Raw genomic sequence first — 57,671 nt, 5'->3', positions numbered from 1 at the left:
TGAAAGCTTTAACTGACGTGAGCTTCCATGTGAATGAAAAGGAAATTTTTTCAATCATTGGCCCAAACGGTGCAGGTAAAACCTCAATGCTCAATTGCATCTCTGGTCGATACACACCAAATAAAGGCTCTGTAATCTTCGCTGGAGATGACGTAACTAAACGGACACCTAGCCAACGAGCTGAGTTAGGGTTGGGAAGAACCTTCCAAAACTTGGCGCTCTTTTCTCATATGTCGGTACTGGACAACATCATGGTTGGCCGACACCACCTACTGAAAAATAACTTCGTCACGGGGCCACTCTATTGGTTCTCCAATGCGCAGAAAGAAGAGATGGCGCACCGCAAATATGTGGAAGACGTGATCGATTTTCTAGAAATCCAGCACATCCGAAAAGCGACTGCAGGCACCCTATCTTACGGCTTACGTAAGCGTGTAGAGCTTGCTCGTGCCATTGCCTTAAAACCTAAGTTACTGCTGCTTGATGAACCAATGGCAGGTATGAACTTGGAAGAAAAGGAAGACATGGCACGTTACATCATGGATCTGAATGAAGAATTAGATATCACGATCATTATGATTGAGCACGACATGGGCGTGGTCATGGACATCTCTAATCGCGTTTTGGTTTTGGATTTCGGTAAACACATTGCTACGGGTGAGCCTGAAGAAGTGATGGCCAACCCACATGTGAAACAAGCGTACTTAGGCGAAGAGCTACCGACATTAGAGGAGAGTGCATAATGGCACAGCAACATAATGATTGGGCAGATATAACCCGCTTAGATACCTTTCCAAAAGTGTTGCAACACAATGCCAAGAACTGGCCCGAACAAGTCGCAATGCGTGAAAAGGAGTTTGGTATTTGGCGAGAGTTCACTTGGAAAGATTATGAAAACCGCGTCAAGTGGATGGCACTGGCACTACAAGATTTAGGTATTGGCGAACAAGATGTCGTTGGTTTGCTAGGTGATAACCGCCCTGAATGGGTATGGGGCGAGTTAGCGGCACATGCGATCAAAGGTTTCTCGCTGGGCATCTATCAAGATTCCATGCACGAAGAGGTGGCATACCTTATCAACTATGCCAAAGCAAAAGTCGTGATTGCCGAAGATGAAGAGCAATGCGACAAGCTGCTTGAGCTTGGTGATGAAATTCCTAGCGTCGAATACATTATTTACTGCGATCCTCGTGGAATGCGTAAATACGATGATCCAAGATTAATTGATGTTGAACAGGTCTACAAAAAAGGTCAGCTGATTGATAAAGCGGACCCAGACAAATATCTCAATATGGTTGTTGAAACCAAAGGCAGCGATCTTTCAATTCTTTGTACAACGTCGGGTACGACTTCTAAACCAAAATTGGCTCAGCTACACAGTGGCACGTTCTTGGATCACTGTGCGGCTTACTTGCGTGCAGACCCTCGTTCCCCAGGCGACAACTACGTTTCTGTTCTGCCTTTGCCTTGGATTATGGAGCAGGTTTACGTGGTTGGTCAGGCGTTGATTTCTCGTCAAATCGTTAACTTTGTGGAAGAACAAGAAACCATGATGTCCGACTTGCGTGAAATCGGTCCAAACTTTGTGCTGTTAGCGCCACGTGTGTGGGAAAACATTGTGGCAGACGTGTCTGCACGAATGATGGATTCGACACCGTTTAAGCAAAAGATGTACAAACTGGGCATGAGCTTAGCCAACAAAGCGTTAGAGCAGGGCAAACGTTCTAAACTCGCCGAATGGATTCTTTTGCGTGCTTTGCGAGACCGTTTAGGCTTTTCGAACCTAACATCTGCTGCAACGGGCGGGGCGGCGATGGGGCCGGATACTTTCCGTTACCTACAAGCTATTGGTGTGCCACTTAAGCAGCTTTATGGTCAAACCGAAATGTGTGGTGCGTACACCGTCCACCAAGCCGATGACGTGGACTATGATTCGGTCGGCGTTGCGTTTGATAATGCAGAAGTGAAAGTCATCAACCCAGACAGCAATGGCGTTGGTGAAATCATCGCGAAAAGTACAGGCATGTTTACTGGCTACTTAAACAACCAAGCAGCATATGATGAAGATGTTCAAGATGGTTGGATGCACACAGGCGATGCGGGTTATTTTAAAGATTCCGGTCACTTGGTGGTGATTGATCGTCTGAAAGATATGTCGGAAACCAGCCACGGCGACCGCTACTCTCCACAGTTCATTGAAAACAAACTCAAGTTCTCGCCGTTTATTGCAGAAGCCGTGGTGGTAGGTAAAGGTCGACCTTGGCTGTCTGCCATCATCTGTATTCGCTATGCGATCGTCGCGAAGTGGGCAGAGCAACGCGGCTTGGCATTTACCAACTACACCAACTTATCTGCTCAACCAGAAGTGTACCAAGCGATTCGTGAAGAAGTTCAAAAAGTGAACGAATCCCTACCGGATGCACAGAAGATCAGCAAATTCATTCTACTTTACAAAGAGTTGGATGCCGACGATGGAGAGCTAACTCGCACACGTAAAGTACGCCGTGGTGTGGTTGCAGAGAAATACGGAGACATCATCGAAACCATCTACAGCGACGATCCAAAAGTCGATGTCGATACGGTGATCACTTATCAAGATGGCACTAAAACACGCATTCAAACGTCGCTAGTTATTGAAACGCTTATTGAGCATGAGCCAACACTAGTGGATAGCGAACAACGGAGGATCGCATAGTGAATACGGATTTATTACTGCAACTCGTCATTAATGGCGTGATCGTTGGCATGTTGTATGGCGTTGTCGCCATGTGCTTTGTATTGATCTACAAATCGACCCAGGTGGTCAACTTTGCTCAGGGGGAGTTCTTGTTGATTGGCGCATGGGTATGTTGGGCGGCATTGGTACACCTACAGTTACCGTTTTTTATTGGCTTTTTACTCACGCTCGCGTTCATGATGATTTTTGGTATCGCCGTGCAAACCATTGTGCTCAGACCGTTGATTGGTGAACCGATTATCTCTGTGATCATGGTGACCATTGGTCTATCGATGTTTTTCCAAGCACTGATGAAGTGGATATTCGGCGTCTCTGCTGTGTCGTACCCGCAAGTGTTCGAAACCAACGTGGTGAATATCGGAGGTTTGAATGTTGAGTTTGCTTACATTCTGAGCTTGATCTTCTCAATGCTCATCATGGGCGCGTTCTACTGGTTCTTCAAATTCAGCAAAATGGGTCTGGCAATGCGCGCAACGGCATTCAACCAGCAAGTAGCCCAGAGTCTTGGCATTTCCATCAAGAAAGTGTTCGCCATCAGTTGGGCCATTTCGGCAATGGTATCTGCAACAGCAGGGATTGTTATCGGTATCGTTAACGGCGTATCTGACGCGCTATCCATTATTGGTATCAAAGTTTTCCCAGCCGTTATTTTAGGTGGCTTAGATTCGGTAGTCGGCGCAATTGTCGGTGGTATCACCATCGGGGTGCTAGAAAACTTGGCTGAGTTTTTTGATAGCCAATACCTGCAAGTGGGTAACCTGTACAACATCGCACCATTCTATGTGCTGTTAATCATTCTTGCCTTCAAGCCATATGGCCTGTTTGGTACCAAAGATATTGAGCGTATTTAAGGAGAAATAACATGGCTCAACTTAGCATGCGCCCATGTGGGGATTTTCGAACCACATATAAAAGCGATACGCCAATTTTTGAAACCAAAACCATCAGAAGCCTTGCGATTGCAGGTGTCATCGCCATGCTGGCAGCACCGCTGGTCTTGGATATTTACTTCCTAAACCTGTTTATTCAGATTGCATACCTCGGTATCGCGGCATTGGGCTTAAACATTCTGGTTGGTTTTACCGGACAAATCTCGCTAGGTCACGGTGCGTTCTTTGGTTTTGGCGCCTTTGCATCGGCTTGGTTAAATAACCAGTTTAACATTCCAGTCGTGTTTGCGATTCCGCTCGCGGGTTACTTAACCATGATTGTGGGGATGCTGTTTGGTCTGCCAGCGGCTCGAATTAAAGGTTTATACCTAGCTATCGCAACGTTGGCGGCGCAGTTTATTCTAGAGGACTTCTTTGCTCGCGCAGATTGGTTCAGTGGCGGCTCATACGGTGCTAGCGCGAACCCAATTAATTTGTTTGGCTTTGAGTTTACGACTGACGAAAGCTTTTTCTATATCGCTCTGTTTGCGCTGATCTTCATGTATATGTGGGCATCAAACTTAATCCGTTCTCGTGACGGTCGCGCGTTTGTCTCAGTACGAGATCACTATCTGTCAGCAGAGATCATGGGCATCAACCTAACTAAGTATCGTCTGCTCTCATTTGGAGTGTGTGCATTCTATGCTGGCATCGGGGGCGCACTCTACGGACATTATCTAGGGTTTGTATCAGCAGAAGGCTTCACCATCATGATGTCTATCCAGTTCTTGGCAATGATCATCATTGGTGGCTTAGGCTCAGTCAAAGGTACGCTGATGGGGACGATATTTATCGTACTGCTGCCTGAAGTTTTAGAGTTTGGCGTAACGGGGCTTTCAGCGTTTGGTGATACCACCGCTTTCACTGATGGTCTGGCTTACTTCAAAGAAATGGCGATTGGTTTAGTCATCATGCTGTTCCTCATTTTCGAACCTCAAGGATTATCGCATCGCTGGCAACAGATTCGAGCATATTGGAAACACTATCCGTTCTCATATTAACGTGGAATTAAGTGGAATATACCTCAATAACAAGGACAACGAGTTATGAACAAAGGACATTTAGCGACAACGTTGGTGCTGTCATCTGCACTGTTTACTACCGCAACTTGGGCAAAAGATTCTGTGTTTGTCGGACAATTAGTCGATTTTTCTGGACCAACGGCCTATGTGAGCAAGCCTTATGGTTCTGGCGTGCGAGACGCATTGCGTTGGATTAACCAAAACGGTGGCATTAACGGTACCGAGCTCGAATTTGAAACAGTAGACATGGCGTACAAAGTACCAGTGGCGATTTCTAACTATAAACGTTGGGTGGCGCGTAAAGACATGGTTGCGCTGCAAGGCTGGGGTACGGCGGATACCGAAGCACTTATTTCGTTTGTTACCAAAGACAAAGTGCCGGTGTTCTCTGCTTCTTACTCTGGTCACTTAACTGACCCAACTGGCAAAAACCCAAAAACCGCGAAACCAGCGCCTTATAATTTCTTTTATGGTGCGTCGTACTCAGATGCGTGCCGTGCGCTAGTTAAGTGGGCGAAAGAAGATTGGGAATCTAAGGGCAATCAAGGTGCGCCGAAATTTACGCACATTGGCGATAACCATCCATTCCCGAATGCGCCAAAAGAAGCGTGTGCAGAGTACGCCAAAGAGCTTGGTTTTGATGTGCAAAACCCAGTCGTTGTGTCACTAAAACCAGGGGACTTCAAAGCGCAATGTTTGTCGCTGAAAGAGTCAGGCACCAACTACGGTTACATTGCCAATATCGGTAGCTCGGTTATCTCACTAGTGAAGTCTTGTAACACGGTTGGGACAGAGTTCCAGTACATGGCAAACATTTGGGGCGGCGACAAGCCAGTGCTTGAAGCAGCAGGCGATGGCCTTAAAGATTACGTTTTCCCAGGTATGACGGCGTTTTGGGGAGACGATAACGAAGGCATGAAGCTGGTTCGTGAGATTTCTAAGCAGTCTGAATCAGAGCCGGGCGAATTCAGAACTCACCATTACATTCGCGGTATTTGTTCTGCGTTCTATATGAAAGAAGCGATGGAGTGGGCGAAAGACAACGGTGGTATCACAGGTGAAAACATCAAGAAGGGCATGTATGTCCATGACAACTGGGTACCACAAGGCTTAGAAGGTGTTTGTGTCCCTGCGAACTGGAAACCGGAAGATCACCGAGGCACAACAACCGTGAACGTCTTTATGGGCAACAACGATGGCGGCGCAGTTGATATTAAGAAAGTATCTCAGGTGACATTGTCACGTCGTGACGATTGGCTAGGTTACTAATCTACGACTTATTAATAACAAAGCTTACTGAAAATAAGGATGGGTGAGAGAACACTCTCACCCTAGCAAGGAGTAGCTTGATGGCTGAATTAGCAACGAATATCGAACCGGCAGAAATACTGCTTTCAGTGAACAACATTGAAGTCGTCTACGACGAAGTAATACTAGTACTTCGCGGTGTGAGTTTAGAAGTTCCAAAAGGGCAGATTGTGACCTTACTGGGTGCCAACGGTGCGGGTAAATCCACAACGTTGAAAGCCATTTCTGGTTTATTGAAAACCGAAGATGGTGAAGTGACGCGCGGCGAAATCAACTTCATGGGCGAGCGTATAGACAACAAAAGCCCGGAAGAGATCGTCCGTTCGGGAATCTTCCAAGTTATGGAAGGGCGCCGAATTGTTGAAGATATGACGGTAATAGAAAATCTTCGCTTAGGCGCTTATACGCGCTCTGACAACGAAGTTGAACAAGACATCGAAATGGTGTTTGACTATTTCCCGCGACTCAAAGAGCGCACTGGCCTGGCGGGCTATTTGTCTGGCGGTGAGCAACAAATGTTAGCGATTGGCCGAGCGTTAATGGCTCGACCGAAGATGATTTTGTTGGACGAACCGTCTATGGGGCTTTCTCCACTGCTAGTTAAAGAAGTATTCAGCATTATTAACAAGATCAACAAAGAGCAAGGTATTACCATGCTTTTGGTTGAACAGAATGCCAACTTCGCTCTTCAAGCGGCCGATTACGGTTACATCATGGAATCAGGCAAAATCGTACTGGATGGCAGCAAGCACGAACTGTTAAACAATGAAGACGTAAAAGAATTCTACCTTGGCGGAGGCGATGAAGATCGCAAGAGCTTTAAGAATCTGAAATCTTACAAACGTCGTAAGCGTTGGTTGTAAGGAGCAAGGATGAACGAACTATTTGATGCGAAAGAATCGTTGTCTCCGCAGGCGCGAGAAGAGTCGCTGTTTCAACGTCTGCCAGCGCTGATTGAAAATTCGAAAGCCAATAGCGAACATTACGCAGCGCATTTTTCTGAGTTTGATCCTACATTGGCAAACAATCGTGAAGGGCTTGCTCAGTTCCCGATTACACGTAAGTTCAACGTGCCTAATCAGCAGCAACTTAAACCGCCGTTTGGTGGCTTAAATAGCGTTGCCATTGGTCAAATGGCGCGTGTTTTTCAGTCTCCTGGGCCTTTATATGAGGCTCAAACGGATGAGGTCGATTTCTGGCGTATGGGGCGCGCGTTTCACGCTGCTGGGTTCTGTGCGGGTGATTTAGTGCATAACACGCTCTCTTACCATTTCTCTCCTGGCGGATTTATTATGGATGGTGGCGCAAGGGCTTGTGGCTGTGCGGTATTTCCGGCTGGAGTAGGCAATACCGAAGCGCAAATAGAGGCAGTTAAACAGCTTCAACCTAATGGTTACACTGGTACACCTTCGTATTTGCTGACGTTGCTACAAAAGTACCAAGAGAAATACAATGAGCTGCCTAGCTTTGAGAAAGCTCTGGTCTCTGGTGAAGCGGTTACAGCAGACATGCAACAGATGTTTGAGGAAAAAGGCATTGCAGTCTTTCAAGCCTACGCAAGTGCAGAGCTTGGTTTGATTGCTTATCAAGTGTCTGGTGAACAAGGATTAGTGATTGCCGAAGATATTATTGTTGAAATCGTTGATCCTGATGGTGTTCCTGTACAACCGGGAGAAGTCGGTGAAGTCGTTGTAACGTCGCTTGATGAGAAGTTCCCGCTGATTCGCTACGCAACGGGAGATTTATCGGCATATCTAGAGATTAGTTCTGATTCTTCACGCACGAATGCACGAATTAAGGGCTGGATGGGACGAGCAGACTCTGCGGTGAAAGTAAAAGGGCTGTTTGTTTATCCGCATCAGATCCAAGAAGTCTGTCGTCGCCACGATATTAAAGGCTCCTTGAAAATTGAACGCGATGGCTTCAACGATGCCATTACTTTCTGTTGTCATGATGTGCATGTATCAGCAGAGGACATTCAAGCAACACTCCAGTCTGTCACTAAACTGAAAGGCAATGTCCAGTTTGTACCGAACCAAGCGGAGCAGCCGTTAATCAATGATCTTCGCAGTTAACTCATTGGTGGCATAAGTGCAGTAGAAAGTGGTTGTCATAAAAAACTAACAACGTCAGACAAAAGGCTAGAAAAGGGATACCACATTGCGCTGCGTATCCCTTTATTTTTTACTACCGCAATCAGGGAGCGGGTAAATGAAACAGGCACCAATGATTAACACACAATTCTGGGATGATTTGTTTATCCGAGGCACTATGCCTTGGGATGCCCAATCGACACCTCAAGAACTCAAGGACTATCTCGACAATTCACTTCATGTAGGCCAGTCAGTGTTTATTCCTGGGTGTGGTGCCGCTTATGAACTGAGCACTTTTATTCAATATGGGCATGACGTGATCGCGATGGATTATAGCCAAGAAGCGGTAAAAATGGCGCAATCAACGTTAGGTAACTACAAAGATAAAGTCGTATTGGGTGATGTATTTAATGCCGATTTTTTTCAATCGTTTGATGTCATTTACGAGCGGGCCTTTCTCGCAGCACTACCGAGAGACATGTGGTCAGAATATTTCTCTATGGTGGATAAATTGCTGCCAAGAGACGGTTTGTTAATTGGTTATTTCGTTATAGATGATGATTACCACTCTCGCTTCCCTCCATTTTGTTTGCGAAGTGGGGAGTTGGCAGCTTTTCTAGAGCCCACGTTTGAACTTGTGAAGTCCTCAGTGGTGGCAAACAGTGTTGAGGTTTTTAAAGGCAGAGAGCAATGGATGGTGTGGCAGAAACGTTAGTCGTCACTGAGACTTCTTTAGAAAGTATTCGCGGAAACTGTCTGGTTCTTTGTGAATCGCTGATACATAAGTCTTCACTCTATGCCTGATGGAATGCTCACATAGTTTGTCGGTTTGTGTGAAACATTAATTTCTCGTTGCTGGTTTAAGTTGTTGAGATATCTCTAACAGCGGTTGAGTGGTTGAGTTTATTGCTGGCATGGGTTGTGTGCTCAGAGCGTAAAGCGACAGATCAGCATCGATCCGAAAGGTAGTAGAACGTCTCTTACTGATCTGTCTATTTCATGCTTACACTATTTTAGGCTGACCATCTGATGCGGTGGCACCGCCGTCTACAGGTAGGTTTACGCCATTAATGAAAGATGCGTCATCACTTGCCAAGAAAGTCACGACAGACGCAATTTCTTCAGGTTCGGCTGCTCGGCCAAGCGCAATGCGCTCATTGAATTTATCGCGGATGTCCTGCGGCCAGCCGTTTGTCATGTTGGTTTTTACTAAACTTGGGCATACGGCGTTAATTCTTACCCCATCCGCACCATGGTCCAATGCCATCGCTCGGGTAAGGTTCACCACTGCGCCTTTACTCGCGCAATAGAATGCGGCACCCCAGTCACCACCCAAACCGGAAACGGACGCGGTATTTACCATACAACCTTTCGTTTTTAAGAGTTCAGGCAAAGCAAACTTCGCGCAATAAACAACACCATCAATGTTTACACCAGAGATCTTCTTCCAGTCTTCCACACTACCTTCAATCACGGAACCAGGGACATGTACGCCAGCATTGTTTACTAAAATATCCAGTTTACCGAAACGGGTAACAACATCAGAAATCAGTGCTGCGACTTTGTCTGGATCAGAAACATCAATGGAATGTGCCGACACACGCTGTTTATCAAAGCCCTCAACGGCGTTTGCCAACTGCTCTTCATTCCAATCGGCAAGAGCGACGTTTGCGCCTTCTTCATACAAACGTTTTGCGATGGCCAAACCAATGCCATTGGCAGAGCCAGTCACGAGTGCGACTTTATTTTTTAATCCTCTCATGCGATTTCTCCTTCGAAACTTACAAAAACGGGATCTTGATTTTTCTCTGTGCGCGGCAACATCAGTTTGTCGTTGTCGCTGTAATCTACGGGGATAGCCACCACTGCTGGTCCTTCAACATCCATGGCTTTATTCAATGTCGGTAGTAATTCGTGTTGACTAGTCACTGCGAAGCCTTTCGCGCCAAATGATTCGGCGTACGCCTTGAAATCAATTGGTCCAAATTTCACACCAGAGCAGCGCTGATATTTGTTGATCTCTTGCATTTCTACCATGTTGTAGGCGTTATCAACCCACACAATATGGACGATATTGCAGTTCAGTCTAACCGCGGTTTCTAACTCCATGCTCGATTGCATAAAACCGCCGTCTCCTGATATCGATACCACTTTGCTACCAGGTTTTAGTAGGCTGGCACCAATGGCCCATGGCAGTGCAACGCCCATCGTTTGTTGGCCGTTAGACACCAGCATTTGGCGAGCTCGAAAACAGCTTAAGTAACGAGCGATCCAGATGTGGAAGCTCCCCATATCAAGGCATAGCGTGGTATCTGGTGTGATGATAGATTGCATGGCTTTAATTAGCGCCAGTGGATGAAACCCTTGCTTGTTATAGACATTGGGATAGGTCTTGATCACTTGCCGTTGCAGTGCTACCTCTTCCAGTACTGAAAGTGCCGTTGGGGAAAGGCGAGCATATTCAGAGATATAGCTGCCCATTTTGTCTAATGACTGCGCAATGTTTCCGACGATTTCAACACAAGGTTGATAATTAAGTTGGTATTCTGCTGGTTCAATATCGAGGTGAATCACTGGGTTGCGGTGGCTGTTCCAAAGCTCAGGGTCATACTCTATTGGGCTAAAGCCGATGGTGAGAATTAAATCGGCGTCCCGCAGTAAAACATCGCCAGGTTGGTTATTAAACAAACCGACACGCCCAGCAAAGTGATGATAGTAATTGATGTCTACCGTGCCGGCGGCCTGGTAAGTGCCGACAACGGGTAGCTGCGTATTTTGAAGAAATCGGGCGATAGCAGCAGCGTTTTGACTGCGGCTCGCGTGAAGGCCAAGTAAAACCACACAGCGCTTTGCTTTACTGATTCGACTGACCGCTTCTTCGATTGCTGCGATGTCTGCGCAACCAGGCTGTGTGTAAGGCGAGGGGACAATAATGTCCGTTTGGGTTTGCTCGGATAAAACATCTTGGGGGAGACTCAAAAAGCAAGCCCCAGGACGACCTGACTCTGCGATACGAAACGCGTTCGCCATGATCTCGCTTGCGGCGTCCACATGCTGCACTTCAGCACTGAACTTGGTTATAGAGCGAAAAATACTGACGGTATCCATGCTCTGGTGTGTTTGTTTTTGCTGGTCAGTTCGTTTCACTGCACCACCGATAGCAATCAGCGGATCGCCTTCGGAGTTTGCTGTTGCCACCCCCGTAACTAGATTTCCACAGCCTGGACCTGACGTAACCATGGTGACGCCTGCTTTGCCGGTTAGTCTTCCCATAACGCCCGCCATAAATGCGCCGTTAGCCTCGTGGCGTACCGGAATCATTTGGATGTTAGTGTCTTCAATCGCATCGAACAGTCGATCGATTTTTGCACCGGGAATACCGAATATGTACTTAATGCCGAGAGACTCTAGCTGTTGAGCGATCAACTGAGCTCCATTCTTATTTGAAGATTTGGATTGCATTTGTTGTCCTTATTATTTGCCTGACTTTGTTACTTTTCCGCCTTTTCTATAGCGGTATTTATATCTTCCGGAGCCAAATTGGCGTTGAGAAAGTCTGTCGATACCGGGGTATCAATCACTAGCCGCGAGACTTTGCCAATCTGGAGGAACCCTGACGAAATGCTGTAATCCTGAATATGACCACCTCCTTGGCGGTCATCAGTAATAAAGTGTTCGTGATAGCCGGGCACATTGATGCCAGTCGTATATTTAGGACTGCGAAAGCCGGCGACCACGCCTTGCTTATGCGTGAAGCGGAATGTTGGTTGCTCTTTGACCACTTCAAGCATTGGTCGATAAGGGCGTGTTTGTTTAGGTACGGTACGAGTACGAACTGAATCGAAAACGCCATCAATGCGCACTGCGCAAAATAGGTTATCGCTTGGAACCATGTCGTCTATGAGGCTATGGACTTCATGACGTGACATGCGCGATGTTAGTGGCAGCTCGATATCAGGCTTAAAAAAAGTCATGACAGCAAAGGGCGTTTTTTGCGCCAGGTCTGCCGGGTTTGCGGAGCCATCCGACTTGAGTTGAAAAACTTCCTTATCAAACGCAATCAACTCACCATCCAATTCATTGAACGTACCTAAACCAAAATCCCCATGTTTTAGCAGTTCTTCTATGGTTGTCGAGCCTTCGTAAACACCAGCGATCAAAGCACTCATTAACGAAGTCTGATAAATCTCACCATCTCCGGTAACGTGATGGTATTCAGAAAATTCTTTCGCTACTTCAAGCGAACAAGCACATAGAGGGTTATAAAATCCACGCATGAGTAAGACCAGTTATGCAATGAAGAGTATATTTAGATTGACTTCTACACGGTGCTAAATCCAATATAAAAAAGATTTATTTTGATATGGAAAATATATGGAATTTCGCTACCTGAAGTATTTTGTCGCGGTCGCCGAGACTCGTCACTTTACCCGAGCAGCTGAACAGCTAGGGATTGCGCAACCTCCTTTAAGTCAACAAATCAAAAAGTTAGAGCACGAGCTTGGCGTAGACCTATTTAAGCGCTTGTCTAGAGGAGTAGAGCTGACCCATGCAGGGCAAGTCTTTTATACGGATGCGGTAAATATTCTTGCTGATGTGGAACGCGCTAAAGCAAAAGCTCGACAGATTGCCCGTGGTGAAAATACGCAGGTTAAAATCGCGTTCGCAACGTCAACATCAACTTGCATTAAGGTATTAGAGAGGGTGGGGCGAATTCAAGAGAATGGGGTTCACTTCCAGACGGCGGAACTGTCAATGCCAGAGCTTGCCACTCAGTTAAAAAGCAAACAACTTGATCTCGCAATCATGCGGCTACCCTGTTACGCCAGTGAGCCTTTTGAGCACAAGGTGTTGTTTAACGACCCGTTTGTCGCGGTGATTCCGGCGGGGCACGAACTGGCAAAATATCCCTGTATCCAGATGAAACAGTTGAGAGGCCATAAAATTTTACTGTTTCCACGAGAGACTGGACCCGCACTGTTTGATGGCATGAGTACACTTTTTGCCGACGCAGGAGTAAGGCTCGAACCACAGTTCGCAGCACCGCAACTTCGTACGACGATTGCCATGGCGCAGGCTGGGTTAGGTATTGCTCTCGTTCCGCGCTCACTGGCTGAACATCTCGATGATTCCGCGACAGTCGCCGAGATTGATGATATCCCCCTAACCAGTCGTGTTGTCGTTGCTTGGGAGGCATCTAATCTCAATAAACAAGCGCTAAAAGTAGCCATGCACATCGGTCATGTTGAGGCTTAAAGCTTTGTCATATAACCTGTCGATTGTACCCAACGAACAAAACTTACTGAAGATTGCGACTCTGTTGTCGTATATATTACCTACATCAAGTTGACTTGATAGCTGAACTCTCGTTTTTATCGAGATGATAATGACGAGGACCTTGATTTAATGCATGGTTAAACCGCAAGGGTGATGGATGATTAAAGCACAAATATATGATGTATTTTGTGATGAGTTAGCTCAAGGTAACCCATGTGGCGTTGTCGAACTAAATCACTGGCTGAGTGATTCTGAATTACTTCAAATCACTCATCAGGTCGCTCAACCTGTCACATCATTTGTGGTTCGGTCTGGCACTGACTACCACATTCGCTGGTTTAGCCTAGAAGGAGAGATCAACCTATGCGGACACGGAAGTTTGGGCGCAGGCGCTGCAATCATTTCCAACTATCATCAGAATGAGATCATTCTAAAAAGCCAGTATGGCCATATTACCGTTACTGAACTTGATGGAATGTACAGGATCGTGATGCCAAGTTGGCAAGCCAAGCCTCATGCCATCCCCTTGGATATTTCAGGTTTTTCCAATCGCCCCGTAGATGCTTTTACAACGCGTGATTTGGTTGTTGTTCTCGAGTCCGAAGATGATGTTGTTCTCTATCAACCTAACTTTGATGAGCTGATTAAAATTGATGAGTTTCATGCGGTCATCGTGACGGCTCAAAGTTCTGATAGTGGCTATGTGCTGCGTTACTTTGCACCTAAAATCGGTATTTCAGAAGATCTTGCCACAGGTTCGGCTCAGTGCTCATTGGCGCCTTATTGGTTTGAAAAGCTAGGCAAAGAAAAATTGACGGCTCGTCAGCTATCTCGTGCTGGTGGTTATTTTGAAGTGGCTCGCGGTTTAGAATCTACGATCGTATTGTCTGCACACGTGAAAAGTCGGACTTGAATGCAAACGCCTCTAGCTCTTACACAAGATCTAGAGGCATCCATTTTTTATTGACTTAAAAGTGCCGAGCTAAGATTTTAACCCGGCAGCGGTCATCATGACGCGAAATAACATAGACACTAACCCTAATGCAGCGACGCTAACGACCCAAATTCCAACCATCCAAGCCCATTGGCGGCACCAATTTTTGATTTTCATACTCACTCCTTATCAACTCGTTAATGGTACGCTTCGCCTTCTTTTACTTTTCCGGAGAAGACGTAGTAACTCCAAAAGGTGTAAGCCAGAATGATCGGGATGATGATCACTGCTCCAACGAGCATAAAGCGCTGACTGCTTGCAGGAGCCGCTGCTTCCCATATTGATATGCTAGGAGGAATGATATTTGGCCAGATACTGATGCCAAGCCCAGCGAACCCGAGAATCACGATCACCAATGCCATCACGAAAGGGCTGCGCTCTTTACGCTTTTTAACGGAGTCGGCAATCTTCAAACATACCAGCCCAGTAATGACAGGTACGGGCAGTAAGTAGAACAAATTAGGCAGAGAAAACCATCTTTCCGCAATGGCAGGGTAAGCAAGTGGAGTCCAAGCGCTCACAATGACTAATGCGGAGATCATTGCCAGTAGTGTTTTGTTAGTGAAGCGGTACATCGTGTTTTGCAGTTCACCTTCCGTCTTCATGATGAGCCATGTGCTACCAAGCAGCGCGTACGTTGCGACTAAACCCAAACCACAAAAGATGGGAAAAGGGCTGAGCCAGTCGAGTTGGCTACCTACGAAGACGCGGTTTTCCACCGCAAAGCCTTGAATTACCGCGCCAACAACGATGCCTTGGAAAAACGTGGTTAAAATCGAGCCGACCATAAAAGAGCGATCCCAGAACTTTAAGTGGCTTTCCAATGCTTTAAAGCGAAACTCAAACGCGACGCCACGAAAGATCAAAGCAATCAACATCAACGTTAAAGGGATGGTTAGCGCTTCAATAATCACAGCGTAAGCCATCGGAAAAGCGCCAAATAGAGATGCGCCTCCAAGTACAATCCAAGTTTCGTTACCGTCCCAAACAGGTGCGACACTGTTGACCATGACGTCTTTTTGCTTTTCATCCTTGATGAAGGGCATCAGTACTCCAATACCCAAATCGAAGCCGTCCATGATGATGTACATCAAAGTGGCAAAAACGATGATCGCGAACCAAATCACGGATAAATCAAAATGCATATTTTCTACCTTCACTTTGTGACAAATTCTAAATGCGACCTGAAACGGTCGTCATGTCGTGCTCATCGTGTTCGATTGCATCGGGGCCTTTCTTGATTTGGTGGATCATGTAGTAATAACCAAAACCAAATACCAAGCTGTATACAACAAGGAAACACAGCAGGCTGATGCTCATTTGTAGGTCTCCGTGTGCAGAAACCGCATCACGCGTTTTTTGTACGCCATACACGACCCAAGGTTGCCGACCAACCTCTGTCGTAAACCAGCCAGCGAGTATTGCGATAAGACCAGATGGCCCCATAAACAATGAAAACTTGAGGAACCAACGCGAAGTATAAAGCGTGTTCTTTTTTCGTAACCATATGCTGTAGAAGCTCTGAAAAATCATCAGAAGTCCTAGCCCGACCATGATTCGAAATGACCAAAAGACGATAGGTGAGTTCGGTCGTTCCTCTTTCGGGAAGTCTTTCAGCGCCGGGATTGGCTCAGTTAAACTGTGGCGTAGGATCAAACTTCCTAAAACAGGAATTTCTAAGGCATAGTCTGTGCGTTCTTGTTCCATGTTTGGCATGCCGAACAATATCAATGGGGTTGGTTTGCCATCGCTGTTATCCCAATGTCCTTCGATGGCAGCGATTTTGGCGGGCTGGTGTTCCAGAGTGTTTAGCCCGTGCACATCGCCAATCACGGCTTGGAGTGGCGCAAGGAACACTAAGATCCCGAGCGACATCGAAAACATGGTTTTTACCGCAGTCGATTGATTGCCTCTCAATAAATGCCAAGCGGCTGACGCGCCTACAAAGAGTGCTGAACTGACGAAAGCCGCGACGCTCATGTGCGCCAAACGATAAGGAAATGAAGGATTGAAAACGATAGCAAACCAGTCGGTTGGCACCACACGTCCGTCGACAATTTCATAGCCTTGTGGCGTTTGCATCCAACTGTTGGAGGCGAGAATCCAGAACGTCGAAATGATCGTTCCTAACGCCACCATCGAGGTTGCAAAAAAGTGCAGCTTTTCGCCGACGCGACGCCACCCAAACAGCATTACGCCAAGAAATCCGGCTTCGAGAAAGAAAGCCGTTAACACTTCATAAGTCAGTAATGGGCCTGTGATAGAACCAGCGAAGTCGGAGAAACCACTCCAGTTGGTGCCGAATTGATAGGCCATGACAAGACCAGATACAACACCCATTCCAAAGTTAACCGCAAAAATTTTCGACCAGAAGTGATAGAGCTTTTGGTAATCGGGATTACGTGTTTTTAGCCATAAGCCTTCCAGCACGGCGAGATAGGTGGCCAAACCTATGGTGATAGCGGGGAAAATAATATGAAAGGATACCGTAAAGGCGAACTGTATCCGTGCAAGCATAAATGCGTCGAGGCCAAACATTAAACTTCCTTTGATCTTTTAAGTTTTATGAGAGAGCTATTTTAAAAGGAGCGGAATGAGGGAAGTAGGTACAGACAGTGACTATAAACCTATAACAGATTAAATATTGAAGTGTTATTATTTTGAATTCGGCTTTATGGAAGGGGATTTGCGTTTGGCGAAGTATCAAGAGTTAGTGGAACAGCTTAAAAGGCAGATAAAATCGGGGATATGGCATCCGGGTGACAAGCTGCCTTCGCTGCGTCGCCAATCTGAACACTCGGGTTTGAGCTTGATGACGGTGTTGCACGCGTATCAAATTCTGGAATCTCAAGGCTGGGTCACGTCACAGCCGCGATCTGGTTATCGAGTCGCGCCCAATATTAAGAGCTCAAATGAACCCCAAGCGCCAGCCGCGGTTTCGTGGACTGAGCAGGTAGACATCAATGAGTTTATCTTTGATGTTCTGCAGGCGAGTAAAAATCCATCCATGATCAATTTTGGCTTTGCCTATCCAGACCCAAGTTTGTACCCACGATATCACGTGAATCGGGCGATGAGCGCAGCCGCTCGCAATATGCCGATTTCCACCACCTTTGATAACTTACCGCCGGGAAACGAGCAATTACGCACCATCATCGCGAAGCGTTATGCTGCGAAAGGCATTGAAATTTCACCCGATGAAATTGTCATTACGGCAGGCGCGCTGGAGGCGTTAACGCTCAGTTTGCAAGCCTGCACAAGACCGGGAGATTGGGTGGTTGTGGAGTCGCCTGCATTTTATGGTGCATTGCAATCCTTAGAGCGGTTAGGTTTGAAAGCGCTCTCAGTAAGAACAGACCCAGTCACGGGCATTGACCTAGACTCATTGGAACGAGCGCTGCAAACACACGATGTGAAAGCATGTTGGCTGATGTCGAACTTCCAAAATCCTCTGGGTTTTACGCTCACCAACGAGAAAAAACAAAAGCTGATTGAGCTGACACAGCGATATAACGTGCCAGTGATTGAAGATGATGTGTACAGCGAACTGCATGCCGAGAATGACTCGGTTTACCCACTAAGAATGTTTGATGACACGGGCAATACCATGTTGTGCTCCTCGTTTTCAAAATCGTTAATCGCAGGGCTACGTATTGGTTGGGTTGCGGCGGGAAAGCGGGCGCTAGAGGTACAAAAGTTACAGTTAATGAGTACATTAGCGACGAGTGCACCAGTGCAAATGACATTGGTGCACTATTTAACAAGCCGCAATTATGAATCTCATTTGAAGCAGTTACGGAAAAAGCTGTTTGAACGTAAAAGTAAGATGACGGTTCTGCTTAGTGAGCTGTTACCTGAAGCAGTCAAAGTGTTAAGCCAAAGCGGTGGGTACTTTATTTGGTTAGAGCTTCCCAAGCATATTGATGCCTTGCAGATATATCGAGAAGCGCTAAAAGGTAATATCAGCATCGCACCGGGAAAGATGTTCAGCCTGACAGAACAATACGATCACTGTATTCGTCTTAACGCTTCTTTTGAGCTCAATGACAGATATGTTCATGCTCTCAATCTGCTCGCTAATATTATTCGCGAGCATTTGGCGAAATAGCGACTTTCTTCAGTTTTTTGGTTTAATGGAGCGCGCCGGATTTCCAACAACTCGATCGCCCGGCGCAACGTCTTTGGTTACGACAGAGCCAGCGCCGACGACGGCCTCATCGCCAATGGTCACGCCCGGCAGTATGATTGCGCCCCCACCAATCCAAACGTTATTGCCAATTGTTACCGGTTTGGCGATCTCATCTCCGGCTAAGCGTCTTTGTGTATCGAGTGAATGAGCGGCTGTGTAAATTTGCACTCTAGGCCCAATCATGACGTTCGCGCCAACCTCAACCTGCCCATTGTCCAGAATAATGGCATCCCAGTTGATGTAGGTGTTTTCTCCGATGGACAAGTGACAACCGTAGGTAAGTTGTAGCGGTGGCTCTATACAGGCGCTGTTTTTTAATTGGACGCCCATTTCCGCCAATAGTTGTCTACGGATATCTGGGTTTGGCTCGTGGTTAAACTGGAAGACAAGCTGCGCAGTTTTGGCGCGCATTAGCTTTAGTTCTTCATCCAGACAATTATAGGTTTCTCCAGAGCGCATCCGAGTCAGTTCTGACATAACAATCATTCCATCAATATAAATTGCAATAAGGTGCATAATAATAAGTGAGAGTGATTCGAAGTGAAAATTTGACGCTTAAAAATCAGAAAGTTATCACTGATTTGCCTTGCGTATCCAGTTGGTTGATTGGCTCGTTTAGTTCACAAAGACGTGCTCCCTAAATGGCTTAATCGGTTGAAGCCAAAGTGGGAAACCACTCGAAGCGTTTTACGTAGATTACAATATAGTTAATAAGAAGAACTTAGTTGAGCCGCTTGCGCTATCGATTGACCTAAAAATTTAAGACTTATGCGCTCTGGCTTGCTGGCAACGATGAATCAAGAGTGAACACTTTATGTTCGAACGGGTCATTTCATTTTTAGAAACAACGCTGTTTACCTTTAACGAACAACCTATCACGTTATGGGCGATATTGATGGTGCCGACATGGGTGATTGTCGCTTTATGGTTATCAAAAATTTTGATCAAAACCGTTACGTCAAGAATGTCCTCATCGGGGAAAGACCCAAACGTGATTCATTTGGTTAAACGGATATTATTTGTCATCGCTCTCGCCATTATTTTTATGACCACACTTTCGATGATCAATGTGCCAATTACCGCGTTTGCCTTTCTGTCTGGTGCCATCGCTATCGGCTTCGGTTTTGGTGCGCAAAACATCATTAACAACTTCATAAGTGGCTGGATTTTGATTGGTGAAAAGCCAATTCGAATTGGGGACTTTTTAGAGGTTGAGGGCGCCAAAGGCACTGTCGAGCAAATAAATACACGTTCAACGAGAATCAGACGAACCGATGGTGTTCATATGCTCATACCCAACAGTCAGTTGATTGAGAACGTGGTGATCAACTGGACGTTATGCGACAGATTAGTTCGTGGCTCGGTCGTCGTCGGCGTCGCGTATGGGAGCGATGTCAAACAGGTTGCTGCCTTAATGGCGGAAGTGACTTCGCAGCAAGCGCAAGTTCTGAGTTCGCCAGCGCCAGATGTGTTTTTTCAAGACTTTGGTGACAATGCTTTGATCTTCGAATCTTATTTTTGGATTAACTCAACGGTTGAGGGCGGTATTCGCTCGGTCGCAAGTGCCATGCGTTTTGAAATCTACGAAGCTTTCGAAAAGCACGGCATTGAAATCGCGTTTCCACAACGAGATGTGCACATTGATGGGCAAATCAAGTTGTCTAGGGAGAGAAACGGATAGGGCGATAAGCGGTATTGGTGTTCTTATCTTGGTGTCGAGTAACCATAGCGAGGCGGTCACAACACGGATTCACCTCGCTAGAAACCAGTTTGAAGGCGTTATTGGTTGTCCCACATGACTTCGCATTCTTCTTTGATTGCTGATTTTAGCAACTCAATCAGTGGAAACGCTCTGCGTCCTAGGCTTACCGCGGGCTCTGCTTGTTCTTCCTCTTCGTCTACATCAGTAGGGAGGTTTTCTTCAGCTGCATTTTTCGCAGATAGAGCAGAAGTTAATCTTGATAACGCGTCAGGAACATCTTGAGCGGAAATTGATCCCGGCACCGTGCCGCTGTGACCCATCATTTTGAGCATATCTAATGCAATATCACCAAACATTGTGACGTTTGAGTGGCTTCGACAACGAAATGTTATGAGCATTTACCTGATCCTGTTTTATATGTTCGCTTTGAAACTAAATTGTAGCTGAAATCAGGCACTAATTAATGTGATGAAGACCGTTGAGCGTTAAGGTTTTTATGAGTAACAATAAAAAACGGGCACGTACGTCTGCATGCCCGTTTAAATACATTACCTGATTGGTTGTTGATGATTTACAAGCTATACGGATCGCCCAGAGCTAATGCGACCCTAGAAGCAGGAGACTTTCCTAACGCACGGCAAATTTGCCAACCCGCTTCATTGATGACGCCAAGGTCAACGCCTGTTTCAATCCCAAGTTGCTCACACAGATAAAGTACATCTTCCGTTGCAACATTGCCACTGGCTCCTTTCGCGTAAGGGCAGCCGCCGAGCCCCGCTACTGCGCTATCAATGGTGTTGATGCCCATTAACAAGGCTTGGTAGATATTGGCTAATGCTTGTCCATAAGTGTCATGAAAATGTACTGCGAGCGCGTCTTTTGGCAGTAGCGTTAACAACGAATCCAGCATGGCGATAACGCGATTAGGCGTTGCTTTACCGACAGTATCACCGAGCGAAATCTCATAACATCCCATATCAAACAACGTATTGGCGACCTTGGTAGTTTGCTCTGGCTTTATTACTCCCTCATATGGACACACCATGGTACAAGACAAGTACCCGCGTACAGGAATGTTGTGCTGGTTCGCCAATTCGATAACGGGTTCAAATCGAGCGAGACTTTCGGTAATGCTGCAGTTGATGTTCTTCTGGCTGAACGTTTCTGAAGCGGAGCCAAACACCGCAATTCGCTTTACACCGCTTTCCAGCGCACGTTCTAACCCTGCGAGATTTGGTGTGAGCGCGCTATAAACCACTTCAGGCTTTTTTGAGATACCAGCAAACACCTGATCGGAATCGGCCATTTGAGGCACCCACCTTGGAGAGACGAAAGATCCCGCCTCAATATGCTTTAAGCCACTGCTGCTTAGTTGGTTAATCAAACGGATTTTATCAACCAGCGTCACTGACGTTTCATTTTGCAGACCATCACGAGCGCCGACTTCGACGATATTAACCTTCGCTGGTAGCATATTCGCGCTCCTTATCTTCACTGACGTTATCCGATATCAAAGCCAAATTCAGCAGGATGGAACCGTGCTGTACTTGGTCCCCGTGCTGATAAAACAATTCGTCGACTTTTGCTGCTACCGGAGCCGTGATGGTGTATTCCATTTTCATTGCTTCGAGTACCAAAAGCGGATCGCCCGCCGCCACTTCGTCACCTTTAGCCACCATAACTGCTGAAATTATGCCGTTGAGTGGTGCGGTTGGACTTAGTTCATCATCTACATCTTTTGCAGAGTCAAAGTTAGGTTGATGAGCGAACGTGCGCTGCTGACCAAGATAAAATAGTGTTGTTCTTTGTTCATCGCTAAGTGCATTAAAGGTGTAACGCACATTATCAATATCGACGATAAACTGGTTGTCACTTTCAAGCAGGATGACCTGATGCAGATCCTCGCCGCATCGGACAGTGAAGTGAGATCCTGTATCTTGCGATGATTGTTGCAAACGTGCCTGATGGTTGGCATTGGCATCCGTGAAGTTAAATCGGTAAACGTTGTCAACTGACAGTCTAAAACCTCGTTTGGTTGGCGCGGGTAACGTTGAGCTGTCTGATTTTGAAATGAGATCATTCCAACGAGCAACCGCCGCCAATGTAAGCCAGATTGAATCCGAGACGTCTTGCTGCTCATTTATGCCTTGTTGATGTCTTACGAGGAAACCTGTATCGAGCTCAATCTCGGCAAAGGCTGGCTGCGAAATAATACTGTGCAGATAACCAATGTTTGTCGTTACGCCACGTACGTGATATTGAGTTAACGCCTGCTTAATCTGCTTTAGAGCGATATCACGAGTTTGCCCCCAGACGATCAGCTTGCTGATCATTGGATCGTAATATTCGCTGATGCTATCGCCTTGGGTAACACCACTATCAACGCGTACGCACGCTAGGCGCACACTACTGTCTGATACGGGTTCTTTTAAGTAATCAATGCGGCCAGTCGACGGCATAAAGTCATTGTCTGTATCTTCTGCGTAAATTCGCAGCTCAATTGAATGACCGTTGTGGGTGATTTCCGATTGCGAAATAGGTAAATGCTCGCCAGCTGCGACTTTGAATTGCCACTCCACCAAATCAACGCCGGTGATCAATTCAGTGACAGGGTGTTCAACTTGCAGACGGGTATTCATCTCCATGAAGTAGAATTGACCTCGGCTATCGAGTAAGAACTCCACCGTGCCAGCGCCAACATAGTCGATCGCTTGAGCGGCCTGAACCGCAGCTTCACCCATTTGTTTACGCAGTTCATCACTAAGACCGGGAGCTGGTGCTTCTTCGACTACTTTTTGGTGACGACGCTGAATGGAACAATCGCGATCAGAAAGATAGACACAGTTGCCACGCTGGTCTGCGAATACCTGAACTTCCACGTGGCGAGGCTGCAATATGCATTTTTCGATTAGAAGCTGCTTATCGCCAAAGCTTGAAAGTGCTTCACGCTGCGCTCCGTCGATAGCCAGCGGCATTTCGGCTGCGCTGTTGACCACTCGCATGCCTTTGCCGCCGCCACCTTGTGTTGCTTTAAGCATCACTGGGTAACCGATTTTTTCAGCTTCCGCTAATAAGTGCTCTACGCTGTTGTCTGTGCCGTGATAGCCGGGAACCAAGGGCACGTTCGCCTCAGACATGATGGCTTTGGCTTGCGACTTCGAACCCATTGCTTCAATTGCGCTGGTGGGAGGGCCAATAAAAACAATGCCATTTTCGCTGCACGCTTTCGCCAGTTTAGGGTTCTCGGAAAGAAAACCATACCCAGGGTGGATAGCATCGGCTTGCCATTTTTTCGCAGCGCCGATAATTGCATCGATATCGAGATACGATTCACTCGCAGGAGCGGGGCCAATGAATTCAGCGAAATCCGCTTGTTTAACATGTAAGCTGCTGCGATCCGCTTCGGAATAGACGGCAACCGTCTCTATAGCCATGCTTTTTGCGGTTTTAATGATTCGGCAGGCAATTTCACCGCGGTTTGCGATCAGTATTCTTTTAAACATGATTCCTCCAATTGGCGGCGCGCTTTTCAAAAAATGCACTCAGTCCTTCTTGTCCTTCTTCGGACACGCGGGCGGTTGCAATAGCTTGGCTGGTGTATTCAATTAATGAATGCTCGATAGGTTGATTGTCACAACGTAAGCAGAGCGTTTTTGCTGCCTGCATGGCTTGTGGACCGTTGTTAAGCAGGTGATCAATGGTGCGATTGACGGCTTCACGTGGTTGAGAGTCTATCTGATGAAGAATACTCATCGATAGTGCGGTTTCGGCATCAATCAGTTCCGCGGTTAAAAAGTAGCGTCGGCTTTGTCGTTGTCCAATCGCTCGAATGACGTAGGGTCCGATTGTCGCGGGTAACAAACCGAGTTTCACTTCACTCAAACAGAAGCGGCTTTCAGGTGTACCGATAGCGATATCGCAGCAGCAGATAAGCCCAAGTGCGCCGCCAAATGCAGCGCCATGCACCATAGCAATGGTTGGTTTGCTAAAGGTATCCAGTTTGTGCAAGAGCAACGCTAACTGCTGTGCATCTTGCAGATTTTCCCCCTCGGTTTTGGTGGCCATTGACTGCATCCAGCCAAGATCCGCACCCGCAGAAAAGTGTTTACCTTGCGCCGTTAGTACCAATGCACGTAGAGAGTTGTCTCTCTCAAGTTTTTCCAAGGTGTCGATAAGTGAAGCAATTAATTCATCATTAAACGCGTTGTGTTTCTCTGGTCGATTGAGGCTCAACCAAGCAACGCCATTGCTGTCTTTTTCAAGCAGTAGTCCGGTCATGTGACTTCCTTTGTCTGACATTTCAGTCTGTATTTCAATGCTCGCTAACCATTACTTTTTAAACATCGGTATTCGCGAGGAGTTAAGGTTTGCCTTGCATCCGGCTACATGCGGAAGATGCCAAATTTACTGTCTGGTATTGGCGCATTAAGCGCAGCAGACAGAGCAATGCCGACAACATCACGGGTTTTCGCAGGGTCAATAATGCCGTCGTCCCACAGGCGTGCACTGGCGTAGTATGCATGGCTTTGAGTCTGATATTGCTCCGCAATTGGACGTTTGAACGCTTCTTCTTCCTCTACGCTCCAGCTTTCACCTTTGCGAGTTTTGATATCGCGGGTCACTTGCGCCATCACGCCAGCCGCTTGCTCTCCACCCATGACGGAGATGCGCGCGTTTGGCCACATCCACATCATGGTTGGATCATAAGCGCGGCCACACATGCCGTAGTTTCCTGCGCCATACGATCCACCAATAACCACGGTAAACTTCGGCACGTCTGCACACGCAACAGCAGTTACCATTTTCGCACCATGTTTGGCGATGCCTTCGGCTTCGTACTTCTGACCGACCATAAAGCCCGTGATGTTCTGCAAGAAGAGCAGAGGAATTTTGCGTTGTGCGCACAGCTCAATAAAATGCGCGCCTTTTTGTGCTGATTCCGAAAATAGAATGCCGTTGTTAGCGACAATGCCAATCGGCATACCGTGAATATGGGCAAAGCCACAGACCAAGGTTTCGCCGAACAAGGCTTTAAATTCATCGAACTGGGAATCATCAACAATTCGGGCAATGACCTCTTTAACATCAAACGGCTTTTTGAGATCGGTCCCGACGATGCCGTACAGCTCTTGGGCAGGAAAATGTGGTTCCTGTGGTGCTTTTTGCTTGAGTTGAACGGGTTTCAAGTGGTTAATTTGAGAAACGGCTTGTCTTGCCAACTCTAACGCGTGGTGATCATTTTCTGCGTAATAGTCCGCCACACCAGAGGTGCGACAATGAACGTCTGCGCCACCAAGATCTTCCGCACTGACTTCTTCACCTGTCGCTGCTTTTACAAGAGGTGGACCTGCCAAAAAAATCGTGCCTTGTTCTTTGACTATGATGGATACGTCGCACATGGCAGGGACATAAGCGCCGCCAGCGGTACATAGCCCCATGACCACCGCAATTTGTGGAATGCCTTTGGCCGACATACGGGCTTGGTTGTAGAAAATACGGCCAAAATGGTCTTTATCTGGGAAGACTTCATCTTGGCGGGGGAGGTTAGCACCGCCAGAGTCGACTAAGTAAACACACGGCAGTTGGCATTTTTCTGCAATTTCTTGTGCTCTTAAGTGCTTTTTCACGGTGAGTGGGTAGTAACTGCCGCCTTTTACCGTCACGTCGTTCGCGACGATCATGCACTCAGTGCCGTCAATCACACCCACACCTGCAACCACTCCAGCACATGGAACGTAATCTGGATACACATCCCAGCCAGCAAATTGACCAATTTCTAGAAAGGACGAACCAGGGTCGAGTAGGGCAAGAATGCGCTCACGTACCGGAAGTTTGCCTTTCTTCTGCTGATGCTCGCGGGCTTTCTCACCGCCACCATCTTCTATTTGGGCAGTCACGGTATAAAGTTGATCTACAAGTGAAGCCATAGAGCGGTAGTTTTCCTGATACTGCTCTGAATGGGTATTAATATTGGTCGTCAAACAAGCCATAAATAGCCGATCTCCATTCGGTAGACGGGTGTCACCACCCGTCTTTATTTAGGTTGAATAAGATTTAGATTGAATAAGGAAGTTGTTTCGAGTTCGAACCGCCTAGGTATGATGATTAGGCGCTTTCGTTAAACAATTCGCGACCAATAAGCATGCGGCGAATTTCTGACGTGCCCGCACCGATTTCATACAGCTTGGCATCTCGCAACAAACGGCCCGTATCAAACTCGTTGATGTAGCCGTTACCGCCAAGTAGTTGAATCGCATCCAGTGCCATCTTGGTTGCCAGCTCTGCGCTGTAGAGGATCGCGCCAGCAGAATCTTTACGTGTGGTTTCACCGCGATCACAAGCGGCAGCGACGGCGTAAACATACGCTTTAGCGGCATTCATTTGTGTGTACATATCCGCGATTTTTGCTTGAACTAGCTGGAATTCACCGATGGATTTACCGAACTGTTTACGGTCGTGAATGTAAGGCACAACGATATCCATACACGCCTGCATGATGCCAAGTGGGCCGCCTGCAAGCACCACACGTTCGTAGTCGAGGCCGCTCATCAATACTTTCACGCCTTGGTTTTCTTCGCCGAGAATATTCTCCGCAGGGACCTCGCAGTTTTGGAAGACCAGCTCACACGTATTCGAGCCGCGCATGCCCAACTTGTCGAGTTTTTGTGCTTGAGTAAATCCAGGGAATCCGCGTTCCACAATAAACGCCGTGATGCCTTTGGAGTGCTGGCTTGGGTCGGTTTTTGCGTAGACAACATAGGTGTGTGCATCAGGGCCGTTGGTGATCCACATTTTGTTGCCATTTAATAGGAAAATATCGCCTTTACGTTCGGCTTTAAGCTGCATAGAGACCACATCAGAGCCGGCGCCGGGTTCACTCATAGCAAGGGCGCCGATATGTTCACCGGAGATGAGCTTAGGTAGGTATTTCTCTTTTTGCGCTTGTGTGCCGTTACGGTGGATTTGGTTGACGCAAAGGTTGGAGTGAGCGCCGTAACTTAACGCAACCGAAGCGGATGCTCGGCTTATTTCTTCCATAGCGATAACGTGGGCGAGATAGCCCATGCCTGCACCACCAAACTCTTCGCTGGTGGTCACACCTAAAAGACCCATGTCACCTAATTTGGACCAAAGATGGTTTGGAAAGTCGTTAGTTTGGTCGATAGATTGCGCTAGCGGCGCAATTTCTCTTGCAGCAAAACTATTGATTTGCTCGCGAAGCAAATCGGTATTTTCGTCATAAACAAAGTTCAGGGAAGAGTAGGTAGATTTCATTGCGTGTCCTTGCCTTTACGTCACCTACATCCCAGAGTTGAGGTGTTAGGTGACTTTTTCGCCTTTCATGGATCTCAGTGTGTTTTGGCATCGCAACTGCGCAGCATTTAACTCCATCATTACCGCTTGAATGTCGTTTGCTTGCTGTTGCAATGCTGCCTTCTTCTCTTCGATCAACCGAATCATATAGTTCAACTGCTCAGTACTTTGATCGGTATCGTAGAGTTCAAATAACTCTTTGATATCTGCAAGAGAAAAGCCCAATCGCTTACCTCGCAAAATCAGTTTTAGTCTAATTCGATCGCGACCATTGTAGATTCGAGTGTTGCCTTTACGTTCTGGAGTTAGGAGACCTAAATCTTCGTAGAAGCGAATGCTTCGAGTAGTAATGTCGAACTCTTTCGCGAGCTCGCTGATCTTAAATGTGTTCATTCCTTAACCTTACGACTTTCGTATAACATTCACATGAATATACAATTCGTTAACGTTAAAGTAAACAAACAACATCCACTCTTGAGCCTTGATATCACTCGCATTTACTCGAAATCAAAGAATCACTCGAACAAACAATAACCTCAAACTTGACGTTAACGTAAATGTTAGTATAGTTATGACGTAAACGTCAACAAAAGGTTAATGGAATGAAAAATGAAACATGGATTGTTGCCGCTAAGCGAACGCCTATCGGCTCTTTTCAAGGTGCATTAGCTTCAACAGATGTCACGGAACTCGGTGCGAAAGCCATTCAAGGGGCGCTAGCCGAAAGCCAACTCGATGTGCACAAAATAGACGAAGTGTTGATGGGATGCGTTTTAACCGCCGGTGTGGGGCAAGCGCCTGCAAGACAAGCAAGTCTTAAAGCTGAAATGCCACAATCGATTGGTTGTACGACACTGAACAAAGTTTGTGGTTCGGGTATGAAAACCGTCATGCTGGCATATGACCTTATTCAATCTGGCAATGCGCATGCTGTCATCGCTGGTGGCATGGAAAACATGTCGTCTTCTCCTTATCTATTAAAGAAAGCGCGTGATGGTTTCCGTTTAGGTCACGAGCAAGTGCTTGATCACATGTTTTATGACGGGTTGCAGGATGCCTACCAAGGCGAGCTGATGGGTGTCTTTGCAGAACAGACGGCGCAAAAGTATCAGTTTAGCCGTGAAAGTATGGATGCCTGGGCGCAGCAGTCGGTGACTCGTGCGCAGCAAGCAATCGAACAAGGTTTGTTCAAAGAAGAGATCGTGCCTGTTAACGTAAAAAGTCGGCGCGGCGAAACCTTGGTTGTAGATGATGAGCAACCGAGCAAACTCGACGTCACTAAAATTCCTACCTTACGCCCTGCGTTTGCCAAAGATGGCGGCGTAACCGCAGCAAACTCTAGTTCCATTTCGGATGGTGCGTCGGCAATGATCTTAGTCGATAGTGAGTTTGGTCGTCAGGAAAACCTTCAGCCTCTAGCCAAAATTGTCGCGTACAGCACGCATGCAAGACAGCCTGATGAGTTCACCATCGCACCAGTCTTCGCGATTGAATCGCTGCTGGAAAAAACGGGCTGGGACAAATCAGACGTGGAACTTTGGGAAATCAATGAAGCTTTTGCTGTCGTGACTCAATACGCGGTGAAAGCTCTCGAACTGGACGAGAGCAAAGTGAACCCTCGCGGAGGGGCTTGTGCGCTGGGGCATCCAATAGGCGCAAGTGGCAATCGAATCCTTGTCACTTTGATTCATGCGCTAAAACAAACTGGTGGTAAGCGTGGCGTTGCATCGCTTTGTATTGGCGGCGGCGAAGCTACCGCTATCGCGATTGAAATCTGCTAAATCACTCTCAACAAAGTTTCACTTACATAACAGTAGTCAGTAACAAGCTGAAAAATACAAGGATGTCATCATGACAGAACAAGTAAAGCAGTATATCGGTGGTGAATTTGCCATCTCCGATTCAAAACAATGGCTAGATGTAACTAACCCGGCAACCAACGAAGTGATTGCACAAGTACCTTGTGCCACGGAATCGGAAATGAATGCGGCGATTACCAGCGCAACAGAAACGTTCAAACGCTGGAAAGAAGTTGCAGCGCCGGAGCGTGCTAGATTGATGTTGCGTTACCAACATCTGCTAAAAGAGCAACACGATGAGTTGGCGATACTGCTTTCAAGTGAGACAGGCAAAACCCTCGCGGATGCAAAGGGTGACATTTGGCGCGGAATTGAAGTGGTAGAGCAAGCTGCAAACATTTGTAGCTCAATGATGGGCGAAACGGTTGAGAACGTCGCGACCAATATTGATGGTTACTCTTACATTCAACCGCTCGGCGTTTGTGCTGGCATTACACCGTTTAACTTCCCTGCGATGATCCCATTGTGGATGTTCCCGATGGCGATCGCTTGTGGCAACACCTTTATTTTGAAGCCGTCAGAGCAAGTGCCACTAACGGCAATGAAACTGGCGGAGCTGTTTGAACAAGCTGGCGCACCAAAAGGCGTATTGCAAGTTGTTCACGGGACCAAAGAGCAAGTCGACCGCATTCTGACTGATCCAGTTGTTCGTGCGATCTCTTTTGTTGGCTCTGTGCCCGTTGGTGAGTACATCTACAAAACAGGTACAGACAACCTGAAACGCGTGCAGTCATTTGCAGGTGCTAAGAACCACATGGTCATCATGCCGGATGCAAACAAACAGCAAGTCATCAATAACCTAGTTGGCGCGTCAGTTGGTGCTGCAGGCCAACGCTGTATGGCGATTTCGGTTGCCGTATTTGTCGGCGAAACCAAAGAATGGATTCCAGAGCTTAAAGAGGCGTTAGCTCAGGTTCAGCCTGGCGCGTGGGATGATGAAACCGCCGGTTATGGTCCACTGATTAGCCCTCAAGCGAAGCAGCGAGTGGTGAATCTGATTAATGAAGGCAAAGCGTCAGGCGCGAATTGTGTTCTGGACGGGACAGATTGCCAAGTACCTGGCTTCCCGAACGGTAACTGGGTGGGGCCAACACTGTTTACCAACGTGACCACAGACATGTCGATTTATCAGGAAGAAATTTTCGGGCCTGTACTGTTAACTATGGAAGTGGATGACCTAGATGAAGCGATTGAACTGATCAATGCAAACCGCTTTGGTAATGGTACGTCTATTTTCACGGCGAACGGCGCTGCCGCGAGAAAGTATCAACACAATATCGAAGTAGGTAACGTAGGCATCAACGTACCGATTCCGGTGCCATTGCCGTTCTTCTCGTTTACTGGGTGGAAAGGCAGCTTCTACGGCGACCTGCATGCTTACGGTAAACAAGCGGTTCGCTTCTACACCGAGACGAAAACTGTCACCGCGCGTTGGTTTGAAGATGACATTCCAAGCGGTCCAAACATGACCATTCAACTTAGCTAATTACTGGATTAGCGACACCTCTAGCCAAGCGCCACCGTTTAAGTGGGCTTGGCTCGGATACAAATGCAACGAATTAGACCTTAGGACTTCAAGATGGATTTTGAATTAAACGAAGATCAACTCGCGTTTGCCGAAGTAGCAAAGCAGTTTGCAGACCAAATGTTAGCGCCTCATGCGGCCGAGTGGGATGAAAACCATCATTTCCCTAAAGACGTACTGCGTCAAGCAGGTGAACTTGGTTTTCTGAGCATCTATACGCCGCCAGAGCATGGTGGCTTAGGGTTATCTCGTTTGGATGCGGCGATCATTTTCGAGCAGTTGGCTATGGGTTGTACCGCGACTACTGCGTTTATGACCATTCACAACATGGCGACGTGGATGATCACCAGCTTTGCCAAAGCCGAAGTGGCGCAGCAATTTAGCGCGGATCTAATTTCGGGTGAAAAGCTCGCTTCCTACTGTTTAACCGAACCTAATGCCGGCTCTGACGCCGCTTCTCTAACGACTAGCGCAGTGCGTGATGGCGATGAGTTTGTCCTCAATGGCGCAAAAGTGTTTATCTCGGGTGCCGGTGATACAGATGTATTGGTCGTGATGGCGCGTTCGTGTGGTGAAGGAGCGGGTGGCGTTTCTGCATTCGTTGTTCCTGCTGATTGCGAAGGCATTAGCTACGGTAAAAAAGAAGCCAAAATGGGTTGGAACTGCCAGCCAACTCGCATGATTACCTTCGAAAATGTCCGCATTCCGGCTGACTATCTGTTGGGTGAAGAGGGAGAAGGCTTTAAGTTCGCCATGCTTGGCCTTGATGGTGGTCGAATCAATATCGCTACTTGTTCCGTCGGTACTGCGCAACAAGCACTGAACGAAGCCAAGCAATATATGAACGAACGCAAACAGTTCGGCCGTTCACTGGCGCAATTTCAAGCGTTGCAGTTCAAGCTTGCTGATATGGCGACTGAGCTGGTCGCTGCGCGTCAAATGGTGCGACTCGCTGCCGCTAAACTCGATGCCCAGCACGCAGAAAAAAGTGCGTACTGTGCCATGGCAAAACGCTTTGCTACTGATGTGGGCTTTAAAGTCTGCGATCAGGCGCTGCAAATTCACGGTGGCTATGGCTACATAAAAGAATATCCAGTCGAGCGCCATTTCCGAGACGTTCGTGTTCACCAAATTCTTGAAGGTACCAACGAAATCATGCGTCTGATCGTCGCAAGACGATTACTAACGGAAGGCGTTGAGCTGCTTTAGTCAGCGAGACACAGCCTTACCTAAAGAAATTAAAAAGGACTGAAAGATTATGACGGCACAAATCAAATTAGAGCGCGAAGCGCATATTGCCAAGCTCACGATTAGTAACCCGCCAGCAAACACCTGGACGCTTGAATCTTTGAATCAGCTAAAAGAGTTGGCAATTGAACTTAGTAATGATCGCTCTATTTATGCGTTGGTTTTAACAGGCGAAGGCGAGAAATTCTTTTCTGCTGGAGCAGATCTTAATAACTTTGCATCGGGTGATAAATCACAAGCAGCAAACATGGCGTTCGCATTTGGTGAAGCGTTTGAAGCGCTTTCTGCATTCGATGGGGTTTCTATCGCAGCGATTAATGGTTACGCGATGGGCGGCGGTCTGGAAGTGGCGATGGCGTGTGACATTCGCATCGCAGAAGAACAAGTACAAATGGCACTTCCTGAAGCATCGGTAGGCTTGTTGCCGTGTGCGGGCGGGACGCAAAACCTGACCGCGTTGGTAGGTGAAGGTTGGGCGAAGCGTATGATCCTGTGTGGCGAGCGTGTGACGGCCGAGCGAGCGGAAAAAATTGGGTTAGTCGAAGAGGTGGTGGCGAAAGGTCAAGCACTCGAAGCGGCTATGGAGCTAGCACAGCGTGTTGCAGGTCAATCACCGAAATCTGTGTCTGCGTGCAAAACGCTAATTCAAGGTCGACGCAGCCAAACTCACGCAGCTGGATTGGTTTTAGAGCGTGAACTGTTTTTACAGCTGTTCAATACACACGATCAGACTGAGGGTGTGAATGCGTTCTTGCAAAAGCGCAAGCCACAATGGACAAACAGCTAGCGGAGGCCAAATGACAGGTACAGTAAATGTTTCAAAACTTAAGTGCGCTGATGGCTCTATTATTGGTGTGCTAGAGCTTGATAATCCAGCTGCTCTCAACGCGTTGAGTTACGTGATGATTGAGAAGTTGTACAAACAGCTTAGTGAATGGCAAACGGACGACAGCGTCGTCGCGGTATTCTTGCATGCTCAAGGTGAAAAAGCGTTTTGTGCTGGCGGAGATATTCAAGCGATCTATCGTGCACTTGAAAACAAAGAGCAAGATTTTGATTCTGCGTTTTCAGCGATGGAAACCTTCTTTGACCTCGAATATCGCTGTGATCATCTTATTCATACTTATCCAAAACCGATCATCGCGTGGGGACATGGTTATTTGATGGGCGGCGGTGTGGGCTTATTTATGGGTGCCAGCCATCGCGTTGCAGAAACGACCACACGCTTTGCAATGCCAGAGATTAAAATTGGCCTTTACCCAGATGTAGGTGCGACGTACTTCCTAAACCAGTTGCCAAAACATTTGGCACTGTTCTTAAGTTTGACTGCTTGTCAAATTAACGCAACAGATATGAAAGCGTTGGGGTTAAGCCAATGGATTGCACAGCCAGAAAACAAGCAAGTGCTGCTGGATCTGCTTGCATCGGTAAGTTGGAAAGGTGAAGCGAACATCAACGAAAAAATCGCCACTACGCTGCGTTCGGTACACGTGGACGAGCCAACCGAAGGGATGTTGATGCCCTATGCGGAATTGATTGAGCAGTTATGTTCGGGTGACTTAGCGTCAATTGTTGATGCAATCAGCCGTGCTAGCGTTGATAACAAGTGGTTCGTCAATGCGCAGAAGTCACTGAACTATGGCAGTCCGTTGTCGCTCAGTATCACTTATCAGCAGTTAACGCAGTATCAAAGCCTCTCTTTGAAAGCGTGTTTTGATATGGAATTTAACCTAACACTACGTTGTGGCTTAGAAGGTGATTTTAGAGAAGGGGTTCGTGCGCTGATTATTGATAAAACCAATCAACCGACTTGGCAACATCGCACGGTTTCTGACGTAACGCCACAAGTTTTGGAGCGCTTCTTCTCGCCAATTGACTCAGCAGAATACCCACTGACCGCATCGTCGGTAGCTATAGCGGCACTTTAGTACAAGGAAGAAATACGATATGGACAAAATTGCATTTATTGGCCTTGGTAACATGGGTGCGCCTATGGCTAAGAATCTACTCAAAGCGGGCTTGAATGTCGAAGTATTTGATTTGAACCCAAGCGCAGTTGAGGAGTTGACCGCATTGGGCGCTTCAAGTGCCGATTCCGTTCACCAGGCAGTACAAGGTGTGGAGGTGGTTGTCACTATGCTGCCAGCGAGCCAACACGTTCAAAGCGTTTATCTTGGTCAAGATGGCATCTTAGATAGCGTCGAATCAGGCACCTTGCTGATTGATTCATCCACCATCGATCCTACGACTGCTCGTTTGGTTGGCGAAAAAGCATCGCAACTTGGTATCAGTTTTGTTGATGCACCAGTATCTGGTGGCGTTGCGGGCGCAGCAGCAGGTACGTTAACTTTCATTGTTGGCGGCTCACAAGAGAACTTTGTTCAAGCCAAAGCGGTGCTTAGCCACATGGGTAAAAACATCTTCCATGCTGGTGATGCTGGAGCTGGTCAGGTGGCGAAGATCTGCAATAACATGATGTTGGGCATTTTGATGAGCGGCACCTGTGAAGCACTCAATTTAGGGATGGAAAACGGACTCGATCCCAAAGTGCTTTCCGACATCATGTTGCAAAGTTCAGGACGTAACTGGGCGCTAGAGCTTTATAACCCTTGTCCAGGTGTGATGGAAAATACGCCTGCAAGCAATGGTTATCAAGGCGGCTTTATGAGCCAGTTAATGGCTAAAGATCTGGGTCTTGCGATGGAAGCGGCAGTTGCCAGTCAAACATCGACGCCAATGGGCAGCTTGGCTCGTAACCTGTTTAATTTTCACAACGGTCAGGGCAACGGGCAAAAAGATTTCTCAAGCTTGTTTGAGTTCTACCAAAAGCAAAATCAGGCCTAAGGAGTGCGTATGGATCTAGCAAATAAGGTTATTGCGATCACGGGGGCTGGTCAGGGGCTGGGTAAACAAATGGCACTGTCACTGGCGGAACATGGCGTTCATCTTGCGCTTATCGACCTCAATTCAGAGCAACTGGCTGAAACGAAAGCGGAATGTGAATCTCTCGGCGTTACCGCTCGTTTTTATGTGACGAACGTGACTGACGAACAGCAGGTATGCACTGCTTTTGAGCAAATTGAGGCAGATTTCAAGCAGCTCAATGGCGTTATCAATAACGCAGGTATTATGCGTGATGGTATGTTCATTAAAGTCAAAGATGGTCAGGTTAACACGATGTCGCTGGAACAATTTCAGTCTGTTCTAGATGTGAATGTAACAGGCACTTTCCTGTGTGGCCGTGAAGCGAGCAAGGTAATGCTGAACACCGATAGCAAAGGGGTTCTGATCAACATATCCAGCGTTGCGCGTGCCGGGAATATTGGTCAAACCAACTATTCAGCATCTAAAGCGGCGGTAGCCACCATGGCAACGGTGTGGGCGAAAGAGTTAGGGCGTTTCGGAATTCGCTCAGTGGCGATTGCTCCGGGTGTCATCAAAACTGCCATGACAGACCAAATAAAACCTGAAGCGATGGAACGTTTAATCGGAATGATTCCGGTTGGACGTTTAGGTTTGGCGGATGAAATTTCATCGACCATAAAATACGTGTTAACCAACGAATTCGTGACCGGACGAGTGTTCGAAGTCGATGGCGGAATGCGAATGTAACCCCCTCTGCAACATAAAAAAGGGGAGCGAGTTTGATTGTCCGCTTCCTTCCACTTTCTCCTTTCTTTTATTGCTTCTATCTGAAAAATGTATTGGATGCATGGTCGACTGTTATCTCATCGAACGGTATAGAAATTTATTCTATTTCTAATGTGAATGGTTAGTTCTATATTGCTTGTCATGTAAATGTATCAACTCACAACTAAGACGATCTTTTGTCTCACTAACGAGATCATTATTCTTGGTGTGTAAAAAATACTCTCATTGGTTATATTGTGACCGAAAACTATTTCGGCATCTAAAGATGGTGATTTATTATTCAGCGCAAAATACATGGGAATATGAGGCTGACTGAATAACCTTCAGTTGTCTTAATAATAAATAATCAGAATTCTCAATTACACTGAAGTAACTACCCATTAGGGAAGAGCAATAATGTCACTATTTCATTCGCTTAGGACGATGCCTCTATTATTGGGGTGTCTGTGTTTTTCTGTTCAGGCATCCACAGAAAAGGTGGAACAGGAAGGTAAGTTTTTACAGTCGTTAGAAGGCATCGAAAATCAAATTTACGCATTACCTCAGAGTTCTTTAGCTTTGATTGAAGCGTTAGAAGAAGAGTCTTTACTACAAAACCAACCAACAGCGCTGTTGGTGCGTTACTGGCTTGCCAAGGCCACGGTTTTAGAGCTGCTAGGGCGCTTAGAAGAGAGTCAGAGTGTCGTTCGAAAAGGATTGGAGCTTGTGCGTCCACAGAGCCATGAGTATCTCCTGTTTAAGCTGATTCAGATGCGAACTATGGTTGGAAAGAGCGATATCGATACCGCGCTTTCTGCGTTGGATAGCTTGTTGGAAACATCGCGTGAGAATGGTGATAAGCAACTTGAATCAGAAATCCTGTTGCTAAAAGGACGCTATTACGATGAGCAAGGTGAGTTTAAAAAATCCTATGCTGCACTTATGTCGTCCATGGATGCGGCTGAATCTTCAGGTGTTCACGGGCTGGTCGAACGTGCAGCACTAGAGCTAGGTGACGTACTTGTCAAAATTCAGGGTTACGACCGATCTGAGGCGCTTTTGGAACAAGCATATTGCTATTTTAGGGATAGGCGTATGTCGTTCAATGAGTTGTTGAGCGTTTTGACGATAGCGAAACTTCATAAAGCACAGTTCCAATACGAAGAGGCGATAGCATCATATCAGCGAGCGTTAAAGCTGGCTCAAATTATCGGTGATGGACGCTTTAGATTTCGAGTTAACCTTGAACTTGCAGCTTTATATCGCGAGACGAAACAAGAAAAGAAGATGGTTAACCACTTGAAGCTGGCGGAGAATTTACAGTACAGAGAAACGTCTAGCGCGTATTTGGCAACATTTAAGTTGTTACAAGCCGAATATATGTTAGAGCAGCAGCAATTTGAAATACTTTTAGCGATGATCGCGCCAATGCTGCCGGAGATTATAGAGAGTCGATACGTCAAGCAACAGCAAATGGAGCTACTAAAAGTCGCCGCTATGGCCTATGCGGGAAGCAATGACTTTAAACTAGCATTCGAAACTTACGGTAACTATCACGATAAATTTATCCAATTTAGCAATCAAAGAGAAGTTGAAAATCTTGAGCGCCAGCAGACGTTATTTGAGTTGGAACGACTTGAATATGAGAACGAAGATCTCAACTGGAACAATGTTTTGCAGCGTATGGAGCTAGAAAATAACCGTCGTACTTTTTACTTATTGGGTGAAGCGCTACTTGCGCTCATCGGTGTTCTATTTTTGATGGCGGTAGTATTTCTCGTCGTCAATCGCTCGCGTTTGAGAATGCGTCGCCTCGCAAAGACAGACACATTGACAGGGTTGTTCAATCGCCGTTTTTTAGAGGACTGGTTCACTAAGCCAGTAGAAGTGAGGCGTGAGCGAAAAGAGAAACCGGTACCTCAATCTAAGCAAGAAAAAATACAACACTTTGTTTTTGAGCAAGTCGAGCAAGTTAAGTACGGTTATCTAGCTTTAAATAAATGGGTAGATAGCAAACTCGATAAACAGAAAATGGTGCCAAATAAACCACAATCGGGGCCAGTAACTTTAGCGTTAATCGATGTGGATTATTTCAAGCAGGTAAATGATACCTATGGGCATGTGTTTGGAGATACCGTACTAACGGGCGTTGCCAAAGTGTTGGAGGAAACTGTACGTGAAAACGACATTGTTGCTCGCTTTGGTGGTGAAGAGTTTGTTGTTGTTATGCCCAATACAGACCATGAAAACGCCCTTATTACTGCCGAACGTTTACGTAGCGCTTTATCCCTACATGGCTTTGTTACGGAACAGAAAGAAGAAGTGAGAGTGACCTGTAGTTTTGGAGTCGTTACCACTGAAGATAATGAGATGAGCTTTAAATCACTTTGCGATCAGGCCGATAAATTGCTTTATCAAGCGAAAGCGAACGGACGCAACTGCGTGAAAGGTCGCTCGCTAGCGTAACAGAAATCAAGAGTTCAGGCTCATCGCACGATGAATCTGAACTTATCCCTCCCATTTACTTTGATAGCCAAGTGACTTTGAGATCCTTGCTTCGAATATAAAACGCTGAATCTAACATCTTAAAGTCACTTGGCGATATTACTTAAAAATGGCTTAAGGATATCGAATCGCATATTCATGGCGTTCAACATAACCTCTCTTTTTGCCTCCTTCACCTTCAAAGTGCGAATGCCACTTGTGTCTACAAAACTATAACAAACTAGTGTGTCTATTCTTTGTACAAATAAACCGTGTACAGGTGAAATGATTAGTGGTCGATATAAATTTTTTGTGGCACAGATTTTTGTTGTTCAAAAATCAACTCGTTCATCATCGTTTTAAAAATAGAGAAAGATTTAAGTGTTTGATTTTGTTTTTCTTGTTTGTTTGTTCTTAAACTGAAATCTAGTTATCCCGACAAGTTCTTACCGAGCGATTTTTCGTACACCCTCAACTTTTCATCCTTTTTTACTAACATTTTTCTTTAAAAATAATTTGAGTTCGAATTAATTTTCAGGCATTTTATATTTAACTAACCGTTCAATTAAAAATAACAGGGACGCAAAATGCCAAAGGTGGGGATGCCTGAAATCAGAAAACCGCAGCTTGTGAAAGCGACAATGTCAGTGATTGATAGAGTCGGTTTACACGCGGCGAGTATTTCGTTAATCAGCAAAGAAGCCGGTGTATCAACGGGGATTATCAACCACTATTTCGGTGGTAAGCACGGATTGCTGGAGGAAACGATGCGCGAAATCTTGCGTCAGCTTTCGTCCACTATCACACAGAAGTTACGTGAGCTGCCAAGTGATGCTCATCACCAAAGAATTAACGCCATCATTGATGGTAACTTTGTCGGCTATCAGGCAGAAAACCAAGTTGCTAAGACTTGGCTGGCGTTTTGGTCGTACTCAATGCATGACGAGCAGCTCAAGCGTTTGCAGCGTGTCAACGAACGACGTCTATTGTCCCACCTAAGAAAAGAACTCAAAGCATTATTAAATGCAGAGCAGGCTGAATTGGTTGCTCATGGTATTGCATCACTTATTGATGGAATTTGGCTGCGCGGAACGCTCAACCCGCAAGGCATTGATGCAGAAAGAGCGAGAGTCATCATCAACGATTATCTCGAAAAACAACTTACGTTTTATTCTGAAAAAATATAAAAGTTACAGGTCTTCAAAATGGAAATGAAAGCACACTATATCAATGGTGCGATGTACGACGGGTGTTCAGGTGAACACTTCACCACTTACAATCCGGCGAATGGTGAGCCATTGGCCAACATTAAACAAGCGAACCAAGACGATCTTCAAGCAGCAATTGAATCGGCAAAGAAAGGTTTTGCTGCATGGTCGGCGATGACTGCGATTGAGCGCAGCCGTATTTTACACAAAGCCGTTGCCATTTTACGTGAGCGTAATGACGAGCTGGCTGCATTGGAAGTGGCAGATACTGGTAAGCCAATTCAAGAAGCTATCGCGGTTGATGTCACAACAGGTGCCGATGTTCTTGAGTACTATGCGGGTCTTGCTCCAAGTCTACAAGGTGAACAGCAGCCACTCAGCGACGATCAGTTTTTCTATACACGTCGTGAGCCATTGGGCATTTGCGCCGGTATTGGTGCTTGGAATTATCCAATTCAAATTGCGATGTGGAAATCGGCGCCAGCACTGGCTGCGGGCAACGCAATGATCTTCAAGCCATCAGAAGAAACACCATTAACGGCGCTTAAGCTCGCCGAAATTTATTCAGAAGCGGGCATGCCAGATGGCGTATTTAATGTCGTGCAAGGGGATTACCGAGTAGGACAGATGCTAACGGCGCATCCTGATATCGCAAAAGTGTCATTCACGGGTGAGTCAGGCACCGGTAAAGTCGTCATGAGTGACAGCGCTAAGACACTAAAACAAGTAACGATGGAGCTGGGTGGTAAGTCTCCACTGATTATTTTTGATGATGCGAAGTTAAACGATGCCGTTTCTGCGGCCATGGTGGCGAACTTCTACACCCAAGGTGAAGTTTGTACGCACGGTACACGCGTATTTGTCCATGAAGGTATTTATGACGACTTTATCGCACAACTTAAAGCCCGAACCGAGCTGTTAGTCGTCGGCGATCCGCTTGATGAGAACACGCAAATTGGCGCGCTAATCTCTAAAGATCATGAATCGAAAGTTCTAGGAGCGATTGAAGCCGCGAAAGCGAGTGGCGCGACGTTACTGACTGGCGGCTACAAAGTAACAGACAATGGCCTAGCTAATGGTAACTTTGTTGCTCCAACCGTATTTGTCGATTGCGATGATGACATGAGCCACGTTCAACAAGAAATCTTTGGCCCGGTAATGTCAGTTCTGAAATTCCGCGATGAGTCGGAAGTGATTGCGCGTGCAAATGGCACCGATTATGGCTTAGCGGCAGGTGTATTTACCCAAAACCTATCTCGTGCGCACCGTGTGATCCACCAAATTCAAGCGGGTATTTGTTGGGTGAACACATGGGGTGACTCACCTGCGGAAATGCCAGTTGGCGGCTACAAGCAATCAGGTGTTGGCCGTGAAAACGGAGTCGAAACCCTTAAACATTACACGCAAACGAAGAGTGTTCTGGTTCAGCTAAGCGACTTCGAAAGCCCTTACAAATGATACTACTCATAGTAGATAACTGACCACTTTAGCTTGTTAAAATGCTCGATAACTACGTTGTCAATTTTGATTGTAGGTTAACTACTTATCAAAATTTCCGCCTTGTTCTCAAGCATTTTTCCTACGCTAATTTCGCTCACTTATCTACGGTGATTAGTATTAACTCCGAGGAGAATAAAATGCAACAACACTACGATTACATCATCGTCGGTGCGGGTTCGGCCGGCTGTGTGTTAGCGGATCGCTTAAGTGAAAGTGGTCAAAATTCGGTCCTATTACTCGAAGCGGGTGGGTCGGATAAAAGTATTTTTATCCAAATGCCAACAGCGCTTTCTTACCCGATGAACACTGAAAAATACGCGTGGCAGTTTGAGACGGTTGAAGAGCAAGGGTTGGATGGTCGCCAACTTCATTGTCCTCGCGGAAAAGTTCTGGGCGGTAGCTCATCTATCAACGGCATGGTTTACGTTCGCGGACACGCTTGTGACTTTGACCAGTGGGAAGAGGAAGGCGCGAAAGGCTGGAACTATCAGTCGTGTTTGCCTTATTTCCGTAAAGCAGAGTCTTGGATTGGTGGTGCTGATGAATATCGGGGCGATCACGGTCCAGTCGGCACATGTAACGGCAACGATATGAAGCTCAACCCGCTGTACCAAGCTTTTATTGATGCAGGCAAAGAAGCGGGCTACCCAGAAACAAAAGATTACAACGGCTATCAGCAAGAGGGCTTTGGCCCAATGCATATGACGGTCGACAAAGGCGTACGCGCTTCAACCTCTAATGCATACTTAAGCCGTGCTAAAAAACGCAAAAACTTCACCCTAATGAAGAGGGTGACGGTTCATCGAGTTTTATTAGAAGAAACTGGTGCAGAAGGCAAGAAAGCGGTCGGCGTTGAATTTGAAAAGTCAGGTTCAATTCAGCAATGTTTTGCGAATAATGAAGTGATTTCGAGTGCGGGTTCGGTTGGCTCCGTTCAGCTGTTGCAGCTTTCAGGCATTGGCCCTAAGGCAGTATTAGAAAAAGCGGGCATTGAGGTGAAACACTCGTTGGAGGGAGTAGGTAAAAACCTGCAAGATCACTTAGAAGTGTACTTCCAATATCACTGTAAACAACCTATCACGCTCAACAGCAAATTAGGTTTGGTGAGCAAGGGCTTGATTGGCACTGAGTGGATATTAACTCGCAAAGGCCTTGGTGCGACTAACCACTTTGAATCGTGTGCGTTTATCCGCTCTCGTGAAGGACTAAAGTGGCCAAATATTCAATATCACTTCTTGCCAGCGGCAATGCGTTATGACGGGCAAGCTGCTTTTGATGGTCATGGTTTCCAAGTGCACGTTGGACCTAACAAGCCAGAAAGTCGCGGGTCGGTCGAAGTTGTCTCTGCGAATCCGAATGATAAGCCGAAGATTGAGTTTAACTACATTTCCACTGAACAAGATAAGCAGGATTGGCGTGATTGTATTCGCCTTACTCGCGAGATCCTCAATCAGCCAGCCATGGATGAGTTTCGTGGGGATGAGATCCAACCCGGTCTGAACATCACAACGGATGAACAGATTGATGAATGGGTGAAGCAAAACGTCGAGAGTGCTTACCATCCATCTTGTACCTGCAAAATGGGCGCAGATAATGACCCATTAGCCGTCTTAAATGAGCGATGCCAAGTACGCGGTATTCAAGGCTTGCGTGTGGTGGACTCTTCTATTTTCCCAACCATTCCGAACGGTAATTTAAATGCGCCAACGATTATGGTGGCAGAACGCGCCGCGGATATGATTTTGGATAACGCCCTAGAAACGTCGAACAACGTACCAGTTTGGATTGCACCGGACTGGCAAGAGATGCAACGAATGCATCCGCCAAAAAGAGATCTCGATTCGATCTCATAAAATGAAAAAGTCAGTAATCATTACAAGGAATTCAACATGTCTAAGATGACAAAAATCTTCTCAACAATTGCACTAAGTACTTTAGCAACAGGCGCTTACGCCAACCAATGTGAAACGGTTCGTTTCGCAGATGTAGGTTGGACTGACATCACAGCGACCACTGCCGTTACATCAGAGTTACTTAAAGGGTTGGGGTACAAAACGAAGACCGATCTTCTGTCTGTGCCTGTAACTTACTCCTCTATGGCTAATGGCGATATCGACATTTTCCTAGGTAACTGGATGCCAACGATGGAAGGTGATATCGCGAAATACCGTGATGCAGGTACTGTTGAAACCGTACGCGCGAACCTCGTTGGCGCAAAGTACACGCTAGCGGTTCCAAAATACGTTTATGACGCAGGCGTAACCAACTTCGCTGACCTAGTAAAACATGCCGACAAATTTAAAGACCGCATTTACGGCATTGAACCAGGAAACGATGGCAACCGCTTAATTCAGTCAATGATTGATAGCAACGCATTCGGCCTAAAAGATTTCAGCCTAGTTGAGTCCAGTGAAGCTGGCATGGTGTCTCAAGTATCACGTGCCGCACGCCGCAATCAATGGATTGTGTACCTAGGTTGGGCGCCGCACCCAATGAATAGTAACGTTGAAATGGAATATCTAGCGGGTGGTGATGACTTCTTCGGTCCTAACTACGGCGGCGCGAACGTCTACACAAACGTACGTAAAAATTACCTCGCTGAGTGTCCAAATGTAGGTCAGCTAGTGAAAAATCTAGAGTTTAACCTAGAAATGGAAAATGAACTGATGGAAGCGATTCTTAACCAGAAACAGAAGCCATCAAAAGCAGCGCAAGCATGGTTGAATGCAAACCAAGAGCAAATTGCAGCGTGGCTAGAAGGCGTGAAAACGGTGGATGGCCAAGATGCGCTAACAGCTATTACAAACTACTTAAAAACAAACGCTTAATAAGCAGTATTTGAGCTCGTTTTTTTAAAAGAAAGTGGGCAGTTTTGCCCGCTTCATTAACACAAAGGTTTTATTTTGAATTTTATTACGGACAACAAACTACCGTTGGGCCAATGGATGGAAACTGGCGTCGATTGGTTAACCATCAATGCATCGGGTTTTTTCGATGCAATCTCTATTACACTTGAAACGATCATTCTTTTCGTGGTGGACATTTTTAAATGGATGCCACCTGCAGCGCCAATCATTATGACGGCGGCAATTGCTTGGTTCTTACATCGCAGCATTCCTCTTGTCGTATTTATCGTGTTGGCCTTACTCGCAATTCTCAACCTTGGTTACTGGCAAGAAATGCTGGAAACCTTTGTCCTTGTGTTTGCAGCGACAACGATTTCCGTATTAATTGGCGTGCCGTTGGGCATTATGGCGGCGCACCGTCCTTGGTTATACACCTTGTTGCGGCCAATACTCGATTTAATGCAGACCGTACCGACATTCGTTTACCTAATTCCAACCTTGGTTCTGTTTGGCTTAGGTATTGTCCCTGGTCTAATCTCGACCATCATTTTCGCTATCGCTGCACCCATTCGATTGACGTACCTCGGCATTATTAAAGTGCCGGAGGAGCTACTTGAAGCGGGTAAAGCATTTGGTGCCAGCCGCATGAAGCTACTGTTTAAGGTGGAGTTACCTGCGGCATTGCCAAGTATTATGGCTGGCGTTACGCAGTGCATTATGTTGTCTCTGTCTATGGTAGTCATTGCGGCGCTTGTTGGTGCTGATGGACTTGGTAAACCAGTCGTACGCGCACTGAATACGGTAAACATCTCGCAAGGTTTTGAAGCTGGTTTAGCGATTGTACTCGTTGCCATCATTCTTGATCGCTTGTGTAAAGCACCAAACCAGAAGGAGGCATAATCATGGACGCTATTACTATTAAAAATCTTGATGTCGTTTTTGGTCAGCAACAAGCACAGGCGCTAGCACTACTAGATCAAGGGAAGTCTCGACAAGAAATCATTGATGAAACTGGCCAAGTGGTTGGGGTTGATAATGTTTCGCTGAACGTGAAACAGGGTGAGATCTGTGTCTTGATGGGGCTTTCGGGCTCGGGTAAATCAAGTTTGCTGCGAACGGTTAACGGATTGAACGATATCTCTCGTGGCTCTCTGAAAATCAAAGATGGCGACGATATGGTTGAGCTCTCTAACTGTGACGAACAGAAGCTGCGCCACCTTCGTACGCACCGCGTGTCCATGGTGTTTCAGAAGTTTGCATTGATGCCATGGTTAACGGTGTTAGACAATGTAGCGTTTGGTCTAGAGATGCAAGGCATTGGTAAAGCTGAGCGCCGTAAAAAAGCGCGTGAACAGCTCGAAATGGTCGGTTTGTCTGAGTGGGAAACGAAATTCCCGCACGAGCTCTCTGGTGGTATGCAGCAGCGTGTTGGCCTGGCGCGAGCGTTCGCGATGGACACAGATATCTTGTTAATGGATGAGCCGTTTTCAGCGCTTGACCCATTGATTCGTGCTCAGCTTCAAGATGAATTGATTCTGCTGCAAGAAAAGCTAAACAAAACCATTCTTTTTGTGAGTCACGACTTGGATGAGGCGCTTAAAATCGGCAACAACATCGCCATTATGGAATCAGGAAAGCTGATTCAACATGGCAAGCCAGAACAGATCATTCTTGCTCCAGAAAACGATTATGTGGCGGACTTTGTTGCTCACACTAATCCATTAAATGTGCTGAAGGGACGTTCCTTAATGCGTGACGATTTGGTTCGCGAAGATACGCGTGTTCTGATTTGCCCTGATAAAGATATTTGGGTGATACAAGAGAGCAAGGGGTTAAGTTTAGCGGATAAAGGTAAATCGTTGATTCAATGGAAGAGCGATTCTTCGAACCTTGATGAAGTTAATGAAAACTCTCTGGTTCAGGTTAGCCCAGAAATCAGTATGCGAGAAGCGATTGAACTTAAACAGCGCAGCAATCAGCCTCTGCTTATGGTTGAAGATAATAAGCTGGTTGGTGTGTTAAGCGACAATGAGCTTTACGATGCATTGCTTGGTAATTTTAAGTCAGAGCAAGTTGCGTAACGTTGACGCAGAACCAAGTAAAAAAGAGCCGCACATTAATGCGGCTCTTTTTAGTTTAAACAATGAGTTAAGTCGCTAAGCTAAGACAATGGTCGACTATAGAGTCGTAATTACCTCATCCATTGCAAGGCGTGCTTTTGGAAGACCATGATTGTAATCTTCCCCATCTTTATGGTAGCCAATCGCCAGCGCAACTTCACAAATATGGCCCTCGAGCTCTTCTTTAAACTCTTCTCCAATCAGAGCCGGATCGACACCTTCCATCGGTGTTGAATCAATGCCTAGTCGTGCCAATGTGTGTAGTAGGTTGCCTAGTGCCAAATAGACTTGTGCTTTTGTCCAGTTTCCGTTGAAGCCATTTTCGTCCGTATTTGCATCGGCAAAAGCGTAAGCACCCATAAAGTTGTTGTACATCTCCGCTGGCAAGTGGCCAGATGTTACTTCTGCATCCACACGTTTCGCAAATTTCTCTTTAGTAAATTTAGGATCGTAAGCAAACAGAATCGTATGTGATGCGGCTTTCGCGTGTGGTTGGTTAAACTGGTGCATATTTGCAAACGTATTGTGGAAACGTTGCTTCGCTTCATCACTTTCAATAACGATGAATTTCCATGGTTGTGAGTTGATAGAAGACGCCGACAAACGCAGTGCTTCTTTGATTATCGCCATGTCTTCTTGAGAAACGCGCTTGGTTTCATCATATTTTTTTGCAGTGTAACGGTTATTTAGATCGGTAATGATTTGATGGGACACGTTTATATCCTCTTTATGTGATGACAGATGAGGATGCACTAGCATCGAAAACCATGCGTACCTCGAATATGGGTTCATGATAATGGATATTTTTTCATTGATAAGAGGGTGTTTATTTAAATCACTTTTTACTTTTTGTTGAAAATCGATGTGAGTTGATCGATTTGAAACTTAAAAGTCCTTATTTGGAAGCTTTTATTTGATATTAAATTAAACTCATATTGAGGCGTAGGGGAAAGCAACATGAACGTGATTGAAGTTTTTAATGATAGCTATGAACGTTGTACTTCAGATCAGGAGTTTTTCGACTTGTTCTACAAAAATTTATGGTCGAAAAGCGCCAACTTTAGACAGAAGTTTGACGGTATAGACATGCACCAACAAGTGAGAATGCTTAGAGGGTCTATCGTGTTTTTTATGATGGCAGATACCTCGACCGAAGCGCACAAAATGGTGGAAAAGTATGGGAAAAAGCATGCAAGTGCAGATATTGGTATAGAGCCGCAGGATTTTGATGTTTGGCTTGAGAGTTTGTTAGAAACGGTTCGGCAGTGTGATTCTGGGTACGATGCCGATGTTGAAACCGCTTGGCGAACATGCTTTAAAACGGGCTTAGAAGTAATGAAACAAGAATGTGATAAAGAAGATGGGCACATCCTTAAAGCGAGTACCAAATAAGGAAGTAACGTGAGTGGTCGTTACTTCCTAGGGGCAGAATCTTACTTATCTTGTGTCTCTTTATTCTTTTTCACCGCTTCGGCGATATCACTGACAGCTTCGACAAGATTGATCGGCATTGGAAAAATAATAGTGGATGTTTTGTCTGTAGTGATTTCAGTGAGTGTCTGCATGTAACGTAATTGCAGTGCATTCGGTGCTTCGTTGAGCATTTGCGCTGCTTCTTTTAATTTATTTGAAGCCTCTAACTCACCAGTAGCGTGAATGATCTTCGCCCTACGGTTACGTTCTGCTTCTGCCTGACGGGCTAGGGCTCTGACCATGCTGTCATTTAAATCAACATGTTTGACTTCAACCGTAGCAATCTTGATTCCCCAGTCATCAGTCTGTTGATCGAGAATGGATTGTAAATCCTTATTGAGGCGTTCTCGCTCTGATAGCAATTCATCGAGTTCATGCTGACCCAATACCGAGCGCAGCGTGGTTTGTGCTAACTGACTGGTGGCATCGCTGTAGCTTTCAATATTGTTAATCGCCATTTGAGGATCGACTACGCGAAAATAAACGACCGCGTTGACGCGCACAGAAACGTTATCTTTGGTAATTAAATCTTGTGTCGGCACATCCAAAACGACAGTACGTAAATCAACCCTCACCATTTGCTGAATAAATGGGATAAGGATGATCAAACCAGGTCCTTTGACTTCTTGAAATCGACCAAGAAAGAACACAACCCCACGTTCGTATTCTCTCAAAACCCTGAACATTTGGGTCGCTAGTGCGAACAGCAGCACCACGATCACCGCAACGGTATAGAGCATCATAAAGCGCCTCCTATTTATTTTGGCGGTCATCAGGCATCACAGTTAAGGTCAGCCCTTTAACATTAACAATGGTGACGTGATCACCTTGTTTGAATTGTTGATGGTCTTTGGCTTTAGCTCGCCATAACGCACCGTTGAGTTGAACGCGTCCTTCGCCATCGATAAAGTCATCGCTTACCACGGCGACCTTCCCAGGGTAAGTCTCTAAACCCGTCGTTACACGCCGGCGACGAATTTTGAGCAGCAGGCCGACGGTCAGCACGATTAGAGCCACGGAAAATATGGCAATACCAAAAATCAAAGGAAGGGCGATCTGGAATCCTGGAAACTCACTGTCCATGAGAAATATCGAACCGAGTACAAAGGCGACAACGCCGCCTAAGCCCAAAATACCAAAGCTCGGGCTGAATGCTTCCGCTATCATTAGTGCAATACCGAGTAACAGCAGACCAAGACCTGCGTAGTTGACGGGCATCATTTGTAGTGCGTACATGGCAAGAAGCAGACAAATCCCACCTAGCACACCGGGTAAGCCAATTCCTGGGTTGTAAAATTCAAGAAGTAAACCGTAGATGCCGATGAGCATTAGAATGTAGGCAACGTTTGGATTGGTGATAACGGCTAGCATTTCTGCTCGCCAATCGGGTGTTCTTTCAATCCATACGGGATTTTCCAGTGACAATGTCACATCACGATTGTTAACTTTAACAGTTTGTCCATCAATGGCTTTGACTAAATCCTCTGGTGAGTTGGCTATATAATCAATAACGTTTAATTCCAATGCCTCTGTGGCGTCCAAACTCGCTGCTTCGCTCACTGCTTTCTCTGCCCACTCTGCATTTCGGCCATGAAGCTTTGCTAAGCCTTTAATATAGGCTCTAGCATCATTAATCACCTTTTTCTCCATTGCGGTTTTCGCGGGAACTTTCTCTGAACCTTCGTTGGTTCCTTCTGACGTTTCTTCCGCGTTTTGATCTTTGCCATCATCCGATGAAGGGGGCTGAGGGGCACCACCTAACGCGACGGGCGTTGCCGCGCCAAGGTTGGTGGCTTCAGCCATTGCGGCAACGTGGCTGGCGAGTAAAATGTATGTCCCTGCGCTAGCCGCTCTAGATCCTGACGGGCCAACCCAAGTCGCAATTGGAGTGGAGGAGGTGGTAATCGCGTGAATAATATCTCTCATTGCACTGTCTAAGCCGCCTGGTGTGTCCATCTCTAAGATCACTAAACTGACACCGTTTAGTTGAGCTTCTTCTATTTCACGAGATAAATAGTCGCTAGTAGCAGGCCCTATAGCGCCTTTGACAGGAACAATCCAAACGGTATTCGCCAGTGCTTGACTGGCAATCAAGAGTAAAGGTAAGAACCATATCCATAGTCGTTTCATGCAGTCCTCCTTGTGTGGTCACAGGGACTTTTTGAAATCCTAATTCAAGTATATCCAAATAACTTAGAGATGCTTGAGTATAGGTTCTAATGAATAAGTTGCCGAGGCTAATTAGGAGACTACTTTTTTATATATAAACGCTGTGTGAGATAGTAAACTAAAGCAAATTATTGGTAATTGTGATGTTTATGTTTATTGTTCAGCGTTTGATTAAGTTGGCCGTTATCTGTGCCGTTTTCTTTACTATTTTCGATCTGATCTCCTATGGAGAGGTGACTTGGTTTCAACGGTTTTTGGCTTTTCTACACTAAACTCAGATTTCAATACGTTAGCTACTCATAAGGCGATAAGTTTCTTCCTATTCGCCTTATTACTCCCTCTTCAACCAAAGCCTTAAACAAAGCAATACTTAACTCGTTTTTTCAACTTCCTGTCGGTGGAAAAAACGCCAAAATGCAACTAAATTCATATCAATGACAAGTTTAAGGTATGTAGTTGATGAGGCAATTCAGCGCAATCGCACTAGCTGTTGTAACACTCATTTTGAGCCAAACAACAACCGCAAGAAACGCGAAGATGTTAGGTGATATCTCCCTAGTTCAGCCCATACAGGGTGATCCTAATGTGGATATTAAGCTAGCGAGAATTGGCTGGCATCTCTTCCGCGATCCTCAATTATCGTCAAATGGTAATGTCAGCTGTGCGACATGCCACAATCTGCAAACCAATGGCGCTGAAAATACACCTGTCTCTACGGGGGTGAAAGGTGATGGAATTAGAAATTCTATAACAGTGTTTAATGCAGCGTTAAATTATCGTTTTTTATGGGATGGTACGGAAAACACCTTGATGGCTCAGATTGATGGTCCAATCCATAATCCAATGGAAATGGACTCAAACTGGCAAACAATAGAGCAATATGTAAAAGAGAGTGAACATTATCAAGCGCTATTTAATCGTGACGGTGAATTGCCGATTAACGTTCATAATATCAAGTCCGCTATTGTGGAGTTTGTTGAAGGGCTGCAGACGCCTGGCGCACCATTCGATGCTTACTTATTGGGTTACACGCATGTACTGAGTGAACAGCAAATCAGAGGTTGGAAAACATTTCAGACTTCAGGTTGTGTGCAGTGTCATCAGGGCAAAAATATCGGCGGAGCGATGATCCAAAGGTTCGCCTATTTCAAGGATAAGCCAGTAGTAGAGGACTCGGGCAGGCAACTCGTTACGATAGAAGATGAAGAGCGATTCTATTTTAGAGTAGCCAGTTTGCGCAATGTCGCGCTAACGAGTCCTTATTTTCATAATGGGCAAGTCGATAAGTTATCCGACGCGATACAAATCATGGCTAAAACCCAACTCGGTATAACGATGAACGATGAGAATGTCGCGGACATTGAAGCATTCTTGCAGTCGTTGACAGCACCTAGACCCATAATTTTAGAGGTGTTGGAAAATGAATAAATTCAAACTGATCAATTTTTGCTTTTTTATTGGGATACTGGCGTGTTGCACACTGGCGTATATGTCGTATATGAACTCAAAAAACGCTCAAGAATTTCATGCAGAGCTAATGAATATCGGACATGAGTTGATTGAAGAGCGTGATGTTATCGTGAACCGATATGCCGTTGAAGATAGGAAAAACTATGAGTTAACAACATCTTTAGTAGAGATAGAAATCGCAGCACAGGCACTGTTGGAATCATCAAAGGCATCAGTTTGGTTTCCTGTGACACCCAATCGTATAAAAGTTAGGGATACGCTTGAACAGTTTAAGGAGCGAGTGCTTCAAATAACGTTGAAGCTTGATATGTTAATTGGTGTTCAGGTAGAAAACCGGTATGCATTACTCATGTTGTTCAATTTGTATCAGCAAGAGGTTTCTATCGATAGCGGTCAATCATTGGGTGGCAGTCGTTATTTTGAATTTCTCAACCAGTTGCTTCTAACACAAACCGAAGTTGAGAGTGAAAAGGAAGCGAACTTCCTTAAACGGCTTCAAACGAGTGATAAAAGAATTGAATTGCTGACGAATGAACTGCTTGATCACACTTATATTGAGTTTGTCGAAAGCTCAGAGCATCGGTTACTCAATATTGCTCAAAGTGAGGCGCGTTTTACGTGGCTGTTTGTATTTATCGCGGTGATGTTTCTAGTTAGCGCGTTTGTTTATCAGTCGCATCACCGAATGCATAACTTAAAACAGTTGAATCTTGAAATTGAAGAGGCGAGAAACAAAGCCGAGCGAGCGGCAAAAGCGAAATCAAATTTTCTCGCTGCAATGAGTCACGAACTAAGAACGCCGATGAATGGCGTACTAGGGCTTTCTCAAATGATTGCAGAAGAGACCAAAGAGCCGACGACGAAAGAGCACATTAGGGTTATTCTTGACTCTGGCCAGCATCTGATGACTATCCTCAACGATATTTTGGATTTTTCTAAAGTTGAAGAAAACAAACTGGAATTTGAGCAAGCTAAGTTTAAGCTCGATCAAGTGCTTTCTCCGGTGTGTAGCGCAATAAAACCACTTGTTGATGAAAAAAATATCGAGTTAATCTTGGAAAACGAGGTTTCTGAATATACTGAATTTACTGGAGATTGTGCGCGTTTACGACAGATCTTGTTTAATCTCGCCGGTAACGCGGTGAAGTTTACCAACGAAGGGCATGTGCTGGTTAGAACTGAGTTAGATGAATCGAATCAGTTGTTGGTCATGCGCGTGAGCGACACCGGTATTGGTATTGCGCCAGACAAGCACGAGCATATTTTTAACTCGTTTGAGCAAGCAGACTCATCAACGACTCGAAGGTTCGGCGGAACAGGGCTTGGGTTAGCCATCGTCAAAAAACTAACCGATTTGATGGGTGGCCATATTACTCTGAAGAGTATAGAAGGCGTTGGAAGTCAATTTATCGTTGAGTTGCCGATTCCTTGGGTAGAATCTGCTCCGAAAAAGCAGCAAGAAGCACCGAAACCTCGCGCAAAATCACACCATTTAAAGATACTACTTGCTGATGATAACCGTGTGAATGCCATTGTGGCAAAGGGGTTTTGCGAAAAGCTTGGGCATGAAGTGGATGTTGCAGAAAATGGATTAATCGCGGTTAAAAAGGCGAAAGAGAACGAGTACGACCTGATCTTGATGGACAACCATATGCCCGAGATGAATGGCGTTGAGGCGACACGCGTTATCCGACAAGAGTTAGGTATCAAGACATTACTCTTTGCGTACACGGCAGACGTATTTCGTGAAGCCCATGATAGCTTTATTGAAGCAGGAGCAGACCATGTGCTTACAAAACCGCTACAGCATGAGAGCTTTTCAGACGCTCTCAAACAGTTTGCCGCCAGACTCGAACCGAAACAGAATCCGCCACTAACGAGTGACAGCAATGTGCTTCAGTTGCAGCGTAAGCCAATCGAGAACTTAAGGTTAACAGAGGAAGAACTCTCCCGCTCAGGCATGTTTGCTTCTTTACGAGATGAGCCAGAAGCGCTCGACGAGCTGCTAAAAAGCATTATTGTCGATTTTGAGACATCTGTTGATGAGCTTATTGAATACTTTATGGCTGAAGACTTTGCTTCATTAGAGCTGACGTTGCACAAAACGAAAGGGATGGCACTGAACCTAAGTTTACCTATTTTGGCGAGCCAAACGGAGGCCCTGGAAACTCAACTTAAAGCCAACCAAAGTCCCGAGATTGAGCAGTTGCAGATGCTGATCAATCGGTTACAGGTCAACATCCATCAGTCTCATAGACTTTTGGATGATATCCAGAAGAACAATGCCGATCCTCAACAGATTTTATAGTCCCTGTGAGTGCGATGCTTTCCTTAACTCATTTTGTTGTGGTTTACTGTGGCAAGGACGGATAGTGTTGATTCGTCGTCGGAAAATCAGGGAGTTAGAATGAGTAAGCATTCCGCTTTAATCAAATGGCATCGTAAAGCTGGCGAAGAGTTTAAGGATAATAAGTATAGTAGGGCACACATTTGGCAATTTGATGGAGGGTTGCAAGTCCCAGCATCTCCATCTCCCCACGTAGTACCATTACCACTATCCGTAGAAGAAAACGTTGATCCAGAAGAAGCGTTTGTCGCGGCACTTTCTAGTTGTCATATGCTCGTTTTCCTGTCTATTGCAGCAAAGCGGCGTTACGTTGTGGACAGTTACTTCGATGAAGCGGTAGGGGAGCTTGAAAAAGGCGAAAACGGAAAAGAGTGGGTATCAAAGGTAACGTTAAACCCTAAGATAACATTTTCAGGTGAAAAACAACCGACACCATCTCAATTAGAAAAACTGCACCACATGGCCCATGAGAATTGCTTTATCGCCAACTCCGTTAAAACAGAAGTGACAACGCTTATTGCGAATTAAGTGGAGCTCTTTATCAAAAAGCGCGGCCTATTGCGGAGTTATATTAAGCCAGCAGTCATCCTGCTGGCTCGTTCATCTAGACGACACCTTGCTCAATCATTGCATCAGCGACTTTTCTAAAGCCTGAAATGTTGGCGCCTAAAACTAAATTTCCAGGTTGGCCAAACTCTTTACTGGTTTCGTTTGCATTGATGAAAATATTTTTCATGATGGTTTGCAACTGACTATCCACTTGTTCAAACGTCCAGTTTTGCATGCTGGCGTTTTGCGCCATTTCAAGTTGACTGGTTGCAACACCGCCTGCATTGGCTGCTTTGGCAGGCCCATAAGCTATGTCTGAGTCCACGATAATATTGGCAGCATCACGGGTGGTTGGCATGTTCGCCCCTTCACTAATCAAAATACATCCGTTTTCGATAAGAGCCAGTGCGTCGTCTGACGTTAATTCATTTTGAGTCGCACAAGGGAAGGCAGCATCAGCCTGATATCGCCAAACAGCATGTCCTTCATTAGGATAGTCGCCCTCTGGTGTGTATTCTGCTTCAGGGTAAGTTTCTAAATATTCTTCTAAGCTTGCTCTTTTCACTTCTTTCAGTTGTTTTAGGAGCTTAAGATCAATACCGTGCTCATGATAGATCGTACCTCGAGAGTCGCTGCATGTAACTGGCGTTGCTCCCATATGGTACAGTTTTTCAATGGCGTAGATAGCCACGTTGCCAGCACCAGAAACGAGACAAGTTTTCCCTTTCAATGAATCGTTGCGGTCGTTGAGCATGCATTCTGCAAAATAGACGGCGCCATATCCTGTCGCTTCTTTTCTGGCGAGTGAGCCCCCCCAAAGCAGACTCTTGCCTGTAAGCACACCTTCGTAGCGCCCCGTCAATCGTTTGTATTGACCAAACATATAGCCAATTTCGCGCGCCCCGACGCCGATATCGCCTGCGGGAACATCGGTGGCAGGACCGATATGACGGTACAACTCGTTCATAAATGATTGGCAAAATCGCATGATCTCGCCGTCGGATTTTCCTTTAGGATCGAAGTTTGAACCGCCTTTGCCGCCACCGATAGGAAGGCCAGTCAGTGCGTTTTTAAAGATTTGCTCAAAGCCGAGAAATTTTATGATGCTCGCATTGACTGAGTGATGGAATCTCAATCCTCCTTTGTACGGCCCCAAAGCAGAGTTGAATTCAACTCGATAACCTTTGTTTACTTGTACATTTCCAGCATCATCAACCCAAGGAACTCGAAACATGATTTGACGTTCTGGCTCGACGATCCTCTGGATAATCGCTTGTTCCTTATATTTATTATTGCCTTCTATTACCGGCGCGAGAGAAGTTAATACTTCTTCTACCGCTTGGTAAAATTCTTTTTGCGCAGGGCTACTGTGTTGCAACGCAACAATAGTATCGTGTATGTATGACATAGATTTCTTCCTTGATGTGAATAAGCAATCAGTTTATATGAATGTATTTCCATTAAATAGTGATTTTGACCAAGATTCAATGGTTGTAGTGGTCTTTCCTGCGGATGAGAATGTGCAGCTTCTAACCCAGGCAGTGTTGGTTGAGATAGGTAGGGCGAGCTAAGTAAGCGGGTGGTTGAGTGATCAGTTTCACATATAACAAGCAGAAATCACTTTAGTCGATGTTGTTGTGCAGTTACGCAAATTGTTTATGTTAACGTCATGTTAAAGTTTGTGTGTGATAACTTGTGAAAAGACAACTATATGGATGAGCTTAAGGTTCTGAACTCGTTTATTCAGCAGAATGGTCTACCAGCGTTTGGCCACCTTGATGGAATTCCAACATCGTTACAGCTAGATAAATTTACTTACCTCGATGAGATGGATAAGCCAGTGTCTAAGTGGCGCCGTTACCGCGATTATAAGCAGTTTCAGTTCGTCAATTTGGTCACACCTGATTACGTCATTGGAGTAGCGATTGCTGATATACGGTATTTAGCATCCGGCTTTTGCTACCTGTTTGATATTAAAAAGAATAAGTTGATTGAGCAACAATGGTTGAAACCTTTTAATATAGGTTATCAAACTCAGCCTTCCAGTTGGTGCAGTCTTGCCCATCTTGCTAACAAAAGAGTTCAGTTTTCTATTAAGGATGGTATTTGGCACGTCCACTTTGTGACAGAGTCAGTCAATGCGGATCTCTATTTACGTCCAGAAAACATGAGTTTGCCATTAATGTTGTGTACGCCAACAGGTTATGCGGGTTGGACATATACTCAGAAGCACAATGCGTTAGCAGTAGACGGTAACTTGTTCATATTAGGAAAAGAGCAAGATCTTTCAGAGGTGGCTGCTGGTTACGATTTTTCCGCTGGGTACATGCGGCGAGAAACAAGTTGGCGCTGGGCGAGTATCAATTGCTTTGAGGATGACAGGCGTCTGGGGTTGAACTTGGCAGCTGGCGTTAATGAAACTGGCTATTGCGAAAATGTATTGTGGATTAATGGTCAGCGTCACTTTTTGCAACCTGTGCAGTTTCAGTTTTCACGAAGTGATGAAGGGCAAAAGTGGCATATTACGTCTGAAGATAAACGAGTTAACTTACAGTTCACGCCTTTGAATCGACGCTCAGAGAAGAAAAATTTTTGGCTTCTCAAAAGTAACTTTCGTCAGTATATCGGTTATTTCTCTGGCTATCTTATCGATGGAAATGGCATCAAACATCAGTTAGAAGAAGTTATGGGTCTTACTGAAGATCACTATGCAAAATGGTAGAAACACAATGGATTGGACGCAGTTGATGGACCGCCCAGAATTACTTCTGATGATTCTGGCTCCAGTTTTCTTTTTCTGCATGCTTGCCGAATATTGGTTCGGACAAAGAAGGGGACGCTTGCCTGAAAGCGCGACGTATTACTTCCCTGAAGTAGCGTGTAATTTTGTTCTTGCGGGCTTACACCAAGCGACAGACATACTCACGGGTTTACTGATTGCTCAGTTGTATTTGTGGTGGTTCGATTGGCGTTTGTTTGATATCGAAATGAGCGTCTCAGCTTTTCTTTTACTTGTTGTCCTGCAAGATTTTTTCTATTACTGGTTTCATCGGGCTAGCCATCGTATTCGTTGGATGTGGGCCGCGCACGTTGTTCATCACAGTTCGGAAAGAATGAACTTCAGTACCGCCTTTCGTCAAAGTTTAATGTATCCGCTAGCGGGGATGTGGATTTTTTGGTTGCCCTTGGTGATTATTGGTTTTGAGCCAAAATGGGTTGTCTTCGTTGTGTTGTTTAATCTGGGCTTACAGTTTTTTGTTCACACCCAATCAATTCGTTCGCTCGGGCCACTAGAGTGGGTATTTAACACGCCGTCTCACCATCGCGTTCATCATGGTGTGAACCGTCAGTACATCGACAAAAATTATGCGGGTGTATTAATTATTTGGGATCGAATGTTCGGAACGTTTGAACCAGAGGTGGAAACGGTTCGGTATGGGGTTTCTAAACCTGTAAACAGCTTTAATCCCATCCGCGTGACGTTTGCAGAATGGAAAGACATGTTTTATGACGTAACTCGACCAAACTTATCATGGAAACAACGCTGCCGCCGTTTGTTCGCTCCGCCATCGGATTTTTATGAGTAAATTGAGATAAAGAGATTGGAGCGGGCAGCGGGAATCGAACCCGCATCATCAGCTTGGAAGGCTGAGGTAATAGCCATTATACGATGCCCGC

The 57,671-nt window shown here is 45.9% G+C and carries 50 protein-coding genes and 1 tRNA gene (1 of these 51 running past the window's edge); 32 read left to right on the top strand and 19 right to left on the bottom strand.

Annotated features, from left to right (window positions below; all coding sequences use genetic code 11):
- The 8 genes from R7E51_RS00255 to R7E51_RS00220 all read left to right on the top strand — a co-directional run.
- Nucleotides 1-743 carry the 3' portion of an ABC transporter ATP-binding protein gene (locus tag R7E51_RS00255; protein ID WP_005373297.1) on the top strand. 58 nt of this gene lie to the left of the window's left edge, so only the last 743 of its 801 coding nucleotides appear in the window; its start codon lies beyond the left edge, outside the window; it ends in the stop codon at nt 741-743.
- Nucleotides 743-2,695 (top strand): long-chain fatty acid--CoA ligase, encoded by a 1,953-nt coding sequence (locus R7E51_RS00250; protein WP_005382741.1) that lies wholly within the window; start codon nt 743-745, stop codon nt 2,693-2,695. Before R7E51_RS00255 ends, R7E51_RS00250 begins: the two co-directional genes overlap by 1 nt.
- On the top strand, nt 2,695-3,588 hold the full coding sequence (locus R7E51_RS00245) for a branched-chain amino acid ABC transporter permease (RefSeq protein ID WP_005373295.1): 894 nt from the start codon (nt 2,695-2,697) through the stop codon (nt 3,586-3,588). Before R7E51_RS00250 ends, R7E51_RS00245 begins: the two co-directional genes overlap by 1 nt.
- A gap of 11 nt (nt 3,589-3,599) precedes the next feature.
- Nucleotides 3,600-4,667, top strand: coding sequence for a branched-chain amino acid ABC transporter permease (locus R7E51_RS00240; RefSeq protein ID WP_005382737.1), 1,068 nt, complete (start codon nt 3,600-3,602; stop codon nt 4,665-4,667).
- Between the two features lie 45 nt (nt 4,668-4,712).
- The gene (locus R7E51_RS00235) at nt 4,713-5,957 is read left to right on the top strand and encodes an ABC transporter substrate-binding protein (protein WP_005373285.1); all 1,245 of its coding nucleotides are present in this window, start codon (nt 4,713-4,715) and stop codon (nt 5,955-5,957) included.
- 80 nt (nt 5,958-6,037) lie between these two features.
- Nucleotides 6,038-6,859: an ABC transporter ATP-binding protein gene (locus R7E51_RS00230; RefSeq protein ID WP_017633695.1), complete on the top strand. Its 822-nt coding sequence runs from the start codon at nt 6,038-6,040 to the stop codon at nt 6,857-6,859.
- A gap of 9 nt (nt 6,860-6,868) precedes the next feature.
- Nucleotides 6,869-8,071 carry a phenylacetate--CoA ligase family protein gene (locus R7E51_RS00225; protein WP_206957766.1) on the top strand — a complete coding sequence of 401 codons (1,203 nt, stop codon included), beginning with the start codon at nt 6,869-6,871 and terminating at the stop codon, nt 8,069-8,071.
- A gap of 136 nt (nt 8,072-8,207) precedes the next feature.
- Nucleotides 8,208-8,804 (top strand): methyltransferase domain-containing protein, encoded by a 597-nt coding sequence (locus R7E51_RS00220; RefSeq protein WP_054574666.1) that lies wholly within the window; start codon nt 8,208-8,210, stop codon nt 8,802-8,804.
- Between the two features lie 288 nt (nt 8,805-9,092).
- Here the strand turns inward: R7E51_RS00220 and R7E51_RS00215 are convergent, their stop codons facing one another.
- From R7E51_RS00215 to budA, 3 genes are read right to left on the bottom strand one after another with little or no spacing between them, the layout of a single operon-like run.
- The gene (locus R7E51_RS00215) at nt 9,093-9,851 is read right to left on the bottom strand and encodes an SDR family NAD(P)-dependent oxidoreductase (RefSeq protein ID WP_005373277.1); all 759 of its coding nucleotides are present in this window, start codon (nt 9,849-9,851) and stop codon (nt 9,093-9,095) included.
- Nucleotides 9,848-11,551, bottom strand: coding sequence for an acetolactate synthase AlsS (alsS, locus tag R7E51_RS00210; RefSeq protein ID WP_005373275.1), 1,704 nt, complete (start codon nt 11,549-11,551; stop codon nt 9,848-9,850). Before alsS ends, R7E51_RS00215 begins: the two co-directional genes overlap by 4 nt.
- 29 nt (nt 11,552-11,580) lie before the next feature.
- Nucleotides 11,581-12,366, bottom strand: coding sequence for an acetolactate decarboxylase (gene budA / locus R7E51_RS00205; RefSeq protein WP_005373273.1), 786 nt, complete (start codon nt 12,364-12,366; stop codon nt 11,581-11,583).
- Nucleotides 12,367-12,463: 97 nt separating this feature from the next.
- Between budA and R7E51_RS00200 the strand changes: the two genes are divergently transcribed.
- Nucleotides 12,464-13,345: a LysR family transcriptional regulator gene (locus R7E51_RS00200; RefSeq protein WP_005373271.1), complete on the top strand. Its 882-nt coding sequence runs from the start codon at nt 12,464-12,466 to the stop codon at nt 13,343-13,345.
- Nucleotides 13,346-13,523: 178 nt separating this feature from the next.
- Complete coding sequence (locus tag R7E51_RS00195; RefSeq protein WP_005373270.1) at nt 13,524-14,279, top strand: PhzF family phenazine biosynthesis protein; 756 nt, start codon at nt 13,524-13,526, stop codon at nt 14,277-14,279.
- Between the two features lie 69 nt (nt 14,280-14,348).
- Here the strand turns inward: R7E51_RS00195 and R7E51_RS00190 are convergent, their stop codons facing one another.
- Genes R7E51_RS00190 through R7E51_RS00180 form a run of 3 tightly spaced genes read right to left on the bottom strand, consistent with a single transcriptional unit; the run spans nt 14,349 to nt 16,898 of the window.
- A complete protein-coding gene (locus R7E51_RS00190; RefSeq protein ID WP_005373267.1) occupies nt 14,349-14,477 on the bottom strand; it encodes a DUF2474 domain-containing protein in 129 nt (42 codons plus the stop codon).
- A 20-nt stretch (nt 14,478-14,497) separates the two neighbouring features.
- Nucleotides 14,498-15,505, bottom strand: a complete 1,008-nt coding sequence (gene cydB / locus R7E51_RS00185) for a cytochrome d ubiquinol oxidase subunit II (protein ID WP_005373265.1) — start codon at nt 15,503-15,505, stop codon at nt 14,498-14,500.
- Between the two features lie 28 nt (nt 15,506-15,533).
- The gene (locus R7E51_RS00180) at nt 15,534-16,898 is read right to left on the bottom strand and encodes a cytochrome ubiquinol oxidase subunit I (protein WP_005373264.1); all 1,365 of its coding nucleotides are present in this window, start codon (nt 16,896-16,898) and stop codon (nt 15,534-15,536) included.
- A 154-nt stretch (nt 16,899-17,052) separates the two neighbouring features.
- On the opposite strand from R7E51_RS00180, the gene R7E51_RS00175 reads away from it, so the two are divergent.
- Nucleotides 17,053-18,468 (top strand): aminotransferase-like domain-containing protein, encoded by a 1,416-nt coding sequence (locus R7E51_RS00175; protein ID WP_225491569.1) that lies wholly within the window; start codon nt 17,053-17,055, stop codon nt 18,466-18,468.
- A gap of 9 nt (nt 18,469-18,477) precedes the next feature.
- Here R7E51_RS00175 and R7E51_RS00170 read toward each other — a convergent pair whose 3' ends face one another.
- Nucleotides 18,478-19,026: a sugar O-acetyltransferase gene (locus R7E51_RS00170; RefSeq protein ID WP_025767897.1), complete on the bottom strand. Its 549-nt coding sequence runs from the start codon at nt 19,024-19,026 to the stop codon at nt 18,478-18,480.
- Nucleotides 19,027-19,363: 337 nt separating this feature from the next.
- Between R7E51_RS00170 and R7E51_RS00165 the strand changes: the two genes are divergently transcribed.
- On the top strand, nt 19,364-20,230 hold the full coding sequence (locus R7E51_RS00165) for a mechanosensitive ion channel family protein (protein WP_005373258.1): 867 nt from the start codon (nt 19,364-19,366) through the stop codon (nt 20,228-20,230).
- A 98-nt stretch (nt 20,231-20,328) separates the two neighbouring features.
- On the opposite strand, the gene R7E51_RS00160 is transcribed toward R7E51_RS00165, so the two are convergent.
- From R7E51_RS00160 to R7E51_RS00130, 7 genes are all read right to left on the bottom strand, one after another.
- A complete protein-coding gene (locus tag R7E51_RS00160) occupies nt 20,329-20,649 on the bottom strand; it encodes a DUF1840 domain-containing protein (RefSeq protein ID WP_005373256.1) in 321 nt (106 codons plus the stop codon).
- 173 nt (nt 20,650-20,822) lie between these two features.
- Nucleotides 20,823-21,725, bottom strand: coding sequence for a hydroxymethylglutaryl-CoA lyase (locus R7E51_RS00155; RefSeq protein WP_005373253.1), 903 nt, complete (start codon nt 21,723-21,725; stop codon nt 20,823-20,825).
- Nucleotides 21,706-23,754 (bottom strand): acetyl/propionyl/methylcrotonyl-CoA carboxylase subunit alpha, encoded by a 2,049-nt coding sequence (locus R7E51_RS00150; RefSeq protein WP_005373251.1) that lies wholly within the window; start codon nt 23,752-23,754, stop codon nt 21,706-21,708. The genes R7E51_RS00155 and R7E51_RS00150 overlap by 20 nt, the downstream gene beginning before the upstream one ends.
- Nucleotides 23,747-24,529 carry an enoyl-CoA hydratase-related protein gene (locus tag R7E51_RS00145; protein WP_005373249.1) on the bottom strand — a complete coding sequence of 261 codons (783 nt, stop codon included), beginning with the start codon at nt 24,527-24,529 and terminating at the stop codon, nt 23,747-23,749. Before R7E51_RS00145 ends, R7E51_RS00150 begins: the two co-directional genes overlap by 8 nt.
- Nucleotides 24,530-24,633: 104 nt before the next feature.
- Complete coding sequence (locus R7E51_RS00140; protein WP_005373247.1) at nt 24,634-26,241, bottom strand: carboxyl transferase domain-containing protein; 1,608 nt, start codon at nt 26,239-26,241, stop codon at nt 24,634-24,636.
- A 115-nt stretch (nt 26,242-26,356) separates the two neighbouring features.
- Nucleotides 26,357-27,526, bottom strand: a complete 1,170-nt coding sequence (locus tag R7E51_RS00135) for an isovaleryl-CoA dehydrogenase (protein ID WP_005373245.1) — start codon at nt 27,524-27,526, stop codon at nt 26,357-26,359.
- Nucleotides 27,527-27,571: 45 nt separating this feature from the next.
- A complete protein-coding gene (locus R7E51_RS00130; protein ID WP_005373242.1) occupies nt 27,572-27,958 on the bottom strand; it encodes a MerR family transcriptional regulator in 387 nt (128 codons plus the stop codon).
- Nucleotides 27,959-28,167: 209 nt separating this feature from the next.
- On the opposite strand from R7E51_RS00130, the gene R7E51_RS00125 reads away from it, so the two are divergent.
- From R7E51_RS00125 to choV, 14 genes are all read left to right on the top strand, one after another.
- Nucleotides 28,168-29,346, top strand: a complete 1,179-nt coding sequence (locus R7E51_RS00125) for a thiolase family protein (RefSeq protein WP_005373232.1) — start codon at nt 28,168-28,170, stop codon at nt 29,344-29,346.
- A gap of 70 nt (nt 29,347-29,416) precedes the next feature.
- On the top strand, nt 29,417-30,910 hold the full coding sequence (locus R7E51_RS00120) for a CoA-acylating methylmalonate-semialdehyde dehydrogenase (RefSeq protein WP_005373229.1): 1,494 nt from the start codon (nt 29,417-29,419) through the stop codon (nt 30,908-30,910).
- 93 nt (nt 30,911-31,003) lie between these two features.
- Nucleotides 31,004-32,158 carry an acyl-CoA dehydrogenase family protein gene (locus R7E51_RS00115; protein ID WP_005373226.1) on the top strand — a complete coding sequence of 385 codons (1,155 nt, stop codon included), beginning with the start codon at nt 31,004-31,006 and terminating at the stop codon, nt 32,156-32,158.
- Between the two features lie 49 nt (nt 32,159-32,207).
- Nucleotides 32,208-32,984, top strand: coding sequence for an enoyl-CoA hydratase (locus R7E51_RS00110; RefSeq protein ID WP_005373224.1), 777 nt, complete (start codon nt 32,208-32,210; stop codon nt 32,982-32,984).
- A 10-nt stretch (nt 32,985-32,994) separates the two neighbouring features.
- Entirely contained in the window at nt 32,995-34,125 is a 1,131-nt protein-coding gene (locus tag R7E51_RS00105) for an enoyl-CoA hydratase/isomerase family protein (RefSeq protein ID WP_005373222.1), read from the top strand.
- Between the two features lie 19 nt (nt 34,126-34,144).
- Nucleotides 34,145-35,041 (top strand): 3-hydroxyisobutyrate dehydrogenase, encoded by an 897-nt coding sequence (mmsB, locus tag R7E51_RS00100; protein ID WP_017820332.1) that lies wholly within the window; start codon nt 34,145-34,147, stop codon nt 35,039-35,041.
- Between the two features lie 9 nt (nt 35,042-35,050).
- Nucleotides 35,051-35,809, top strand: a complete 759-nt coding sequence (locus R7E51_RS00095; RefSeq protein WP_017820331.1) for an SDR family oxidoreductase — start codon at nt 35,051-35,053, stop codon at nt 35,807-35,809.
- A gap of 462 nt (nt 35,810-36,271) precedes the next feature.
- Nucleotides 36,272-38,293 (top strand): diguanylate cyclase, encoded by a 2,022-nt coding sequence (locus R7E51_RS00090; RefSeq protein ID WP_439334139.1) that lies wholly within the window; start codon nt 36,272-36,274, stop codon nt 38,291-38,293.
- A gap of 605 nt (nt 38,294-38,898) precedes the next feature.
- Nucleotides 38,899-39,498 carry a transcriptional regulator BetI gene (betI, locus tag R7E51_RS00085; protein ID WP_064369302.1) on the top strand — a complete coding sequence of 200 codons (600 nt, stop codon included), beginning with the start codon at nt 38,899-38,901 and terminating at the stop codon, nt 39,496-39,498.
- An 18-nt stretch (nt 39,499-39,516) separates the two neighbouring features.
- A complete protein-coding gene (betB, locus tag R7E51_RS00080; RefSeq protein ID WP_206957754.1) occupies nt 39,517-40,977 on the top strand; it encodes a betaine-aldehyde dehydrogenase in 1,461 nt (486 codons plus the stop codon).
- Between the two features lie 179 nt (nt 40,978-41,156).
- Complete coding sequence (gene betA, locus R7E51_RS00075) at nt 41,157-42,872, top strand: choline dehydrogenase (protein ID WP_005373209.1); 1,716 nt, start codon at nt 41,157-41,159, stop codon at nt 42,870-42,872.
- A gap of 36 nt (nt 42,873-42,908) precedes the next feature.
- Nucleotides 42,909-43,847, top strand: coding sequence for a choline ABC transporter substrate-binding protein (locus R7E51_RS00070; protein WP_017820327.1), 939 nt, complete (start codon nt 42,909-42,911; stop codon nt 43,845-43,847).
- Nucleotides 43,848-43,922: 75 nt separating this feature from the next.
- Nucleotides 43,923-44,765 carry a choline ABC transporter permease subunit gene (gene choW / locus R7E51_RS00065; protein WP_005392552.1) on the top strand — a complete coding sequence of 281 codons (843 nt, stop codon included), beginning with the start codon at nt 43,923-43,925 and terminating at the stop codon, nt 44,763-44,765.
- 2 nt (nt 44,766-44,767) lie between these two features.
- The gene (gene choV, locus R7E51_RS00060) at nt 44,768-45,946 is read left to right on the top strand and encodes a choline ABC transporter ATP-binding protein (protein ID WP_017633664.1); all 1,179 of its coding nucleotides are present in this window, start codon (nt 44,768-44,770) and stop codon (nt 45,944-45,946) included.
- Between the two features lie 96 nt (nt 45,947-46,042).
- Here choV and R7E51_RS00055 read toward each other — a convergent pair whose 3' ends face one another.
- On the bottom strand, nt 46,043-46,699 hold the full coding sequence (locus R7E51_RS00055; RefSeq protein WP_017633663.1) for an NAD(P)H-dependent oxidoreductase: 657 nt from the start codon (nt 46,697-46,699) through the stop codon (nt 46,043-46,045).
- A 243-nt stretch (nt 46,700-46,942) separates the two neighbouring features.
- Between R7E51_RS00055 and R7E51_RS00050 the strand changes: the two genes are divergently transcribed.
- Nucleotides 46,943-47,377, top strand: coding sequence for a globin (locus R7E51_RS00050; RefSeq protein ID WP_017633662.1), 435 nt, complete (start codon nt 46,943-46,945; stop codon nt 47,375-47,377).
- A gap of 41 nt (nt 47,378-47,418) precedes the next feature.
- Here R7E51_RS00050 and R7E51_RS00045 read toward each other — a convergent pair whose 3' ends face one another.
- The gene (locus R7E51_RS00045) at nt 47,419-48,201 is read right to left on the bottom strand and encodes a slipin family protein (RefSeq protein ID WP_053304734.1); all 783 of its coding nucleotides are present in this window, start codon (nt 48,199-48,201) and stop codon (nt 47,419-47,421) included.
- A 10-nt stretch (nt 48,202-48,211) separates the two neighbouring features.
- Nucleotides 48,212-49,588 (bottom strand): NfeD family protein, encoded by a 1,377-nt coding sequence (locus tag R7E51_RS00040; protein ID WP_206957753.1) that lies wholly within the window; start codon nt 49,586-49,588, stop codon nt 48,212-48,214.
- 498 nt (nt 49,589-50,086) lie between these two features.
- Here R7E51_RS00040 and R7E51_RS00035 point away from each other — a divergent pair, with 498 nt between their 5' ends.
- From R7E51_RS00035 to R7E51_RS00025, 3 genes are all read left to right on the top strand, one after another.
- Nucleotides 50,087-51,055, top strand: a complete 969-nt coding sequence (locus R7E51_RS00035; RefSeq protein WP_017820324.1) for a cytochrome-c peroxidase — start codon at nt 50,087-50,089, stop codon at nt 51,053-51,055.
- Nucleotides 51,048-53,405: an ATP-binding protein gene (locus R7E51_RS00030; RefSeq protein ID WP_025767883.1), complete on the top strand. Its 2,358-nt coding sequence runs from the start codon at nt 51,048-51,050 to the stop codon at nt 53,403-53,405. Before R7E51_RS00035 ends, R7E51_RS00030 begins: the two co-directional genes overlap by 8 nt.
- A gap of 99 nt (nt 53,406-53,504) precedes the next feature.
- Entirely contained in the window at nt 53,505-53,972 is a 468-nt protein-coding gene (locus tag R7E51_RS00025; protein ID WP_025767882.1) for an OsmC family protein, read from the top strand.
- Between the two features lie 76 nt (nt 53,973-54,048).
- Here R7E51_RS00025 and gdhA read toward each other — a convergent pair whose 3' ends face one another.
- On the bottom strand, nt 54,049-55,401 hold the full coding sequence (gene gdhA / locus R7E51_RS00020; RefSeq protein WP_025767881.1) for an NADP-specific glutamate dehydrogenase: 1,353 nt from the start codon (nt 55,399-55,401) through the stop codon (nt 54,049-54,051).
- Nucleotides 55,402-55,704: 303 nt separating this feature from the next.
- Here gdhA and R7E51_RS00015 point away from each other — a divergent pair, with 303 nt between their 5' ends.
- On the top strand, nt 55,705-56,715 hold the full coding sequence (locus tag R7E51_RS00015; RefSeq protein ID WP_053307607.1) for a DUF2804 domain-containing protein: 1,011 nt from the start codon (nt 55,705-55,707) through the stop codon (nt 56,713-56,715).
- 7 nt (nt 56,716-56,722) lie between these two features.
- Nucleotides 56,723-57,580: a sterol desaturase family protein gene (locus R7E51_RS00010; protein WP_005373167.1), complete on the top strand. Its 858-nt coding sequence runs from the start codon at nt 56,723-56,725 to the stop codon at nt 57,578-57,580.
- Between the two features lie 16 nt (nt 57,581-57,596).
- On the opposite strand, the gene R7E51_RS00005 is transcribed toward R7E51_RS00010, so the two are convergent.
- Nucleotides 57,597-57,671: transfer RNA gene (locus tag R7E51_RS00005), tRNA-Gly, on the bottom strand.

It is taken from the genome of Vibrio sp. Vb1166 (assembly GCF_033338695.1).
Lineage (GTDB): Bacteria > Pseudomonadota > Gammaproteobacteria > Enterobacterales > Vibrionaceae > Vibrio > Vibrio alginolyticus.
The sequence above is the reverse complement of the archived record's forward strand: the minus strand, read 5'-3'. Positions and strand labels throughout refer to the sequence as shown.

Coding starts and splice junctions, on each gene's coding strand:
- R7E51_RS00250 (WP_005382741.1), top strand. CDS start 743: ATGGCACAGCAACATAATGATTGGGCAGATATAACCCGCTTAGATACC.
- R7E51_RS00240 (WP_005382737.1), top strand. CDS start 3,600: ATGGCTCAACTTAGCATGCGCCCATGTGGGGATTTTCGAACCACATAT.
- R7E51_RS00235 (WP_005373285.1), top strand. CDS start 4,713: ATGAACAAAGGACATTTAGCGACAACGTTGGTGCTGTCATCTGCACTG.
- R7E51_RS00230 (WP_017633695.1), top strand. CDS start 6,038: ATGGCTGAATTAGCAACGAATATCGAACCGGCAGAAATACTGCTTTCA.
- R7E51_RS00225 (WP_206957766.1), top strand. CDS start 6,869: ATGAACGAACTATTTGATGCGAAAGAATCGTTGTCTCCGCAGGCGCGA.
- R7E51_RS00220 (WP_054574666.1), top strand. CDS start 8,208: ATGAAACAGGCACCAATGATTAACACACAATTCTGGGATGATTTGTTT.
- R7E51_RS00215 (WP_005373277.1), bottom strand. CDS start 9,851: ATGAGAGGATTAAAAAATAAAGTCGCACTCGTGACTGGCTCTGCCAAT.
- alsS (WP_005373275.1), bottom strand. CDS start 11,551: ATGCAATCCAAATCTTCAAATAAGAATGGAGCTCAGTTGATCGCTCAA.
- budA (WP_005373273.1), bottom strand. CDS start 12,366: ATGCGTGGATTTTATAACCCTCTATGTGCTTGTTCGCTTGAAGTAGCG.
- R7E51_RS00200 (WP_005373271.1), top strand. CDS start 12,464: ATGGAATTTCGCTACCTGAAGTATTTTGTCGCGGTCGCCGAGACTCGT.
- R7E51_RS00195 (WP_005373270.1), top strand. CDS start 13,524: ATGATTAAAGCACAAATATATGATGTATTTTGTGATGAGTTAGCTCAA.
- R7E51_RS00190 (WP_005373267.1), bottom strand. CDS start 14,477: ATGAAAATCAAAAATTGGTGCCGCCAATGGGCTTGGATGGTTGGAATT.
- cydB (WP_005373265.1), bottom strand. CDS start 15,505: ATGCATTTTGATTTATCCGTGATTTGGTTCGCGATCATCGTTTTTGCC.
- R7E51_RS00180 (WP_005373264.1), bottom strand. CDS start 16,898: ATGTTTGGCCTCGACGCATTTATGCTTGCACGGATACAGTTCGCCTTT.
- R7E51_RS00170 (WP_025767897.1), bottom strand. CDS start 19,026: ATGTCAGAACTGACTCGGATGCGCTCTGGAGAAACCTATAATTGTCTG.
- R7E51_RS00165 (WP_005373258.1), top strand. CDS start 19,364: ATGTTCGAACGGGTCATTTCATTTTTAGAAACAACGCTGTTTACCTTT.
- R7E51_RS00160 (WP_005373256.1), bottom strand. CDS start 20,649: ATGCTCATAACATTTCGTTGTCGAAGCCACTCAAACGTCACAATGTTT.
- R7E51_RS00155 (WP_005373253.1), bottom strand. CDS start 21,725: ATGCTACCAGCGAAGGTTAATATCGTCGAAGTCGGCGCTCGTGATGGT.
- R7E51_RS00150 (WP_005373251.1), bottom strand. CDS start 23,754: ATGTTTAAAAGAATACTGATCGCAAACCGCGGTGAAATTGCCTGCCGA.
- R7E51_RS00145 (WP_005373249.1), bottom strand. CDS start 24,529: ATGACCGGACTACTGCTTGAAAAAGACAGCAATGGCGTTGCTTGGTTG.
- R7E51_RS00140 (WP_005373247.1), bottom strand. CDS start 26,241: ATGGCTTGTTTGACGACCAATATTAATACCCATTCAGAGCAGTATCAG.
- R7E51_RS00135 (WP_005373245.1), bottom strand. CDS start 27,526: ATGAAATCTACCTACTCTTCCCTGAACTTTGTTTATGACGAAAATACC.
- R7E51_RS00130 (WP_005373242.1), bottom strand. CDS start 27,958: ATGAACACATTTAAGATCAGCGAGCTCGCGAAAGAGTTCGACATTACT.
- R7E51_RS00125 (WP_005373232.1), top strand. CDS start 28,168: ATGAAAAATGAAACATGGATTGTTGCCGCTAAGCGAACGCCTATCGGC.
- R7E51_RS00120 (WP_005373229.1), top strand. CDS start 29,417: ATGACAGAACAAGTAAAGCAGTATATCGGTGGTGAATTTGCCATCTCC.
- R7E51_RS00115 (WP_005373226.1), top strand. CDS start 31,004: ATGGATTTTGAATTAAACGAAGATCAACTCGCGTTTGCCGAAGTAGCA.
- R7E51_RS00110 (WP_005373224.1), top strand. CDS start 32,208: ATGACGGCACAAATCAAATTAGAGCGCGAAGCGCATATTGCCAAGCTC.
- R7E51_RS00105 (WP_005373222.1), top strand. CDS start 32,995: ATGACAGGTACAGTAAATGTTTCAAAACTTAAGTGCGCTGATGGCTCT.
- mmsB (WP_017820332.1), top strand. CDS start 34,145: ATGGACAAAATTGCATTTATTGGCCTTGGTAACATGGGTGCGCCTATG.
- R7E51_RS00095 (WP_017820331.1), top strand. CDS start 35,051: ATGGATCTAGCAAATAAGGTTATTGCGATCACGGGGGCTGGTCAGGGG.
- R7E51_RS00090 (WP_439334139.1), top strand. CDS start 36,272: ATGCCTCTATTATTGGGGTGTCTGTGTTTTTCTGTTCAGGCATCCACA.
- betI (WP_064369302.1), top strand. CDS start 38,899: ATGCCAAAGGTGGGGATGCCTGAAATCAGAAAACCGCAGCTTGTGAAA.
- betB (WP_206957754.1), top strand. CDS start 39,517: ATGGAAATGAAAGCACACTATATCAATGGTGCGATGTACGACGGGTGT.
- betA (WP_005373209.1), top strand. CDS start 41,157: ATGCAACAACACTACGATTACATCATCGTCGGTGCGGGTTCGGCCGGC.
- R7E51_RS00070 (WP_017820327.1), top strand. CDS start 42,909: ATGTCTAAGATGACAAAAATCTTCTCAACAATTGCACTAAGTACTTTA.
- choV (WP_017633664.1), top strand. CDS start 44,768: ATGGACGCTATTACTATTAAAAATCTTGATGTCGTTTTTGGTCAGCAA.
- R7E51_RS00050 (WP_017633662.1), top strand. CDS start 46,943: ATGAACGTGATTGAAGTTTTTAATGATAGCTATGAACGTTGTACTTCA.
- R7E51_RS00045 (WP_053304734.1), bottom strand. CDS start 48,201: ATGATGCTCTATACCGTTGCGGTGATCGTGGTGCTGCTGTTCGCACTA.
- R7E51_RS00040 (WP_206957753.1), bottom strand. CDS start 49,588: ATGAAACGACTATGGATATGGTTCTTACCTTTACTCTTGATTGCCAGT.
- R7E51_RS00035 (WP_017820324.1), top strand. CDS start 50,087: ATGAGGCAATTCAGCGCAATCGCACTAGCTGTTGTAACACTCATTTTG.
- R7E51_RS00030 (WP_025767883.1), top strand. CDS start 51,048: ATGAATAAATTCAAACTGATCAATTTTTGCTTTTTTATTGGGATACTG.
- R7E51_RS00025 (WP_025767882.1), top strand. CDS start 53,505: ATGAGTAAGCATTCCGCTTTAATCAAATGGCATCGTAAAGCTGGCGAA.
- gdhA (WP_025767881.1), bottom strand. CDS start 55,401: ATGTCATACATACACGATACTATTGTTGCGTTGCAACACAGTAGCCCT.
- R7E51_RS00015 (WP_053307607.1), top strand. CDS start 55,705: ATGGATGAGCTTAAGGTTCTGAACTCGTTTATTCAGCAGAATGGTCTA.
- R7E51_RS00010 (WP_005373167.1), top strand. CDS start 56,723: ATGGATTGGACGCAGTTGATGGACCGCCCAGAATTACTTCTGATGATT.